General features: G+C 72.9%; 53 protein-coding genes and 1 pseudogene (1 of these 54 cut by a window edge). 29 read left to right on the top strand and 25 right to left on the bottom strand.

The genetic code is table 11. From position 1 onward, the window contains the following. Together EAO71_RS30110 and EAO71_RS30105 are read right to left on the bottom strand one after the other, a co-directional pair. Positions 1-292 carry the beginning of a thioredoxin domain-containing protein gene (locus tag EAO71_RS30110; RefSeq protein WP_147980956.1) on the bottom strand. It extends 1736 nt beyond the left edge of the window, so the window shows 292 of its 2028 coding nt (coding positions 1-292); the start codon lies at positions 290-292; the stop codon falls past the left edge of the window. A 144-nt stretch (positions 293-436) separates the two neighbouring features. Beyond that, a complete protein-coding gene (locus EAO71_RS30105) occupies positions 437-829 on the bottom strand; it encodes a rodlin (RefSeq protein WP_147980955.1) in 393 nt (130 codons plus the stop codon). Positions 830-1108: 279 nt separating this feature from the next. On the opposite strand from EAO71_RS30105, the gene EAO71_RS30100 reads away from it, so the two are divergent. Beyond that, complete coding sequence (locus tag EAO71_RS30100; RefSeq protein WP_147980954.1) at positions 1109-4339, top strand: tetratricopeptide repeat protein; 3231 nt, start codon at positions 1109-1111, stop codon at positions 4337-4339. Between the two features lie 67 nt (positions 4340-4406). Here the strand turns inward: EAO71_RS30100 and EAO71_RS30095 are convergent, their stop codons facing one another. Continuing rightward, on the bottom strand, positions 4407-4655 hold the full coding sequence (locus EAO71_RS30095; protein WP_393558547.1) for a hypothetical protein: 249 nt from the start codon (positions 4653-4655) through the stop codon (positions 4407-4409). Beyond that, the gene (gene mca / locus EAO71_RS30090; RefSeq protein ID WP_147980952.1) at positions 4648-5529 is read right to left on the bottom strand and encodes a mycothiol conjugate amidase Mca; all 882 of its coding nucleotides are present in this window, start codon (positions 5527-5529) and stop codon (positions 4648-4650) included. The genes EAO71_RS30095 and mca overlap by 8 nt, the downstream gene beginning before the upstream one ends. 99 nt (positions 5530-5628) lie before the next feature. On the opposite strand from mca, the gene EAO71_RS30085 reads away from it, so the two are divergent. The 4 genes from EAO71_RS30085 to EAO71_RS30070 all read left to right on the top strand — a co-directional run bounded on the left by EAO71_RS30085 (position 5629) and on the right by EAO71_RS30070 (position 11649). Beyond that, positions 5629-6030, top strand: coding sequence for a DUF4307 domain-containing protein (locus tag EAO71_RS30085; protein ID WP_147980951.1), 402 nt, complete (start codon positions 5629-5631; stop codon positions 6028-6030). Between the two features lie 190 nt (positions 6031-6220). After that, positions 6221-6718 carry a transcription elongation factor GreA gene (gene greA, locus EAO71_RS30080; protein WP_147980950.1) on the top strand — a complete coding sequence of 166 codons (498 nt, stop codon included), beginning with the start codon at positions 6221-6223 and terminating at the stop codon, positions 6716-6718. 106 nt (positions 6719-6824) lie between these two features. Beyond that, positions 6825-9212: a protein kinase domain-containing protein gene (locus EAO71_RS30075; RefSeq protein WP_261992416.1), complete on the top strand. Its 2388-nt coding sequence runs from the start codon at positions 6825-6827 to the stop codon at positions 9210-9212. Positions 9213-9273: 61 nt separating this feature from the next. Then, positions 9274-11649 carry a protein kinase domain-containing protein gene (locus EAO71_RS30070; RefSeq protein WP_187282879.1) on the top strand — a complete coding sequence of 792 codons (2376 nt, stop codon included), beginning with the start codon at positions 9274-9276 and terminating at the stop codon, positions 11647-11649. Here EAO71_RS30070 and EAO71_RS30065 read toward each other — a convergent pair. From EAO71_RS30065 to ilvA, 3 genes are all read right to left on the bottom strand, one after another. Beyond that, on the bottom strand, positions 11621-12466 hold the full coding sequence (locus EAO71_RS30065; protein WP_147980948.1) for an ABC transporter permease: 846 nt from the start codon (positions 12464-12466) through the stop codon (positions 11621-11623). The genes EAO71_RS30070 and EAO71_RS30065 overlap by 29 nt on opposite strands. Continuing rightward, a complete protein-coding gene (locus tag EAO71_RS30060) occupies positions 12463-13488 on the bottom strand; it encodes an ATP-binding cassette domain-containing protein (RefSeq protein WP_147980947.1) in 1026 nt (341 codons plus the stop codon). The genes EAO71_RS30065 and EAO71_RS30060 overlap by 4 nt, the downstream gene beginning before the upstream one ends. 179 nt (positions 13489-13667) lie before the next feature. After that, positions 13668-14897, bottom strand: coding sequence for a threonine ammonia-lyase (gene ilvA, locus EAO71_RS30055; RefSeq protein ID WP_147980946.1), 1230 nt, complete (start codon positions 14895-14897; stop codon positions 13668-13670). A 146-nt stretch (positions 14898-15043) separates the two neighbouring features. Here ilvA and EAO71_RS30050 point away from each other — a divergent pair, with 146 nt between their 5' ends. The 3 genes from EAO71_RS30050 to EAO71_RS30040 are packed head-to-tail and all read left to right on the top strand — an operon-like array spanning position 15044 to position 16300. Further along, positions 15044-15559, top strand: a complete 516-nt coding sequence (locus tag EAO71_RS30050; RefSeq protein ID WP_147980945.1) for a MarR family winged helix-turn-helix transcriptional regulator — start codon at positions 15044-15046, stop codon at positions 15557-15559. Positions 15560-15590: 31 nt separating this feature from the next. Continuing rightward, positions 15591-16052, top strand: a complete 462-nt coding sequence (locus tag EAO71_RS30045; protein ID WP_147980944.1) for a sigma factor-like helix-turn-helix DNA-binding protein — start codon at positions 15591-15593, stop codon at positions 16050-16052. After that, positions 16049-16300, top strand: coding sequence for a hypothetical protein (locus tag EAO71_RS30040; protein WP_147980943.1), 252 nt, complete (start codon positions 16049-16051; stop codon positions 16298-16300). The genes EAO71_RS30045 and EAO71_RS30040 overlap by 4 nt, the downstream gene beginning before the upstream one ends. A gap of 172 nt (positions 16301-16472) precedes the next feature. On the opposite strand, the gene EAO71_RS30035 is transcribed toward EAO71_RS30040, so the two are convergent. Next, a complete protein-coding gene (locus tag EAO71_RS30035) occupies positions 16473-17627 on the bottom strand; it encodes a cystathionine gamma-synthase (RefSeq protein WP_147980942.1) in 1155 nt (384 codons plus the stop codon). A gap of 144 nt (positions 17628-17771) precedes the next feature. Between EAO71_RS30035 and EAO71_RS30030 the strand changes: the two genes are divergently transcribed. Together EAO71_RS30030 and msrA are read left to right on the top strand one after the other, a co-directional pair. After that, positions 17772-18878 carry a hypothetical protein gene (locus EAO71_RS30030; RefSeq protein ID WP_147980941.1) on the top strand — a complete coding sequence of 369 codons (1107 nt, stop codon included), beginning with the start codon at positions 17772-17774 and terminating at the stop codon, positions 18876-18878. A 92-nt stretch (positions 18879-18970) separates the two neighbouring features. Further along, complete coding sequence (msrA, locus tag EAO71_RS30025; RefSeq protein WP_147980940.1) at positions 18971-19639, top strand: peptide-methionine (S)-S-oxide reductase MsrA; 669 nt, start codon at positions 18971-18973, stop codon at positions 19637-19639. 121 nt (positions 19640-19760) lie between these two features. On the opposite strand, the gene EAO71_RS30020 is transcribed toward msrA, so the two are convergent. Then, complete coding sequence (locus tag EAO71_RS30020) at positions 19761-20111, bottom strand: DUF1330 domain-containing protein (protein WP_147980939.1); 351 nt, start codon at positions 20109-20111, stop codon at positions 19761-19763. A gap of 98 nt (positions 20112-20209) precedes the next feature. Further along, entirely contained in the window at positions 20210-21253 is a 1044-nt protein-coding gene (locus EAO71_RS30015) for an NAD(P)-dependent alcohol dehydrogenase (RefSeq protein WP_147980938.1), read from the bottom strand. A gap of 129 nt (positions 21254-21382) precedes the next feature. On the opposite strand from EAO71_RS30015, the gene EAO71_RS30010 reads away from it, so the two are divergent. Beyond that, on the top strand, positions 21383-22240 hold the full coding sequence (locus EAO71_RS30010) for a helix-turn-helix domain-containing protein (RefSeq protein WP_147980937.1): 858 nt from the start codon (positions 21383-21385) through the stop codon (positions 22238-22240). 87 nt (positions 22241-22327) lie between these two features. Here the strand turns inward: EAO71_RS30010 and EAO71_RS30005 are convergent, their stop codons facing one another. Next, a complete protein-coding gene (locus EAO71_RS30005) occupies positions 22328-23593 on the bottom strand; it encodes a L,D-transpeptidase (RefSeq protein WP_147980936.1) in 1266 nt (421 codons plus the stop codon). Positions 23594-23837: 244 nt separating this feature from the next. After that, positions 23838-24179: a hypothetical protein gene (locus EAO71_RS30000; RefSeq protein WP_147980935.1), complete on the bottom strand. Its 342-nt coding sequence runs from the start codon at positions 24177-24179 to the stop codon at positions 23838-23840. Positions 24180-24287: 108 nt separating this feature from the next. Here EAO71_RS30000 and EAO71_RS29995 point away from each other — a divergent pair, with 108 nt between their 5' ends. After that, positions 24288-24575 (top strand): hypothetical protein, encoded by a 288-nt coding sequence (locus tag EAO71_RS29995; protein WP_147980934.1) that lies wholly within the window; start codon positions 24288-24290, stop codon positions 24573-24575. 122 nt (positions 24576-24697) lie between these two features. On the opposite strand, the gene hutH is transcribed toward EAO71_RS29995, so the two are convergent. From hutH to EAO71_RS29970, 5 genes are all read right to left on the bottom strand, one after another. Beyond that, positions 24698-26239, bottom strand: coding sequence for a histidine ammonia-lyase (gene hutH, locus EAO71_RS29990; protein WP_147981332.1), 1542 nt, complete (start codon positions 26237-26239; stop codon positions 24698-24700). A 120-nt stretch (positions 26240-26359) separates the two neighbouring features. After that, a complete protein-coding gene (locus EAO71_RS29985; protein ID WP_147980933.1) occupies positions 26360-27475 on the bottom strand; it encodes a GGDEF domain-containing protein in 1116 nt (371 codons plus the stop codon). 168 nt (positions 27476-27643) lie between these two features. Further along, positions 27644-28441: an enoyl-CoA hydratase/isomerase family protein gene (locus tag EAO71_RS29980; RefSeq protein WP_147980932.1), complete on the bottom strand. Its 798-nt coding sequence runs from the start codon at positions 28439-28441 to the stop codon at positions 27644-27646. A 214-nt stretch (positions 28442-28655) separates the two neighbouring features. Continuing rightward, entirely contained in the window at positions 28656-29795 is a 1140-nt protein-coding gene (locus EAO71_RS29975; protein ID WP_147980931.1) for an adenylate/guanylate cyclase domain-containing protein, read from the bottom strand. Positions 29796-29974: 179 nt separating this feature from the next. Continuing rightward, the gene (locus EAO71_RS29970; protein WP_147980930.1) at positions 29975-30826 is read right to left on the bottom strand and encodes a biotin--[acetyl-CoA-carboxylase] ligase; all 852 of its coding nucleotides are present in this window, start codon (positions 30824-30826) and stop codon (positions 29975-29977) included. Positions 30827-30960: 134 nt separating this feature from the next. On the opposite strand from EAO71_RS29970, the gene EAO71_RS29965 reads away from it, so the two are divergent. Next, positions 30961-32553, top strand: coding sequence for an acyl-CoA carboxylase subunit beta (locus tag EAO71_RS29965; RefSeq protein WP_147980929.1), 1593 nt, complete (start codon positions 30961-30963; stop codon positions 32551-32553). A gap of 18 nt (positions 32554-32571) precedes the next feature. Then, entirely contained in the window at positions 32572-32784 is a 213-nt protein-coding gene (locus EAO71_RS29960) for an acyl-CoA carboxylase subunit epsilon (protein ID WP_147980928.1), read from the top strand. Between the two features lie 77 nt (positions 32785-32861). On the opposite strand, the gene EAO71_RS29955 is transcribed toward EAO71_RS29960, so the two are convergent. After that, positions 32862-34250 (bottom strand): MFS transporter, encoded by a 1389-nt coding sequence (locus EAO71_RS29955; protein ID WP_147980927.1) that lies wholly within the window; start codon positions 34248-34250, stop codon positions 32862-32864. A gap of 70 nt (positions 34251-34320) precedes the next feature. Here EAO71_RS29955 and EAO71_RS29950 point away from each other — a divergent pair, with 70 nt between their 5' ends. The 3 genes from EAO71_RS29950 (at position 34321) to EAO71_RS29945 (ending at position 35924) form a co-directional block, all read left to right on the top strand. Beyond that, positions 34321-34956: a TetR/AcrR family transcriptional regulator gene (locus EAO71_RS29950; protein WP_261992415.1), complete on the top strand. Its 636-nt coding sequence runs from the start codon at positions 34321-34323 to the stop codon at positions 34954-34956. A gap of 138 nt (positions 34957-35094) precedes the next feature. Continuing rightward, the gene (mmpB, locus tag EAO71_RS39275; RefSeq protein ID WP_261992414.1) at positions 35095-35223 is read left to right on the top strand and encodes a morphogenic membrane protein MmpB; all 129 of its coding nucleotides are present in this window, start codon (positions 35095-35097) and stop codon (positions 35221-35223) included. 95 nt (positions 35224-35318) lie between these two features. Continuing rightward, positions 35319-35924 carry a Maf family protein gene (locus EAO71_RS29945; RefSeq protein WP_147980925.1) on the top strand — a complete coding sequence of 202 codons (606 nt, stop codon included), beginning with the start codon at positions 35319-35321 and terminating at the stop codon, positions 35922-35924. 51 nt (positions 35925-35975) lie between these two features. On the opposite strand, the gene EAO71_RS29940 is transcribed toward EAO71_RS29945, so the two are convergent. Then, entirely contained in the window at positions 35976-36389 is a 414-nt protein-coding gene (locus tag EAO71_RS29940) for a hypothetical protein (protein WP_261992413.1), read from the bottom strand. A gap of 386 nt (positions 36390-36775) precedes the next feature. Here EAO71_RS29940 and EAO71_RS29935 point away from each other — a divergent pair, with 386 nt between their 5' ends. Together EAO71_RS29935 and EAO71_RS29930 are read left to right on the top strand one after the other, a co-directional pair. Beyond that, on the top strand, positions 36776-38530 hold the full coding sequence (locus EAO71_RS29935) for an acetyl/propionyl/methylcrotonyl-CoA carboxylase subunit alpha (protein ID WP_147980923.1): 1755 nt from the start codon (positions 36776-36778) through the stop codon (positions 38528-38530). Between the two features lie 144 nt (positions 38531-38674). Beyond that, positions 38675-39220 (top strand): TetR/AcrR family transcriptional regulator, encoded by a 546-nt coding sequence (locus EAO71_RS29930; RefSeq protein WP_147980922.1) that lies wholly within the window; start codon positions 38675-38677, stop codon positions 39218-39220. A 19-nt stretch (positions 39221-39239) separates the two neighbouring features. Here the strand turns inward: EAO71_RS29930 and EAO71_RS29925 are convergent, their stop codons facing one another. Further along, complete coding sequence (locus EAO71_RS29925) at positions 39240-40163, bottom strand: DeoR/GlpR family DNA-binding transcription regulator (protein WP_384868348.1); 924 nt, start codon at positions 40161-40163, stop codon at positions 39240-39242. Between the two features lie 212 nt (positions 40164-40375). Continuing rightward, a complete protein-coding gene (locus EAO71_RS29920) occupies positions 40376-41815 on the bottom strand; it encodes an NAD(P)H-quinone dehydrogenase (protein ID WP_147980920.1) in 1440 nt (479 codons plus the stop codon). 194 nt (positions 41816-42009) lie between these two features. Between EAO71_RS29920 and EAO71_RS29915 the strand changes: the two genes are divergently transcribed. Both EAO71_RS29915 and EAO71_RS29910 read left to right on the top strand, forming a co-directional pair. Beyond that, a complete protein-coding gene (locus tag EAO71_RS29915; RefSeq protein WP_147980919.1) occupies positions 42010-42447 on the top strand; it encodes a gamma-glutamylcyclotransferase in 438 nt (145 codons plus the stop codon). 323 nt (positions 42448-42770) lie between these two features. Continuing rightward, positions 42771-43574 carry a purine-nucleoside phosphorylase gene (locus EAO71_RS29910; RefSeq protein ID WP_147980918.1) on the top strand — a complete coding sequence of 268 codons (804 nt, stop codon included), beginning with the start codon at positions 42771-42773 and terminating at the stop codon, positions 43572-43574. Between the two features lie 6 nt (positions 43575-43580). Here EAO71_RS29910 and EAO71_RS29905 read toward each other — a convergent pair. After that, positions 43581-43763: pseudogene (locus EAO71_RS29905) on the bottom strand (purine-nucleoside phosphorylase); the annotation flags it as partial. 7 nt (positions 43764-43770) lie between these two features. Here EAO71_RS29905 and EAO71_RS29900 point away from each other — a divergent pair. Beyond that, positions 43771-45423, top strand: a complete 1653-nt coding sequence (locus EAO71_RS29900) for a phospho-sugar mutase (protein ID WP_147980917.1) — start codon at positions 43771-43773, stop codon at positions 45421-45423. 171 nt (positions 45424-45594) lie between these two features. Further along, positions 45595-46785 (top strand): glycosyltransferase family protein, encoded by a 1191-nt coding sequence (locus EAO71_RS29895; protein WP_147980916.1) that lies wholly within the window; start codon positions 45595-45597, stop codon positions 46783-46785. A 120-nt stretch (positions 46786-46905) separates the two neighbouring features. Here the strand turns inward: EAO71_RS29895 and EAO71_RS29890 are convergent, their stop codons facing one another. Beyond that, positions 46906-47541: a PH domain-containing protein gene (locus EAO71_RS29890; protein ID WP_147980915.1), complete on the bottom strand. Its 636-nt coding sequence runs from the start codon at positions 47539-47541 to the stop codon at positions 46906-46908. 136 nt (positions 47542-47677) lie between these two features. Here EAO71_RS29890 and deoC point away from each other — a divergent pair, with 136 nt between their 5' ends. From deoC to EAO71_RS29875, 3 genes are read left to right on the top strand one after another with little or no spacing between them, the layout of a single operon-like run. Beyond that, complete coding sequence (gene deoC, locus EAO71_RS29885) at positions 47678-48637, top strand: deoxyribose-phosphate aldolase (protein ID WP_147980914.1); 960 nt, start codon at positions 47678-47680, stop codon at positions 48635-48637. A 5-nt stretch (positions 48638-48642) separates the two neighbouring features. Next, positions 48643-50079, top strand: a complete 1437-nt coding sequence (locus tag EAO71_RS29880) for an aldehyde dehydrogenase family protein (protein ID WP_147980913.1) — start codon at positions 48643-48645, stop codon at positions 50077-50079. Next, positions 50072-50962 carry an aldehyde dehydrogenase family protein gene (locus EAO71_RS29875; protein ID WP_147980912.1) on the top strand — a complete coding sequence of 297 codons (891 nt, stop codon included), beginning with the start codon at positions 50072-50074 and terminating at the stop codon, positions 50960-50962. Before EAO71_RS29880 ends, EAO71_RS29875 begins: the two co-directional genes overlap by 8 nt. Positions 50963-51044: 82 nt before the next feature. Here the strand turns inward: EAO71_RS29875 and EAO71_RS29870 are convergent, their stop codons facing one another. After that, positions 51045-51779 carry a TetR/AcrR family transcriptional regulator gene (locus EAO71_RS29870; protein ID WP_147980911.1) on the bottom strand — a complete coding sequence of 245 codons (735 nt, stop codon included), beginning with the start codon at positions 51777-51779 and terminating at the stop codon, positions 51045-51047. 110 nt (positions 51780-51889) lie between these two features. On the opposite strand from EAO71_RS29870, the gene EAO71_RS29865 reads away from it, so the two are divergent. Together EAO71_RS29865 and EAO71_RS29860 are read left to right on the top strand one after the other, a co-directional pair. After that, positions 51890-52477 carry an NADPH-dependent FMN reductase gene (locus tag EAO71_RS29865; RefSeq protein WP_147980910.1) on the top strand — a complete coding sequence of 196 codons (588 nt, stop codon included), beginning with the start codon at positions 51890-51892 and terminating at the stop codon, positions 52475-52477. 3 nt (positions 52478-52480) lie between these two features. After that, positions 52481-54007: an MDR family MFS transporter gene (locus EAO71_RS29860; RefSeq protein ID WP_261992411.1), complete on the top strand. Its 1527-nt coding sequence runs from the start codon at positions 52481-52483 to the stop codon at positions 54005-54007. Here EAO71_RS29860 and EAO71_RS29855 read toward each other — a convergent pair. Further along, positions 53937-54335, bottom strand: coding sequence for a hypothetical protein (locus EAO71_RS29855; protein ID WP_147980909.1), 399 nt, complete (start codon positions 54333-54335; stop codon positions 53937-53939). The two genes, EAO71_RS29860 and EAO71_RS29855, sit on opposite strands and share 71 nt — an antisense overlap. Before the next feature lie 61 nt (positions 54336-54396). Between EAO71_RS29855 and EAO71_RS29850 the strand changes: the two genes are divergently transcribed. Continuing rightward, on the top strand, positions 54397-55092 hold the full coding sequence (locus tag EAO71_RS29850) for a uridine kinase family protein (protein ID WP_147980908.1): 696 nt from the start codon (positions 54397-54399) through the stop codon (positions 55090-55092). Positions 55093-55201 lie beyond the last annotated feature (109 nt).

Genomic DNA, 55201 nt, shown 5'->3' with positions numbered 1-55201 from the left:
CCGCCTGGACGGCCTCCATGTACACGGCGTCGACGTCGGGGCGTTCCTCGCGGTCGACCTTCACGGCGACGAAGTGCTCGTTGACGTAGGCGGCGGTGGTGTCGTCCTCGAAGGACTCGTGGGCCATCACGTGGCACCAGTGACAACTGCTGTAGCCGACGCTGAGCAGCACGGGAACATCGCGCCGGCGCGCCTCGTCGAAGGCCTCGGCCGACCACGGCCACCAGTCGACCGGGTTGTCCGCGTGCTGGAGGAGATAGGGGGACGTCTCATGGGCCAGTCTGTTCGGCATGCTTCCCATCCTCGCCCACTCGGCGGAGCCCCGGCCATGCGCCACGGGTGAGCGGCCGTCGAACGGGGCAGTGATGCGGAAAGCGGCCCCGTTCCTCGCACTGGCTCTGCGAGGAACGGGGCCGCTTCAGTGGAGCGGGTGGCTTCAGCCGCCGACGTTCCCGTTCTGGGAGAGGACCTCGCCCAGGATGTGCGACAGGGCGTCGTCACCCTTCTGCTGCACGGAGTTCTGGGTGCAGGTCTGGTTCGAGATCGGGTTGCCGAGCACGTCCTGGACGGCGACCGGGACGGCGATGACGCCGATCGGCACCTGCGCCTGGACCTTCTGGATGTCGAAGCAGTGCAGGACGCCACCGTTGACGAGACCGAAGTTCGGGCTCATGTAGCCACCGGTGTGGTTGCTGCCGATCGACTGGTGCGACGTGTTGCCGATGATGTTCGCGCTGCCACCGTCGTTGCCGGCCGCCATCGCGGTCGTCGCAGACATGCCGGCGACCGAGGCCGCAACTGCCGCCGTAGCAAGAACCTTCTTGATCACGAGTCTTCCTTCTTGAGCTCGAGGGCCCTGTAACGCTCCGTTACCCGAAGCACGCTGATCAACTGCGACCAGGAGGATTGGTTCCGGGGGGTCACTCGGACGCGCTATTCAGCAGATGAACGCCATCGGACGGGAGGTCTACGGCAGCCCGTTCGGCCCGGTCCGGAGTGCCGCACGGGGCCCGGCAGCTCCCGGCCGATCGCGTCGCTCCCTCGCGCCGACGCGCGTCGCGCAGGACACTTGTTCCCGGAAAGCGGAAGCTCTCGGAGGGGGACGCACATGCGGGACAGCCACCGGGCCGATGCCGAACGYCTGCTGGCGCGCGCCGTGGAGGAGGAGGTGCGCCGCTCCGGGGGCCGCACCGACTCGGCGGCACTGCTGGCGCGCGGCCGGGCCGCGCTGGACACCATGGCGGCGGGTGCGGGCGAGGAGTACGGGGCCTATCTGCGGGCCCTCGAGGAGACGGAGGCGGAGATCCGGCCGACGGCCGGTCGGCCGGCGGCGGGAACTCCCGCGCTGGTCGCGGCCGTCGCGGCGGTCGCGGCCTTCGGCGCGGACCTGGCCCTGGGCACACCGGCCGGTACGGCGCTGGGCGCCGGGGCGGTGGTGGCGGTGGCGGGCGCGGCGGCGACCGTCCTGAAGGTGACGGCCGCCCAGTGGCCGGCGGCGCGCCGCCGGGCCGGGGCGCTCGGCCGGCCCGGCGGGCCCGAGCAGCTGCGGCTGCAGTGGCTGACCGCCCTGGAGGTGCGGGGTGTCCGGCCGTTCCTGGAGCAGCAGCGGGTGCTGCTCCAGACCGCCGCGCAACCGCCGCAGAAGGTGGTCGCGCAGCTGCGCGGCGCGGACCGGAGCGCGGCGGCCCGACGGCGCACGGTGCTGGAGCAGTCGTTCGGCCATCTGCCGGACCCGGGCGGGCCGTTCGCGGGCCGACGGGCGGAGCTGGCGCAGATCACCCAGTGGGTGCAGGCCGGCCGGGTGGCCACGACGACCAGGCCGACGGTCGTGGTGCTGCACGGCGAGCCGGGTTCGGGCCGCACCACGCTGGCGGTGCGGGCGGCACACGCGCTCAGGGACCAGTTCCGCGGTGCGTGCGTGGTGGACCTGCGCGGCGGCGGGACGCGCGGCGAGAAGCCGTTGTCGACGCGGGAGGCGCTGCTGCACCTGCTGAACCGGCTGGGCGCCCCGCGGGAGCAGCTGCTGTTCCGTGAGCGGACCTCGGCCGAGCAACAGGTCCGCAGGCTGGCGGAGTTGTACCACCAGCATCTGACGGGGCTGCCGGTGACGGTGATCCTGGACGACGCGGTGGACGCCGAGCAGGTCCGCACGCTGCTGCCGGAGCGCTCGGACAGCCTGGTCCTGGTCACCTGCCGGGAGCCGCTGGACCTCGGCGAGGGGGTGCCCGCCGCCCTCCACCAGCTGCCGGTGGCGGCGCTCGACGCGGCGGGGGCGGAGGAACTGCTGCGGGAGGCGGCCGAGTCGCCCGACCCGGGGCCGTACGACTCCGAGGCCTTCGAGCGGATCCGGGACCTGTGCGGCGGGCTGCCGCTGGCGCTGCGGGTGGCGGGCTCCTCGCTGGGCCGCCGCTCGATGAGCGACCTGGCGCATCTGCTGGAGCGCCCCGGCTGGGGCGGGCATCCGCTCGACCGGTCGCTGTCGGTGCGGTACTTCACCGATCTCGACGACGACGGGAGGCGGCTGCTGCGTCGGCTCGCGCTCGCGGGGCGGGCCTCGCTGGGCGCGGCCGCGGCGGCTGCGCTGCTCGGCGGGAACGGGCCGGACGGGGCCCGGCTGCTGCGGGAGCTGGCCCGGACCGGGCTCCTCGACCACGTGCGTGGCGAGCGGTACCGGCTGCACGACGCGGTGCGCGGCTTCGCCGCGGCCCGGCTCCTCGACGAGGAGGACGCGACGGAGATCGCGGCGGCCCAGGAGCGGCTGATCCAGAACTACGCGGAGCTGGCCGACGCGGTGATCCGGATGGTCGACGGCAAGATGTCGACCCGTGCCGACCGGTTCGGCGGCCACGGCTTCGGTTCACTGGACGCGGCGCTGCGCTGGCTGGACGACGAGTCCAGCTTCATCACGGCGGCGCTGCGGCACGCCGAGGGCGTCGACCAGCAGACGGTGCTGAACCTGCTGGGCGCGCTCTGCGACTACTGCCTGCTGCGCGGCGACCTCTACCGTCTCGGCGAGATCAACGAGCTGACCGACGCGGTCGGGCAGGGGCTGCTGTCCCGTTCGGTGCAGTGGCGGACCGGCATCGCGGCCCGCCAGCTCGGCGAGCTCGACAAGGCCCGCACCACGCTGACCTCGGTGGTCTCCCTCTACCAGGAGGCGCACCAGGACGCGGGGGCGGCGCTCGCGCTCTGCTCGCTCGGCATCACGCTGCACCACCAGGGCAACCTGACCGAGGCCTCGGCGAAGCTGCGCGAGGCGCTCGCGCTGCAGGAGCCGGCGTCGCTCGCGGCGGACCGGGGCTGGACGCTGCACGCGCTGGCCGCCGTCGAACGGGACCGGGCGAACCTGGCGGACGCGCTTGTGCTGCTCGGCGCCGCGCTGGAGCTGCACCGGGAGAACGAGTCGCTGCACGGCGAGGCCTGGGCCCACTTCCAGCTGGGCCAGGTGTGCCTCCGCATGGGCGACGTGGAGCGGGCCGACTCCGAGCTGCGCCAGGCCCTGGAGCAGTACGGCCGCACCCACGACGGTCGCGGCGAGGCGTGGGCGCTCACCCAGCTCGCCCGGGCCCGGCTCGTCGAGGGGGACGCCTCGCCCGCGGTCGACGGACTGCGGCAGGCGCTGTCCCGCCACCGGGAGCAGGAGGACGCCCGGGGCGAGGCATGGACGCTGTACTACCTGGGGCAGGCGCTGGAGGAGCGGGGCGACCGGAACCAGGCGGTCCGGGAGCTGGAGCGGGCGCGCACGATGTTCTCCCGGATGCGGGACGTGTACGGGCTGGCCTGCGCCCGCCACCACTCGGGCCGGGTGACCCGGGACCAGCGGGCGGCCCAGACCGGGAACCTGCGCAACTCCGGGTTCGCCCGCCAGCTCCTGGTGGACGCCCGGGCGGACTTCCACCGCATCGGCGTCGCGCACGGCGAGGCCTGGACGTGCCTGGAGCTGGCGATCGTGGACGCCGGGAACGGCAAGGCCGTGCAGGCCCTGGAGCTGTGCGAGGAGGCGAGCCGCCTCTTCCTGTCGTACGAGGACCGGCGGGGCGCCGACTGGGCACGGTTCCTGCGCTGCACGCTGCTCCCGTACGCGTCGCCGGGAGACGTGGAGGCGGCGACGGCGCTGGCCCGGGAGGAACTGGCCCGGCTCGTCGAGGAGCGCCATCCGAGCCGGGACGGGAAGCTGGAGGACTGCGCGGAGGCGTACGCCCTGGTGCTGGAGCGCGGGGTCCACGCGTCGGCCGGCTGGCAGGCGTGGACGCTCGGGATGGTCCCGAACCGTCACGCCCGCGAGGTGATGGGCGTGCCGGTGCCCGGGCGGGAGCCGGAGCCGGACCAGGCGGGCTGACCGGGGGCGCGCCGGCGCGGGCTCCGCCGTCTCCGAGGAGGCGGGAGCCCGCGCCGGGCGGCCGCGGTCACTTCTCCGGGGTGCCCTTGCCCTGCTGCGGGGACGCCGCCGGGCCGCCCGAGGGGCCGGGGGCCTCCTCGAAGGAGACCTTGCCCATGTGGCGGTTCATCGACTTCATCAGCAGCCAGACGGCGACGGCCATCACGGCGAAGACGACGAACCCGAGGACGCCGGGGGTCACCTTGTTCTTGTCCAGCTCTTCGGCGGCGAAGGGGACAAGCTGGGTCAGTGCCAGGTGTGCGCTCATGTCAGGCATTGTCGCGGATGCCCGCGAAGAGGTCGCTCTCGGGGAGGGAGGTGTCGACCAGCGCCTTGCTGAGCTCGTACTCCTCCGTCGGCCAGACCTCCTTCTGGATCTCCATCGGGACGCGGAACCAGCCGCCGTCCGGATCGATCTGGGTGCGGTGGGCGATCAGCGCCTTGTCGCGGGTCTCGAAGAAGTCGGCGCAGGGCACGAAGGTGGTCAGCGTGCGCTCGGCGCGCTGGAACTCCTTCCAGCGCTCCAGCCACTCGCCGTACGGGGACTCCATGCCGCGCTCGAGCAGCGCCTCGTGCAGGGCGACCGTGCGGGGACGGTTGAAGCCCTGGTTGTAGTAGAGCTTCTGCGGCTGGAAGGCCGGGCCGAACTCGGCCTCCGGGTACTTCTCGGTGTCCGCCGCGGCGTCGAACGCCACCATCGTGATCTTGTGGGTCATGATGTGGTCGGGGTGCGGGTAGCCGCCGTTCTCGTCGTAGGTCGTGACGACCTGCGGACGGAACGCCCGGATCTTGCGGACGAGCTCGCCCGCCGCCACGTCGACGTCCTCCAGGGCGAAACAGCCCTCGGGCAGCGGCGGCAGCGGGTCCCCCTCCGGCAGGCCGGAGTCGACGAAGCCCAGCCACTCCTGCGAGACGCCCAGGATCTCGCGGGCCTCGTCCATCTCCTTGCGGCGCACCTCGTGGATGTTCGCCTCGATGTAGGCGTCGCCCTGGAGCTGGGGGTTGAGGACGGAGCCGCGCTCGCCGCCCGTGCAGGTCACCACAAGGACCTCCACCCCCTCGGACACGTACTTGGCCATCGTGGCCGCGCCCTTGCTCGACTCGTCGTCGGGGTGGGCGTGAACGGCCATCAGTCGCAGCTGCTCAGTCAAGACTCGATCCTCAGTGATTGGTCGCGGAGGGAGGTCTCTATAGTGACGGAACCGGGGGGCCGAATATTCCGGGCACCCCCGGCGTCGAGAGGAACGATCATGAGCGCGGTCCAGGGCCGGCTGCCCGACGGGCGCTACGGCCGCTCCGCGGACGAGCGCGCCGACCGCAAGCTCAGGATCACCGGCGCCGTGCTCGGCGTGCTGTTCCTCGGCCTGATGAGCTGGTTCGGCTGGCACTACGTCGTCGACAGCAGGATCAGCGCCGAGATGATCAAGTTCGACGTCGTCAGCGACACCGAGGTCCAGGTGCACCTCGAGGTGCGCAAGGACACCGGCACCCACGGCGTCTGCACCCTGCGCACGCGCTCCGAGGACGGGGCCGAGGTCGGCCGCAAGGACGTCCGGGTCGACGACGACGCCGACCGCGTCGACCGCGTCTGGTCGGTCCGCACGACGGCACGGGCGACCAGTGCCGAGCTCCTGGGGTGTACCGCACGGTAGCGGCGGGTAAGGACCGGGCGGCGCGTCGATCTCCGATTCACGGGCTCACCTGGGACGACGACATCCTGATGGTTTTTGTCCTCCCCCTTTTCGCCACAAATTGTTAGGCTCGTGGTTTCGCCCACCCAGGAAGGACGATCCTTCTGGGTAGGGCGATGCTTTGTATTCCCAGTACCTACGAGGAGCACCTGTGACCCAGACCAGCGACAACGTCACCTGGCTCACCCAGGAGGCGTACAACCAGCTCAAGGCCGAGCTGGAGTACCTGTCTGGTCCCGCGCGAACCGAGATCGCCGCCAAGATCGCCGCGGCGCGCGAGGAGGGCGACCTGCGCGAGAACGGCGGGTACCACGCGGCCAAGGAGGAGCAGGGCAAGCAGGAACTCCGCGTGCGCCAGCTCACCCAGCTCCTGGAGCACGCCAAGGTCGGCGAGTCCCCGGCGGACGACGGTGTCGTCGAGCCCGGCATGGTCGTCACGATCGCCTTCGACGGCGACGAGGACGACACGATGACCTTCCTCCTGGCCTCCCGCGAGTACGCCAGCGGCGACATCGAGACCTACTCGCCGCAGTCCCCGCTCGGCGTCGGCGTCAACGGCAAGAAGGCCGGGGACGACGCCGAGTACGAGCTGCCGAACGGCAAGAAGGCCGCGGTGAAGATCCTCAGCGCCAAGCCGTACACGGGCTGAGCCCCCGTCCGCACGTCCGGGCCGGACCCCTCGGGGTCCGGCCCTTCGTCTTGCATGCACATGCAATGATGCGGTGCTGACGACGTGTCACAGGGGGGACGACAGCGTGCTGGGACCGCTGCGCGGGAGCGCGCCACGGCAGATCGGACCGTACGAGGTCCTGGCGCGGCTGGGCGCCGGGGGCATGGGCGAGGTCTTCCTGGCCCGTGACACCCGGGAGGGCGCCGCGGACGGCGTCCACGTCGCCCTGAAGACCGTGCGGCGGGACTTCGCCGGCGACCCGGGCTTCCGGGACCGCTTCCGGCGCGAGATCAAGGTCGCGGGCGTGGTGCGGAGCGCGTACGCCGCAGCACCGGTCGACGGGGACGCCGACGCCGAGGTGCCCTGGCTCGCCACCGCCTACGTCCCCGGCCCCAGCCTCTCCCAGGCCGTGCGGCGGGAGGGACCGCTGCCCGTGGCGACGGTGCGGGAGCTGGGCGCGGGAGTGGCCCGCGCGCTGGCCGATCTACACGCGGCCGGGGTCCTGCACCGGGACCTCAAGCCCGGCAACGTCATGCTCGACGTCACCGGGCCGCGCCTGATCGACTTCGGGATCGCCCGCGCGAGCGGGGCCACCACGATGACCGCGACCGGGATGATGGTCGGCACCCCCGCCTTCATGTCGCCCGAGCACGTGGCGGGCGCCCGGAAGGTGACCGCCGCCTCGGACGTCTTCTGCCTCGGCTCCCTGCTCTGCTACGCGGCGACCGGCGAGGACCCCTTCGGCGACGGCCCCGTGGCCGCCGTCCTCTACCGGGTCTCGCGGGCCGAGGCGGACCTGGAGCGGGTCCCGGAGGAGCTGCGGGAGGTGATCGGCGCGTGCCTGGCCGTCGACCCGGCAGCCCGGCCCGCTCCCGAGCGGCTGGTGGAGCTGCTCGGCGGGGAGCGGGCGCCGTCCTGGCCGCAGGGCGTACGGGAGCACATCGGGGAGTACGGGGCGGAGCTGGCGCGGCTGGTGGCCTCGGGAGGGCCGCTGCTGCCGCTGCCGGGCGGGCCCGTGGTGGCGTCCGGGCCGCCCGGACTGCACGACGTGCCGACCCGGGCACCGGCCGCTCCGGCGCCTGTCGCCGCCCCGCGCCGGGGCCGCCGGGCGCTGATCGCGGCCGTGGCGGCGCTCGCGGTCACAGCCTGCGGAACGGGCGCCTACCTGCTGTGGCCCGAGGGCGCCGGCCCGAAGCGGACGCCGCCCCCGAAGGCGGCGCCGCCGGCGCCCTCCGGACCGCGGGTCCCGGGCGTGGACGACCGCGGCCTGGCGGACGCGTCGGGGGTGGTGCCGCAGAACGCGGCGCAGCGGCCGGCGGGCTGGAAGCCCTGGCGGACGAAGCTGGGCGCCCCGGCGTTCGGATGCTCGGCCGGGGAGCGGGTGCTCGTGTGCCGGAGGACGGACGGGCGCTTCGAGGCACTGGATCCGGCGACGGGGAAGAAGCTGTGGGAGGCGGCCGGCACCGAGGGCAACCGGAACGGCTTCAGTTACATCACCGCCCACGGCGAGACCTGGATCGCCGGCGGGGCGACCCGGCCGACGGTCCACGACGCGTCCGTCGTCCTCGCCTCCACGGACGGGCTCGAGGTCCGGGACGCCGTCACCGGCGCCGTCCGCTGGAAGAAGGAGGCGTGGGACGCGCAGGGGACCGGCACGCGCCCGATCGTCGCGGACGGCGTGGTCTTCGCGACGACGGCCGAGGGCGAGGATGCCGGGTCGAGCCGGGTGGGGATGACGGCGTTCTCCCTGGCCGACGGCCGGACGCTGTGGAGGAAGGCGCTGACGAACAACACGCTCGCCGACTCCGAGAAGCGGCCGTACGAGCCGGTGGCCTACGCGAAGGGCCTGGTGTACGCGCTCACCGACGGCGGTCTCACCGCCTTCGACGCGAGGACCGGCGCCGTGCACGGCCAGGTGGACCCGAGCGCCCAGCAGTGCTGGGAACTGATGGTCCTCGGCCCGTCGGCCTACTGCGCGGACGTCACGCGGCCGAAGGGGCGGCTGCACGCCCTCGACTCCGCCACCCTGGCCGAGAAGGGCAGCCTCCCCGCCGCGCTGGCGGAGCCGGCCCCCGCCGTGATCGGCCCGAACGCCGTCGTCGTCCTGGACGGCAAGCTCACGATCCGCGATCCGCGCGACGGCGGCGTCCTCGGCTCGTACACGACCGGCGCCGCCCCCGCCGGACTGAAGCAGGGTCTGTCCCGTCCGCTCCTCGTCGGCGACCAGGTGGTGTGGGCCGACTACTCCGCTCTGCACACCGTGCGCCTCGGCGCGGACGGCAGGCCCGCGGGCCTGCGGACGACGCCGGTGCCCGGCGCACCCGGCCCGCGGGCCGAGGAGGACGCCTACGACCCGGACTGGGGACTCCTCTTCCACAAGCAGATCCGGCAGCCGGAGGTGCTCCCGGTCGGCGGGGTCGCGTACGTCGTCTTCGACCAGGGCGTCGTGTCCGCGGTGGAACTCCCCCGCTAGGTCCTGTCGATCAGGCCGGATGGGCGAGACATCCCCTGGCACCCCCGAAAGGACGTGTTCGGTGCTGGAAGCACTGCCCGCGGGCCCGCCCCGGCTGGTCGGCCCCTACCGGCTGCTCGCCCGCCTCGGCGCGGGCGGCATGGGCGAGGTCCATCTGGCCTGCCGGGCGGACGAGCCGACGGCCGACCCGCACCGGATGGTCGCGGTGAAGACGGTCCGTGAGGAACTGGAGGTCGACGGGGACTTCCGGACCCGTTTCCGCCGCGAGATCACGGCGGCGCGGGCGGTGAGCAGCCCCTGCGCGGCGCGCCTCGTCGACGCCGACGCGGACGCGCCGGCGCCCTGGCTCGCGACCGAGTACGTGCCCGGTCCCTCGCTCGCCGAGGCCGTCGTGCGGTCCGGGGCGCTGCCGGCCGGGGCGGTGCGGGCGCTCGGCGCGGCGCTCGCGCGGGCGCTGCGGGCGGTGCACGAGGCGAAGGTGCTGCACCGGGACCTGAAGCCGGCGAACGTGCTCCTCGGTCCGGGCGGGCCGAAGCTGATCGACTTCGGCATCGCGCAGGCCTTCGAGGCGACCGCGCTGACCTCGACCGGTCTGGTGGTGGGCTCGCCGGGGTTCATGTCGCCGGAGCACCTGACGGGCAGCCGGGCGGTCGTACCGGCCTCGGACGTGTTCTGTCTGGGCGCGGTGCTGGCCTTCGCCGCGAGCGGGCGCGGCCCGTTCCACGACGACGAGATGGCCGCGGTGATCTACCGCATCAGCCGGGCGGAGGCCGACCTGTCCGGTGTGCCGGAGGAGCTGCGGCCCGTCGTGGAGCGCTGCCTGCGGCCGGACCCGGCGGACCGGCCGGCCGCGGCGGAGCTGGTCGGGCTGCTCGGGGCCGAGGTGCCGGAGGTGTTCCCGTGGCCGGGCGGGGTGCTGTCCCTGCTCGCCGAGCACGGGGAGGCGGCTCGTGGCATCGGGGAGGCGGCCGCCTCGGGCGCGGGCGTGGCGGACCTGCCGACGCTCGCGCCGGTGGTGCCGTACTCCCCCACGGCTCTCGGGCAGCGGCCGGCCGTGACCGCCGTGCCGGAGCCGCGGCGGCGGCCCTGGGGGCGGTTCGTGGCCGCCGCCGTCGCGGTGGCGGTCGTGGCCGCGGCCGGTGCGGTGCTGATCGACCGGCGGGGCGGGCAGGAGAGCACGGCGGGCGGGACGTCCGCAGGGGCGGGCGGCGCCACGGCCGCGCCCTCGGGCGGGTCCTCGCCGAGCGCCGGCTCCGCCGCGCCGAGGACGCTGAGCCAGGTCGTGCAGCCGTACGGCGGCGAGGGCCGCTCCGGTGACTTCGGCACGGTGGGGACCGACCGCGCGTACCGGCCGGCGGGCTGGTCTCCCTGGACGACGAAGGTCGACACGGACGTCAGCGGCTGCGCCCTCTCCCCCGAGGTGCTCCTCTGCCCGGGTACGGCCGGCTCGGCCGTCGCGCTGAGGGCGTCGGACGGCGAGAAGCTGTGGTCGGTGCCCGGCCGGGAGCAGGCCGACGCCGAGGGCATCCGGTCGCCGGCGGGCTATCCGGCCGTCGTCGGCGACACGGCGTACGTCACCGGCCCGGACGGTGTGGTCGCGTACGGCCTGAAGGACGGCAGGCAGCGGGGCAGGATCGCGGCGCCGGGCGGGCGATGGGCCCTGAAGAGCACCGACCTCGTCGACGGGGTCCTGTACTCCGGCTACCTCGACCCGGGCGGCGAGGGGAAGGGCCTCGTCACGGCCGTGAAGCTCGCCGGCGGGGGCAGGGAGCTGTGGAGGTCGCGGCTCGACGGCATTCCGGAGCAGCTGGTCGCGGGCGGGGGCCGGGTGATCGTCCCGCTCGGGGTCAGGCCGGTCGCCCTCGACGCGGCGACGGGCAGGGAGACCGCCCGCGGCGCCACCGACCTCGTCTGCGGCAAGGTCGTCGTGCACCGGCAGAGCGTGCTGTGCGGCGCGGGGCCGGGCGACGGCGTCACGGTCCTCGACGCCGAGACCCTGCGACCGCGGCGCACCCTGGGAGCGGATCTGACGATCACGGCGGGGCCCGCGGTCAACGCGGACGGCGTGGTGGCGCTGGTCGACGGCGGAAGCCGGGTGGTCGCCTACGACCTGGACAGCGGGCGGGAGCGCTGGCGCGCGCGGAAATGGGTGACCCAGGCCGGTGCCCCTCTCGGGCGGGTCTGGTTCGCCGGGGACCAGGTGCTTGCGGGAGGGCGGCAGGAGGTCCTGGCCATCCCGGTGTCCGGGCCGCCCGCGAGGTCGCAGGACATCCCGGTCCTCAGTCCTCCCGTGCCGGACGGCGTCTCCCTGACCGGCGACGCCGAGGCCGTGGCCGCCGGAGGGGCGGTCTTCCTCGCCCTCTCCGACGGCCTGGTCGTCTCGGGTTACCTCCCGCGCGCGGGCGGCGTCACGCCGTCGCCGACCGGTACTTCCTGACCGCCAGCGTCCGGAAGACCACGATGATCACCACCGACCAGAGGATCGAGGCCCACACCGGGTGCTGCATCGGCCAGGCGTCGGACGTCGAGACGCCCGGGTTGCCGAACAGGACCCGGCACGCCTGGACGGTGGCGCTGAAGGGGTTCCACTCGGCGATGGGCTGGAGCCAGGAGGCCATCTGGCTGGAGTCGACGAAGGCGATCGAGATGAACGTGACCGGGAAGAGCCAGATCAGCCCGCCCGAGGTGGCCGCCTCCGGGGTGCGCACGGACAGGCCGATGAGGGCGCCGATCCAGGAGAAGGCGTAGCCGAGGAGGAGCAGGAGGGCGAACGCGCCGAGGGCCTTCGGGACGCCCTCGTGGATCCGCCAGCCGACCAGCAGGGCGACGATCGCGAGGACGACGACGGTGAGGGCGGTCTGCACGAGGTCGGCCAGGGTACGGCCGGTGAGGACCGCGCCACGGGCCATCGGCAGCGAGCGGAAGCGGTCGATGAGGCCCTTGTGCATGTCGTCGGCGATGCCGGCTCCCGCGCCGGCCGTGGCGAAGGTGACGGTCTGGGCGAAGATGCCGGCCATCAGGAACTCGCGGTAGACGGCCGGGGAGTTCGTGCCGCCGATGGTCATCGAGCCGCCGAACACGTAGCTGAACAGCACCACGAACATGATCGGCTGGATCAGCCCGAAGATGACCATCTCCGGGATGCGGGTCATCCGGATCAGGTTGCGCTTGGCGACGACGAGCGAGTCGCTGACGGACTGCGTGAGGGCGCCGCGCTGCCTCGGGGCGGCGGCCGTGTCGGTCAAGGTGGTCACCTGGCCGTCTCCTTCCGGTGCTGCTTGCGGCCCTCGGCCGCCGCGCCGTTCTCCTCTTCCTCCGCGAGCTCGGCCGCGTGGCCGGTCAGCGAGATGAAGACGTCGTCCAGGGTGGGCCGGCGCAGACCGATGTCGTCGATCTCGACGCCGCGGGTGTCCAGTTCGCGGATGACCTCGGCGAGCAGCTTGGCGCCGCCGCTGACCGGCACGGTCAGCCGCCGGATGTGGTGCTCGACGGAGACCTCGGCCGGGCCGCGGCCGGACACCCCGTAGTGGGCGAGGACCTCCCGGGCGTCCGGGATCATCTCCGGCTCGTGCACGACGACCTCGACGCGTTCGCCGCCGGTCTGGGCCTTCAGCTGGTCGGAGGTGCCGCGGGCGATCACCTTGCCGTGGTCGACGACGCAGATGTCGTGGGCCAGATGGTCGGCCTCCTCCAGGTACTGGGTCGTCAGGAGCAGGGTCGTGCCGCCCGCGACGAGTTCCTGGATGACCTCCCAGAGCGACTGGCGGTTGCGCGGGTCGAGGCCGGTCGTGGGCTCGTCCATGAACATCACGGGCGGCGAGACGACCAGGGCCGCGGCGAGGTCGAGCCGGCGGCGCATGCCGCCGGAGTACGTCTTGGCGGTGCGGTCCGCGGCGTCGGCGAGGTGGAAGCGTTCGAGCAGCTCGTCGGCGCGGGCCTTCGCCCGCCTGCTGTCCATCTGGTAGAGCCGGCCGACCATCTGGAGGTTCTCCCGGCCGGTCAGGTACTCGTCGACGGCCGCGAACTGGCCGGAGAGGCCGATCGCGCGCCGGACCCGGTCGGGGTGCTCGACCACGTCGATCCCGGCGACCAGGGCCCTGCCGCTGTCCGGCTTCAGGAGGGTCGTCAGCACGCGCACGGCGGTCGTCTTCCCCGCGCCGTTCGGGCCGAGCAGGCCCAGGACCGTGCCCTCGGGTACGTCGAGATCGACGCCGTCCAGAGCTCGTACGTCGCCGAAGGTCCTCACCAGACCTTCGGCGTAGATCGCGCCTGGCATGTGGGTTCTCCCAGGGGATTCGGGCGTTTTCCACCCAAGTTTAGGTTTGAAGGGCCGGCCGCGCCCAGTGAATGTGTGACTCGGGCCACACCGTAACGCGATACATCGCGATACACAAGACACCGCTCCGGGAAAGCGCGAACGGCGGGCCGTCGTCAGCCGCTCGGCGCGGGCCGTCGTCAGCCCAGCACCACGTACCCCGCGTCCCGGAGCGCGTCCCGCACCTCCACGCAGTGCTCCGGCCCCTTCGTCTCCAGGTGGAGCTCGACCTCCGCCTCCGTCAGACCCAGCCGGGGGTCGGTCCGCACGTGTCCCACGTCCAGCACGTTCGCGTCGACCACCGTCAGCACCGCGAGCAGCGTCGCCAGCGCCCCCGGCCGGTCCGTGACCCGCAGCCGCAGGCTCAGGTAGCGGCCGCCGGCCGCCATGCCGTGCCGGAGGATCCGCTGCATCAGCAGCGGGTCCACGTTCCCGCCGGACAGCACCGCCACCACCGGCCCCTGGAACGCCTTCGGATCGCTCAGCAGCGCAGCGACCGGACTCGCGCCAGCCGGCTCCACCACCAGCTTCGCCCGCTCCAGGCAGAGCAGCAGCGCCGAGGAGAGGGCGTCCTCGGAGACGGTCCGCACCTCGTCGACGTACTCGCGGACGAGCGCGAACGGCACGTCGCCGGGACGCCCCACCCTGATCCCGTCCGCCATCGTCGACGGTGCCTCGACCGCCACCGGATGCCCGGCCGCCAGCGACGGCGGGTACGCCGCCGCGCCCTCCGCCTGGACGCCGATCACCCGCACGTCCGGACGCAGCGACTTCACCGCCAGCCCGACACCGGCCGCGAGCCCGCCACCGCCCACGCCGACCAGGATCGTGCGCACCTCCGGGCACTGCTCCAGGATCTCCAGGCCCACCGTGCCCTGCCCGGCGATGATGTCGGGGTGGTCGAAGGGGTGGATGAAGACCGCGCCGGTCTCCGCCGCGTACCGCTCCGCCGCCGCCAGCGTCTCGTCCACGACATGGCCGTGCAGCCGGACGTCCGCCCCGTACTCCCGGGTCGCGGCGACCTTCGGCAGCGGGGCGCCGACCGGCATGAAGACGGTGGAGCGCACCCCGAGCAGCGAGGAGGCCAGCGCGACGCCCTGCGCGTGGTTGCCGGCGGAGGCCGCCACCACCCCGGCCGCGCGCTGCTCGGGCCGCAGCCCGGAGATCCGCACGTACGCGCCGCGCAGTTTGAACGATCCGGTCCGCTGGAGGTTCTCGCACTTGAGGTGCACCGGCGCTCCCACCAGGGCGGACAGGTGGCGACTGCCCTCCATCGCGGTGACCCGGGCCACCCCGGAGAGCATCTTCTGCGCCCCGCGCACGTCGTCGAGGATCAGGGAGTGCAAGGGGCGAGTCACACGGAAGCTCATGACAGCAAGTCTCGCAGCTCACCGGCACCGTGGCCGCCCGGAGCCGGGGCGTTCCATCGGGTTTGCGCAGCGCCGGTACGGACCAGCGCCCGTCCGCGTACTCTGTCCCCCACCAACCGACCACCGGACGAGAGAGCCCCACAGCCATGCCCACATCTCAGGACATGACGACTGAGCTTGACCCCGGTCTCCTCGATGCCCTCCAGCACCAGGTGGCCGTCTTCGCCCGCCGGGCCGAACAGACCCGCCTGGGCGGCACCGGCCAGCTCCGCAACTCGATGGACCGCGCCGCCTACCTCCTGCTGAACCGCCTGGACCAGGAGGGTCCGATGGGCGTCAAGGCGCTCGCCGCGGGCATGGGCATCGACTCGTCCACCGTCACCCGCCAGGTCGCCCCGCTCGTGGACACCGGCCTGGTCAAGCGCACCTCCCACCCGGAGGACGGGCGCGCCGTCGTCCTCCAGCTCTCCCCCCGCGGCCTGACCCGCCTGGAGGAGGTCCGCTCCTCCCGCCGCCAGCTGATGGCCGAGGTCACGGACGGCTGGACCGAGGACGAGCGCGACTCCTTCTGCACGCTGCTCACCCGCTTCAACTCGGCGCTGTCCGCGCGCCAGTCGGGTCTCCCGCCCGCCTCCGACACGGAGTCCGCCACCACCTCTTGACCTGGAGCGCGCCCTGTCCTCATATGAGGACGTGGCAGATCGGCAGGAGGGTCACGGGGGCGAACAGCGCCGTCGCACCCGGCAGTTCGAGGCGTTCGTCGCGGGAGCCGCGGGGCGGCTGCTGCATGCCGCGACCCTGCTCACCGCCGAGACCCGGACCCGCAACCCGCACGCCCAGGCCCTGCTGACCGCGTCCCTTGCGCACACCTACGCCCAGTGGGACCGGATGCGCGGCGAGGATCCCTACGACTGCACCCGCGCCGACCTGGCCGCCCGCTTCGCCCGGGCCGCCTGGCGCCATCACCGGGGCCGGGGCGGCGTTCTCGCCGCGCTCACCCCGCAGGAACGCCTCGTCGTGGTGCTCCGGCTCCACGAGGGTGTGGCCGAGGAACAGACGGCGGCACTGCTCGGGCTGCCCGAGGAGCGGGTCCGGGCCGTCTGCGCCCGTTCCGTCTCCGCGCTGCGCGCCGGGACCGGGAGGATCGCGTCATGACCCGCCACGAGCAGAAGGAGGACGAGGTCCGGCGGATGCTGGAGACCCCGCACCCGCAGGTCCCCGGCGACCTGGCGGCGCGGGCCGTCGAACGCGGGACCCGGCTGCTGCGCCGGGACCGGGCGGTACGCCGCGCCCTGTGGGCGCTGCTGGCCGCGGCCGTCGTCGCGTTCGTGGTGTGGGCCTCGGTCGTACGGCCCTGGGAGGTTCCGCCCGCGGGGACGACACCGCCCCTCGAAGGCTGGTGACGCCGGCCCCCACGCGCGGACGGACGCGTACGGGTCCGGACGCGTGCCCGCACGAGGGCCGGGGACGGCCGGCGCGGAAACGCGCGGTGCGCGGCCCGGAACCCCTCGACAGGGGTCCCGCACCGCGCACCGTGACACGCGGGTCCCGGACGGCGTCCGGGACCGGGGCGTCCTAGCCCAGCGCCTGGCGCAGGTCGGCCAGCAGGTCGTCGACGTTCTCGATGCCCACGGAGATCCGGACCAGGTCCGCCGGGACCTCCAGGGCGGAGCCCGCCACGCTCGCGTGGGTCATCCGGCCCGGGTGCTCGATCAGCGACTCGACGCCGCCCAGGGACTCGCCCAGGGTGAAGAGCTTGGCGCGGTTGCAGACCTCGACGGCCGCCTCCTCGCCGCCCTCGACGCGGAAGGAGACCATGCCGCCGAACGCCTTCATCTGCTTGGCGGCGACCTCGTGCCCCGGGTGCTCGGGCAGACCCGGGTAGAGGACCTGGGTGACCTTCGGGTGCTGGACCAGCATCTCGACGATCTTGCCCGCGTTCTCGCTGTGCCGGTCCATACGGACCGCGAGCGTCTTGATGCCGCGGAGCACGATCCACGAGTCGAAGGGACCGGCGACCGCGCCCATCGCGTTCTGGTGGTAGGCCAGTTCCTCGCCGAGCGCCTCGTCGGCCGTCACCAGCGCGCCGCCGACGACGTCCGAGTGTCCGCCCATGTACTTGGTCAGCGAGTGGACGACCACGTCGGCACCGAGCGAGAGCGGCTGCTGGAGGTAGGGGCTCGCGAAGGTGTTGTCGACGACCAGCTTCGCGCCGGCCGTCCGGGCCACGTCCGCGACCGCGGCGATGTCGGTGATGCCGAGCAGCGGGTTGGAGGGGGTCTCGACCCAGATCACCTTCGTGCGGTCGTTGACCGCCGACCGCACCGACTCCAGGTCGGAGGTGTCCGCCACGGAGAAGTCCACGCCCCAGCGCTGCACCACCTTGGCGAACAGCCGGAAGGTGCCGCCGTAGGCGTCGTTGGGGATGACCACGTGGTCGCCGGGGGCCAGCAGCGTGCGCAGCAGGCAGTCCTCGGCGGCGAGGCCGGAGGCGAAGGCGAGACCGCGCCGGCCGCCCTCCAGCGCCGCCAGGTTCTCCTCCAGGGCGGTACGGGTCGGGTTGGCGCTGCGGCTGTACTCGTAGCCGCCGCGGAGCCCACCGACGCCGTCCTGCTTGTAGGTGGACACCTGGTAGATGGGCGGCACGACCGCGCCGGTCAGCGGGTCGGCGGTGTTGCCCGCATGGATGGCGCGGGTCTCGAAGCTCTGATGGGAGTGCTGGTCGCTCATGAGGCAGGAGCGTAGTCCTGCGGGCGGTCCCGCGCCGCACGCGTCTCACCCGGTGTCTCACCCTCCGTACCGCGGGGCGCGTCCCGGACGGGGGCGGCCTCCCGGGGCGCGGGCTCCCGCGGGACGTACGGGACAATGGAACGCATGGAGATTCTCTGGTTCCTGCTCGCGATGGGCCTGCTGTTCGCGGTCGTCGCCCCGTACGTGAGGCGCCGCCGCAGCGCCGGCATCCGGCAGGTGGCCCCCGGCTCACCGGACGCAGCCGACCCGGCGGCGTACGGCTTCGTCCTCCAGGAGGAGCTGGACGTACGGATGCCCGGCCCGGACCACGACCTCCTCGACGTCCTCGACGTGGTGCAGGCGACCCGGGACTGGCGGGCGGCCTCGCAGCTCCTCGCCGGCACCGAGAAGGAGGGCGAGGTCCGCTGGCAGCGGATCCAGGCCTTCGCCGGCGCGGCCTCGCTGGAGCTCCAGCAGCAGCCCGGTGTCGGCGGCGCCTGGCTGCGGGCCTGGCGCGCCGAGGCGCCGAAGGACGCGGGCGGCGCGGCCGTGCACGCCGAGTTCCTGGTGCAGCAGGCGTGGCGCTCGTCCGCGACGGGCAGCGACGAGTTCCGGATCATCCTCGAGGAAGCGCGCAAGGTCTGCGAGGAGGCGGCGCTGCTSGCCCCCGGCGACCCGGTGCCGTACATCGTCGAGCTCGCCGTCGCGCGTGGTCTGGGCGACAGCCACGAGCAGTTCGACCGGATCTGGGCCAAGATCATCGACCGGGCTCCGCAGCACATGGGCGCGCACCTGGCGGCACTGCACTACTGGTGCGAGAAGTGGCACGGTTCGCGCGCCGACGCCGACCGCTTCGCCACCACCGCCGCCGCACGCGCGCCGCAGGGTTCGCTGCTCGCCGCGCTGCCGCTGTTCGCGGTGTACGAGCACCTGCCCGAGATCGCGCTGGTCCAGGACTTCTACCGGACCGCGGTGGTCTCCAAGGCGATGGACGGCGCCCTGTACGCGGTCCACTCGGCCCGCCCGGACGACCCGATGCTCGCACACGTCCGGCACCTGCTGGTCCTCTTCCTGATCCGCGGGGAGCGGTGGACGGAGGCGATGCGTCAGCTGGTGCACGTGGACGGCCACGTGGGCGCGCTGCCGTGGACGATGAGCGGGGACCCGGCGGCGGAGTACACGGTGTACCGGAACCTCGCGGTGGCGGGCTTCGAGGCCAACGGCGGCAGCCCGGCGACGCTCGCGCACTGACCGCGCACCGACCGCGCGCCCGGGGGCCGGGAGGGGAATCCCTCCCGGCCCCCGGGCGTTGTGGAGAGGGCCGACCGTCGAGGAGATGCTTCATGTTCCTGTCACGCACCCCCGTCCTTCCCACGCCCGAGCAGGCGCTGAAGGGCCGCCCGACGCCCGAGTTCGCCGTTCCGGAACGCCACACCGTCCTCGGCAACCCGCTGCTCGGCCCGTACCCGGAAGGGTTCGAGGTCGCGGACTTCGGGCTGGGCTGTTTCTGGGGCGCCGAGCGGAAGTTCTGGCAGACCGACGGCGTCTGGACGACCCTGGTCGGATACCAGGGCGGGCTGACGCCGAACCCGGTCTACGAGGAGGTCTGCTCGGGCCTCACCGGCCACACCGAGGCCGTCCGCGTCGTCTTCGACCCGGCCAAGGTGTCGTACGAGCGGCTGCTGAAGCTGTTCTGGGAGTCGCACGACCCGACCCAGGGCTTCCGCCAGGGCAACGACGTGGGCACCCAGTACCGCTCGGCGGTCTACACCCACTCCCCCGCCCAGGCCGAGGCGGCGGAGACCTCCCGGGCCACGTACCAGAAGGTCCTGACCGGCTCGGGCCACGGCACGATCACCACGGAGATCCTCCCGGTGGAGGGGCGCACCTTCTACCCGGCCGAGGGTTACCACCAGCAGTATTTGGACCGCAACCCGGCCGGCTACTGCGGCATCGGCGGTACGGGCGTCTCCTGCCCGATCGGCGTGGCCGAGGCGCCCGGGGTCGGGTGACCCGAGCGAGCGGGGCGCGCGGCGCCCCGGAAGGCCGGACCACCGGCAGCACGTCGTCGCACGAGGACCCGCCCGGCTCGGAAGCCGGGCGGGTCCTCGTCGTCGTCCGTCCCTCGGCCGGTCAGCGGTCCCGGGCCTCGCGCAGCCCGCGCGCGGTCGCGGCGGCCTCGTAGCCGGGGGCGACCCCGTCGATCAGGAGCACGTCGCCCGGGATGTGCCGGGTACGCAGCGGGATCAGTTCCCGGTAGGCCGGGGAGTCGTACCAGGCGCGCGCCCGGTCCATGGACGGGAAGCCGATGACGACGACGGCTCCGGGCCACCGACCCTCGCGCACCTCACGCTCGGGCGCACCGTGGACCAGGAAGCGCCCGTCGTAGGGGTCCAGGGTCTCCTGGATCCGCTCCATGTAGGTGAGGACCTCGTCGTCGAGGACGGGGCCGGGGTGCAGGTTGCCTATCGCGTATGCGGTCATGACCCCAGCGTGCCGGGGCACGGCGCGCGGGTCGATTACCCCGCGGGTCATGCCCCGGCGTCAGATTCGGTCGTCCGGCCGGACGACCGGTCCTCCCGTCAGATCGTCGACGCGTCGATGACGAAGCGGTAGCGGACGTCGCTGGCGAGCACCCGCTCGTACGCCTCGTTCACCTGGTCCGCGCGGATCAGCTCGATCTCGGCGCCCAGCCCGTGCTCGGCGCAGAAGTCGAGCATCTCCTGGGTCTCGGCGATACCGCCGATCATCGAACCGGCCAGCGTCTTGCGGCCTCCGATGAGGGAGAAGAGGTTGAGCGAGACGGGCTCCTCAGGGGCGCCGACGTTGACCAGCGCGCCGTCGGTCTTCACGAGGCTCAGGTAGGCGCCGAAGTCGAGCGGCGCCGAGACCGTCGAGACGATCAGGTCGAAGGTGCCGGCGAGCTCGGTGAAGGTGTCCGGGTCGCTGGTGGCGTGGTAGTGGTCGGCGCCCAGCTTGAGGCCGTCCTCCTGCTTCTTCAGGGACTGGCTGAGCACGGTCACCTCCGCGCCCAGGGCGTGGGCGATCTTGACGCCCATGTGTCCCAGGCCGCCGAGGCCGACGATCGCGACCTTCTTGCCCGGGCCCGCGTTCCAGTGCTTGAGCGGGGAGTACAGCGTGATGCCGGCGCAGAGCAGCGGGGCGGCCTCGTCGAGGGCGAGCCCCTCCGGGATCCGCAGGGTGAAGTGCTCGTCGACGACGATGTGGGTGGAGTAGCCGCCGTAGGTCGGCTCACCGTTCTTGTCGAGGGCGTTGTACGTGCCGGTGCCGCCCTTGAGGCAGAACTGCTCCTGGCCCCGCAGGCAGGACTCGCACTCCCGGCAGGAGTCGACGAAGCAGCCGACCCCGACGCGGTCGCCGACCTGGTGCCGGGTGACGCCCGGGCCGACCTCGGTGACGATTCCGGCGATCTCGTGACCGGGCACCATCGGGAAGATGCCCTCGCCCCAGCCGTCACGGGCCTGGTGGATGTCGGAGTGGCAGATGCCGGCGTACTTGATCTCGATGAGGACGTCGTGCTCGCCGACCGGGCGGCGCGGCACCGTGGTGCGCTCCAGCGGTGCGTGGGCGGCGGGTGCGGCGTAGGCGGAAACGTTCGTGGTCATGGCGTCCAGCCTGCCCGAAGTCCGCCGGGTCACCCAGGACCCTGTCCTGCCTATGTCCACCGTGCCTACCACTGGCAGGGACAGGAACATCCGTCCGCCCGGTCGTCCGGCCTGGGATAATCGGTCCGCATGGACCTCAGTGCCGAACTCAGCGAATTCCTGCGCTCGCGCCGGGCCCGGCTGAAGCCCGAGGACGTGGGCCTGCCCTCGTTCGGGCGTCACCGGCGGGTCCCCGGGCTGCGCCGCGAGGAGCTGGCGCAGCTGGCGGGGGTGTCCGTGGCCTACTACACCCGGCTCGAACAGGGCAACGGCCGCAACGTGTCCCTGGAGGTGCTGGACTCGATCGCGCGGGCGCTGCGGCTGACCGACACGGAGCGGGCGCATCTGACGCACCTGGCGAAGCCGACCACGAAGAAGAAGCAGCGGGCGTCGATCACGCGACCGCAGCAGGTGCGGCCGGGGCTGCTGCACCTGATCGACGCGATGGACACGGTGCCCGCGTTCGTACTGGGGCGGCGGGGCGACATCCTGGCGTGGAACCGGATGGCGCGGGCGCTGCTCGGGGACCTCGCGGCGATGGATCCGCAGGAGCGGAACATGGCGCGGATGGTGTTCCTCGACCCCAACGCACGCGATCTCTACGTCGACTGGGAGTGCAAGGCGACCGAGGTGGTGAGCGTGCTCCGGCTGTACGCGGGCTGCTACCCGGACGATCAGCAGCTGCTCGCCCTGGTCGGGGAGCTGTCGGTCCGGAGCGAGGAGTTCCGCTCGCTGTGGGCGGCGCACACGGTGACCGACAAGGGGCACGGGGCCAAGCGGCTGCGGCATCCGCTGGTGGGCGAGATGACGTTGGGCTACGAGACGATGAAGGTGTCCGGCGGGGATCCGGACCTGGTGCTCGTGACGTACCAGGCGGAGCCGGGAACGGCCTCGGCCGACGCGCTGCGGCTGCTCGCCAACTGGGGCGTGGAGGAAGTCGTACGGTGACGCACGACGGCGGCCCCCCTCGGACATCGAGGGGGGCCGCCGTCGTGTGCGGGTGGCGCGGCCGTCAGGAGCGGCGCCGCGGTCCGGTCAGACGGCCGAGCCGGCCTTCCAGGCCGACCAGCTCAGGTTCCAGCCGTTGAGGCCGTTGTCGGGCGCGATCGTCTTGTCCTTGGAGTTCTTGACGATGACGACGTCGCCGACGAGGGAGTGGTCGAAGAGCCAGGCGGCCATCTGGTTCGGGTCGCCGGCGCCCTTGACGTCGTTCAGGCCCACGCAGCCGTGGCTGGTGTTGACGTTGCCGAAGACCGAGTCGGAGCCCCAGTAGTTGCCGTGGATGAACGTGCCCGAGGTGGACAGCCGCATGGCGTGCGGGACGTCCTTGATGTCGTACTCGCCCTTGCCGTCGTCGTCCGTGAAGCCGACGGTGGCGCCGTTCATCCGGGTCTCCTTGAACTTCTCGGAGATCACCATCTGACCGTTGTAGGTCGGGTTGTCCGGGGAGCCAGCGGAGATCGGGATCGTCTTGATCGTCTTGCCGTCCTGCTTCACCGTCATCGTCTTGGTGGCGACGTCGACGGTGGAGACCTGGTTGCGGCCGATCTTGAAGGTGACGGTCTTCTGCTGGACGCCGAAGACGCCGTCGGCGCCCTCGACGCCGTCGAGCTCCAGCTTCAGCGTGACGGTCGAGCCCTCGGTCCAGTACGACTCGGGCCGGAAGTCCAGGCGCTGGGAGTTGAACCAGTGGCCGACGACCTCCTGGCCGCTGCTGGAGGTCACCTTGATGCCGCCCTGGACGGCCTGCTTCTTGGTGATCGCCTTGTTGAAGTTGATCGAGACCGGCATGCCCACGCCGACGGTCGAACCGTCCTCGGGGGTGAAGTTGCCGATGAAGCTGTTGGCCGCGGAGACGGTGGTGAAGGAGGAGTTCTCGTGCGCCTCCAGGCCGTCCGCGTCCTTGGCGGTCGCGGCGATCTTGTAGACCGTGGCGCGGTCGAGGCGCTCGGTGGGCGCCCAGCTGAGCTTGTCGGCCGAGAGCTCGCCCTGGACGCTCTTGCCGTCCTGGGTGGTCATGGTCACCTCGGTCAGGGTGCCGTCGGTGACGGTGACCTTGGTGTCCTTGTTGATCGACGCGTTGGTGGCGCCGTTCTTGGGCGAGATGGCTATCTGGGCCTTCGACGTCTTCTGCGCCGCGGCCTCGTCGACCTGAGCCTGTGACTGTGGCGTCTTGGCGCCGGCGCCGTCCTTGTCGCCCCCACCGCACGCCGAGAGCACCAACACGCCGCCGAGCACCGCGGCCGCGGCCGCCAGGCTCTTGCGGCGGCGCCTGCTGTCCGTCATCACACGCTTCTCCATCGTCGCCGGTTCCCCTGCCAACTTCTCAACAAGAACAACTCTGCCGGGTCCGCGGTTCCGGAACCGACCCCTTTGTGGTCAACACCACTGATCGACACGCACACGCGGAGCGTCCGGTTCCCGCTCCTGCCCCGCCCTGCGGCCGTCATTCCCCCCGTACGCCCCCGGGACACGGAAGAGCCCCGGGACGCGTCACCTGGGACGACGCGGGCCCGGGGCTCGGGGAGCGGCCTGCCGCCCCCTCCTACTCCGGTCCCTCGTCGTCGGTGTCCGCCTCATCTTCCTCGTCGAGGTCCCACTCCTGTGCATCGGGGTCGTAGTCGACCTCCTCGCTGCTCCAGGACGCCTGGACGAGCTCGATCCCCGGCACCTCCTTGACCAGGTCGAAGGGCTCGACGAGATAGGCCAGGGCCTCGGCGCTGTCCTCGTGGACCGCGGACCGGGCATGGACGCGCTCGTCCTCGGGCAGGAACTCGTCGGTGTCGATCCGGCCGACCGCGGCGCGGGTCAGCTCCTCGGGGTCGTCGATCTCCAGGACGACTTCCACCCGGAGCCGCACAAAGCGTGATGTCTCGGAAGTGCTCATACGACGGAGCGTAGGCTCCGCGGGGTCTCGGCTTTCCTGCGACCCGCTGTGTTCATTAGCATCGGCGCACACACCAATTCGCGGTTGCCGCAAGGGGGATCGAAATCTGTGTCCGTCGCACGCCGCCCGCTGCTGACCGCCACCGCCGCCGGGACGCTGCTGTGTGCCCTGTGGTTCGTGCCGTCCGCGAACGCCACCGATGAACAACGGCCGAACGGCCCGCGGACGTCCCTGACCCAGGAGGGCGGGACGGACGCCGGGACCGGCGGGGACCGCCTGGCGGACACCGGCGCCGGCCTGGACACCACGCCGTACCTGATCGGCGCCACGGGCTTCCTCGGGGTCGGCGCGGGGTTCGTGGCGCTGGCGATGAGACGCGGCGGCCGGGCCTCCTGACACGACGGGAGCGAACCGCGGTCACGCGCCGGACGGCTCTCCCACCACGCGGCGAAGGGCCGCCCCCGTGACGGAGGCGGCCCTTCGTGCCGTCCCGGGCGCGGACGGCCCGGGACGTCCGGTCAGGCGAGCGGGCCGGTGACCGGCTCGACGGCGGCGACGAGCGCGCCCTCGCGGACGAAGGCGTCGGCGGCCTCCAGGTCGGGGGCCAGGAAGCGGTCCGGGCCCGGGCCCTGGACGCCGGCCTCGCGCAGCGCGGTGATGGCGGCCTGCGAGGCGGGGGCCGGGGTCAGGCCGCGGCGGAGCTCGATGCCGCGGGTGGCGGCGTACAGCTCGACGGCGATGATCCGGTTGAGGTTGCCGATCGCGGTGCGCAGCTTGCGGGCGGCGGACCAGCCCATCGAGACGTGGTCCTCCTGCATCGCGGACGACGGGATCGAGTCGGCGGAGGCCGGGACGGCGAGCCGCTTCATCTCGCTGACCAGGGCGGCCTGGGTGTACTGGGCGATCATGAGGCCCGAGTCCACGCCGGCGTCGTCGGCGAGGAAGGGCGGCAGGCCGTGGGAGCGGTTCTTGTCGAGGAGCCGGTCGGTGCGGCGCTCGGCGATGGAGCCGAGGTCGGCGGCGGCGATCGCCAGGAAGTCCAGGACGTAGGCGACGGGCGCGCCGTGGAAGTTGCCGTTGGAGGCGACCCGGCCGTCGGGGAGCACCACCGGGTTGTCGACGGCTGCGGCCAGTTCGCGCTCGGCGACCAGGCGGGCGTGGGCCATGGTGTCGCGGCCGGCGCCGGCGACCTGGGGGGCGCAGCGGACGGAGTAGGCGTCCTGGACGCGGGGGGCCTCCTCCTCCTGGAAGTGGCCGGTGAGCCCGGAGTCCTTCAGGACGGCGAGCATGTTGGCGGCGGAGGCGCCCTGGCCCGGGTGGGGGCGGATGGCGTGCAGCTCCGGCTCCAGGACCTTCTCGGTGCCGAGGAGGGCTTCGAGGGAGAGCGCCGCGGTGATGTCGGCGGACTTGTACAGGTTGTCGAGGTCGGCGAGGGCCATGACCAGCATGCCGAGCATGCCGTCGGTGCCGTTGAGGAGGGCGAGGCCCTCCTTCTCGCGCAGCTCGACGGGCTCGATGCCGGCGGCGGCCAGCAGCTCGCCCGCGGGCCGGACGGTGCCGTCGGGGCCTTCCGCGTCGCCTTCGCCCATCAGCGCGAGCGCGCAGTGGGAGAGCGGCGCGAGGTCGCCGGAACAGCCGAGGGAGCCGTACTCGTGCACCACCGGGGTGATGCCGGCGTTGAGCAGGTCGGCCATGGTCTGGGCGACCTCGGGGCGGACGCCGGTGTGCCCGGAGGCGAGGGTCTTCAGCCGCAGGAACATCAGTGCGCGGACGACCTCGCGCTCGACGCGCGGGCCCATGCCGGCCGCGTGCGAGCGGACGATGTTGCGCTGGAGCTGGGCGCGCAGCTCGGGGCTGATGTGCCGGGTGGCGAGCGCGCCGAATCCGGTCGAGACCCCGTAGACGGGCTCGGGCTTGGCGGCGAGGGCGTCCACGACGGCCCGCGCGGCGGCGAGGGCCTGCACGGCCTCGGGCGACAGCTCGACGCGGGCGCCGTGCCGGGCGACGTCGACGACGTCCTGCGCGGTGGTGCCGGACGTCCCCAGAACGACGGTGTGCATATCCATATTCAGCAGCCTACGGACTGAATCTCAACGTGTCACTAGGGGACGGCCGGACGGGCTGTCAGGGCGACGGAGCGTCACGGCGGCGCAGGCCCGCCGCCGTGGGCCCGCCGGCCCTCAGCGGGGCGGCGCGTCGCGGAAGCGGCGGCGGTCCCGGGCGCCGGGGGGCGCGTCCGCGAGCGGGATGACCGTGCCGTCCCGGCCCGCCACCACGGGTTTCGCCGACCTCGCCGCCTTGGCCTGGTACTGCGCCGCGTCCGCCAGGCGGAAGAGCCGGCGCGCCGACTTCAGGGGCCCGATCGGGTCGCCGGTGGACGCGACCCCGCAGGCCACGCCCTCGCCGAGCTCCAGCTCCCCGGCCCGTACGCACAGCTCGTCGGCGACCGCCACCACCTCGTCGGCCGTCGGCCCGACCGAGAGCAGGCAGAACTCGTCTCCGCCGAGCCGCGCCGAGAGGGCTCCGGGGAGCATCGCGCCGCAGCGCGAGAGCACCGAGCCGAACCGTTCCAGCAGCCGGTCGCCGACGGCGTGACCGTGGGTGTCGTTCACCCGCTTCAGGCCGTTGAGGTCGCAGACCACCAGACTCACCACGGACCCGTCCACGCGGTAGCGCTCGATGGCCTCGTCGAGCCGGGTGTCGACCGCCCGCCGGTTGGCGAGGCCGGTCAGGGGATCGGTGAAGGCCAGCTTGCGCACCTCCTCCAGGCGCTCCGCCTGGGCGATACCGGCCGCCACGACGGCCGCGAGGACGGCCGCGAAGTCCGCGTCGTCACGGCTGAAGACCGGCGCCCCGGTCGGCCGGGCCACGTAGAGCTCCCCCCAGGCGCGCCCGTGGAGGACGATCGGCGCGACCACGCAGCAGCCGCGGCCCCGCCGGCGGAGGCCGGCGACCCGGCCGGTGGAGACGGGGTCGTCCGCGGTCTCCACCCAGGCGTCCGGCTCGCCGCCGCCGGCCCAGCGTTCGTGCAGGAACTCCGTGATCTCCGGGAACTGGTGCACGGGGTAGGTCTCGGCGTCGGGGAACTCCTCCTCCCCGGCGGCCCGCTCCCCCGCGTTCACCAGCACCCTGAGACGTCCGCGGTCACGTTCCCAGACGGACAGGGCGCCGAAGGCTCCGTCGAGAGCCCGGCAGGCGCCGAGCGCCGCCGCCCGCCAGAACTCGCGTGGCGTGTGGGCCGCCGCCATCGCCTGCGCCAGCGCCACCACGGCCCGAAGCCGCGCATCCTCTCCCATTCCTCCAGCTTAGGGAGGTTTGGTCCATTTTCACTGGTGAGGCATCACGGAAAGTGACATGACCGGACATATGGGCGAATTCTCTAGTCGCCCTCGGGGCGCCCGGCCCTTACGGGATCCCGGGCGCCGTCCGGTCACTCACCGGGCCGTTCGGGCTTCCGCGTCCGGTCACTCACCGGGCCATTCGGGCTTCCGCTTCTCGTTGAAGGCCGCCACGCCCTCCGCCCGGTCCCCGGAGAAGGCCACCGCACGCCAGGCCGCGTCCTCGACCTCCAGGCCCGCCCGCAGGTCCAGACCGTGGCCGAGGCGCATGGCCCGCTTGGCGGCGCGCAGGCCGACCGGCGAGTTCGCCGCGATGCGGCCGGCGAGCTCCAGTGCGGCCGTCCGGGCGTCCTCCTCCAGGAGGTCGACCAGCCCGAGGGCGTGCGCCTCGGCGGCCTCGACCCGACGGGCCGTGAAGACCAGCTCGGCCGCCCGGGCGGCGCCGACCCGGCGCGGCAGCAGCTGCGTGCCGCCGCCGCCCGGGATCACGCCGACGGAGACCTCGGGCAGACCGACCACGGCCGTGGCGTCGGCCACGATCACGTCGCAGGCGAGCGCCAGCTCGAAACCGCCGCCGAGCGCGAAGCCGTGCACCGCGGCGATCGTCGGCATCGGCAGCTCCAGGACGCCGGTGTAGCCGGCGCGCGAGGTGGGGCGCTGGCGGAGCATGTCGGCGTCCGTGAAGGAGTTGCGCTCCTTGAGGTCGGCGCCGACGCAGAACGCCCGGTCGTTGGACGAGGTCAGCACGGTCACCCGGACCGAGGCGTCCTCCACGAGCGCCGCGCAGGCGGCGGTGATGGAGCGGGCCATCTCCAGGGAGACCGCGTTCATCGCCTTGGGCCGGTCGAGGACGAACTCCGCGACGTGCCCCTGCCTGCGTACCGCCACGAACTCGCCAAAGCGCTGCTCGGCCTGCTCGGTCATGATCGCTCCCTCCCGGTTAACGAGTGTTCACCGGGGATCCTAAGGGCTCTCCCGTCATCCCCGGCGGGCTCAGGACGGGCGGCGACCGGGGCGGGAAGGGCTCAGGAAGGCCGAGGGCCCGGCCAGCGGGCCGTCGCACCCGCCGAGGACTGCCGTCGGTCGCGGCCCAGCACGGCCGCGGCTCAGCACGGGCGGCGGCCCAGCACGGTGGCCCTCAGGACGGGCGGCGGCTCAGCTGCCAGGGCTCCACGACCCCGAGACCACGCACCGGCCGCTGCCACATCGGCTGCAGCGCGAAGCGGTAGCCGGGCGGTTCCTCGCCCTCCTTCTCGGCCCGGGCGGCCTCCTCGGCGGCCCCGGTCTCGGAGACCGGGGCGTCCCCGGTCCGGGTGAGCTCCTCGGCGAGCGCGCCGTCGACCAGTACGGCGTCCTTGGGCGCTATCGACGTGAGCCGGCTCGCCAGGTTCACGGTCGTGCCGAAGACGTCGCCCATCCGCGTCGTCACGGTGCCGAAGGCGATGCCGACGCGCAGGGAGGGCATGGTCTCGTCGTGGCCGAGCGTCTCGATCAGCCGCAGGGCGATCTCGGCGGCGGTTCCGGCGTCGTCGGCGCAGTACAGCACCTCGTCACCGAGCGTCTTGATCAGGCGTCCGCCGTGCGCGGCGACCAGGTCGGCGCAGGTGGTCTCGAAGGCCTCGACGAGCTCGCCGAGCTCCTCCTCCTCCAGGCGCCGGGTCAGCCGGGTGAAGCCGACGAGGTCGGCGAAGCCCACGGCGAGCCGGCGGTCGACCATCTCCTCGTCGTCCGCCGCCTGCACGACCCGGCCGGTGGCGGCGGCGAGCTGCCGGCGCCAGACGTAGATGAGGAACTCCTCCAGCTCCGGCAGGAGCAGCTCGACCAGGGGGTACGTGACCTCGGTCCGGGTCATGCCGGGCTCGGGCGGCTCGGTCAGGCCCTCCAGGAACGAGTCGATCTGCCATTCGGCGAGCCGGGCGGTGGTCTGGCCGGTGGACCGGGCCACCTGCACGGCCATCGGCTCGCTCAGCAGCCCGGCCTCGACGAGACCGGCCAGCCGCCGCAGGGCGAGCACGTCGGCCTCGGTGAGGGCCTTGGCCTGCCCGATGTCGGCGAAGCCCATGGCCCGCCAGAAACGGGAGGCCAGCTCCATGGAGACGCCGGCCGTGCGGGCGGCCTGGAAGGGGGTGTAGCGCCGGTCGGCGCCGAGGATGAGCTGTTCGAGGCGGATCGCCAGGGGGTCGTCGCTCGGCTCGGCCGTGTGGTCGACGACATGGTGAGGAGTGGGGTACGTGGGTGGCTCGACCGTGCCGCCTGCGCCCGCGTCGTCGACGGTCACCGGCCGCCTCCTGCCCGTTCCCTGCCCACTGCCCTGCCGATCTGTCGCCTGGATCGCGCTCCACGATACGACAGGTGTGTGCTGGCTCACGCCCGAACCGTCCCCGGACGTCGCATCCTGGCGTCGGGGACACGTGTTCCACGGAAGCGGACACCCGTCCCCGACGTCCTGCCGGGAGGTTACGACTCCGCGCGGACGTGCACGATGTCGCCCGCGGAGACGGCTTCCGTGCCGCCGCCCTCCGTGGCCACCACCAGACGGCCGTCACCGTCCAGTGCCACCGCCTCCCCTTCCAGCATCCGCTCTCCGGGCAGCTCCGCGCGAACGCGGCGGCCCAGGGTCGCGCAGCCCTCGGTGTACGCGGCCTGCAGTCCGGAGGCCACCGGGTCGCCGCCGGCCCGGACCCACTGGCCGTACCACTGCTCCAGGGACCTGAGGACGGCCCTCAGCAGCGGGTCGCGGTCCGTGGAGACCGCGTCCGCCAGCAGCAGCGAGCCGGCCGTGGGGACCGGGAGTTCGGCCTCACCCAGGGTGACGTTGATGCCGAGGCCGACGACGATCCCGTCCTCGCCGGCCCGCTCCGCGAGGATCCCGCCGGCCTTGCGTTCCTCGCCGCCGACGGAAATCAGCAGGTCGTTCGGCCATTTGAGGGAGATGTCCACGCCGGCCGCCTTCGCGAGCCCGGTCGCCGCCGCCACGCCGGTGAGCAGCGGCAGCCAGCCCCAGCGGTGCACCGGGACCGCCGGCTTGAGCAGGACGGAGACGAAGATCCCGGACCGCGCGGGGGCGACCCAGCTGCGGTCGAGCCGGCCGCGCCCGGAGGACTGCTCCTCGGCGACGAGCACCGCGCCTTCGGGAAGGTCACCGGCGCGGGCCGCGAGGTCGGAATTGGTGGAGCCGGTCGTGGGGACCACGTCGAGCGAGGTCCACAGACCGTCGGGGGTCACGAGCGCGCGGCGCAGGGCGGCGGCGTTGAGCGGGGGCCTGTCCAGGTCGGACCAGGGCCCTCCTGAGCCATGAGAGGACGTCATGCAAGTCAGCCTAGGTGTGGCAAACACCGCAGTGCCGAACCGTATCGGCGTCGATACGCTACGGGTCAGTAGGCAGGCAGTAGCCCATTGGTAGTCAACGAACCCCCCGTGACCAGGCAGGGAGCCGCATCCCGATGTCCGAGTCGGTACAGCCACAAGAAATCGACATTCACACGACCGCGGGCAAGATCGCGGATCTGCAGCGCCGTATTGACGAGGCGACCCATGCCGGTTCCGAGCGCGCCGTGGAGAAGCAGCACGCGAAGGGCAAGCTGACTGCGCGTGAGCGGATCGCCCTGCTGCTCGACGAGGGCTCCTTCGTCGAGCTCGACGAGCTGGCCCGGCACCGCTCGACCAACTTCGGCCTGGAGAAGAACCGTCCGTACGGCGACGGTGTCGTCACCGGCTACGGCACGGTCGACGGGCGCCCCGTCGCCGTCTTCTCGCAGGACTTCACGGTCTTCGGCGGCGCCCTCGGCGAGACCTTCGGCCAGAAGATCATCAAGGTGATGGACTTCGCGCTGAAGACCGGTTGTCCGGTCATCGGCATCAACGACTCCGGCGGCGCGCGCATCCAGGAGGGTGTCAACGCGCTGGGCATGTACGGCGAGATCTTCCGCCGCAACACCCACGCCTCGGGCGTCATCCCGCAGATCTCGCTGGTCGTCGGCCCCTGCGCGGGCGGCGCGGTCTACTCCCCCGCGATCACCGACTTCACGGTGATGGTCGACCAGACCTCGCACATGTTCATCACCGGTCCCGACGTGATCAAGACCGTGACCGGCGAGGACGTCGGCTTCGAGGAGCTGGGCGGCGCGCGGACGCACAACACCACGTCCGGTGTCGCCCACCACATGGCGGGCGACGAGAAGGACGCGATCGAGTACGTCAAGTCCCTGCTGTCGTACCTGCCTTCGAACAACCTGTCCGAGCCGCCCGCGTTCCCCGAGGTCGCCGACACCGAGGTGACGGACGAGGACCGCGAGCTGGACGTCCTGATCCCGGACTCCGCGAACCAGCCGTACGACATGCACACGGTCATCGAGCACGTCGTCGACGACGGCGAGTTCCTGGAGACCCAGGCGCTCTTCGCCCCGAACATCCTCACCGGCTTCGGCCGGGTCGAGGGCTTCCCGGTCGGTGTCGTCGCCAACCAGCCGATGCAGTTCGCCGGCTGCCTGGACATCGACGCGAGCGAGAAGGCCGCGCGTTTCGTCCGCACCTGCGACGCCTTCAACATCCCGGTGCTGACCTTCGTGGACGTGCCCGGCTTCCTGCCGGGCGTCGACCAGGAGTACGGCGGCATCATCCGCCGCGGCGCCAAGCTGATCTACGCCTACGCCGAGGCGACCGTCCCGCTCATCACGGTCATCACGCGCAAGGCCTTCGGCGGCGCCTACGACGTCATGGGCTCCAAGCACCTGGGCGCCGACCTCAACCTGGCGTGGCCCACCGCGCAGATCGCGGTCATGGGCGCGCAGGGCGCGGTCAACATCCTGCACCGCAGGACCATCGCCGCCGCGGACGACCAGGACGCGGAGCGCGCCCGGCTCATCCAGGAGTACGAGGACACCCTGCTCAACCCGTACACGGCGGCCGAGCGCGGCTACATCGACGGCGTGGTCATGCCGTCGGACACCCGCCCGCAGATCGTGAAGGGCCTGCGTCAGCTGCGCTCGAAGCGGGAAAGCCTGCCTCCGAAGAAGCACGGCAACATCCCTCTCTAGGCCTGCAGGAGGGTCGCCATGATCAAGGTCGTACGAGGAAACCCGACCCCGGAGGAGCTGGCCGCCGCCCTGGCGGTGGTCCAGGCCCGGGCCGCGGCGACGGCGGCGGCGTCCGCCGCCGGCAGCGGCCCGGAGGTCCCCGAGGGCTGGTCCGACCCGTCGCGGATCGCCCGCGGGGTGCGGCACCGGCCCGGGCCGCGCTCCTGGGCGCGGTCCTACTGGCCCGCGTAGCGGGACGAGAGGACGAACGAGCGAGCGAGAAGGCCGGACCCCATGTGCGGGGGGTCCGGCCTTCTCGTCGTCCCGGGTCACGCGCGGCGCAGGAAGAACCCGGCCAGGACCGCGCCGGCGAGCACGATCGCCGCGTTGACCAGGACCGCGAGGCCGATGCCGTCGAGGACCGTGGCCGAGGTGACGACGACGGCGCTCATGATCGGCGTGCCCATCGTGATGCCGATCTGCTGGGTCATGGTGGCCAGGCCGGTCGCCATGCCCTGCTCGGAGTCCGGCAGCCCGGAGGTGGCGGTGACCATGAAGCCGACGATGGCGAGCATGTTGCCGACGCCGCCCAGGAAGGTGGCGGCGAGCAGCAGCCAGAGCCCGCTCCGGTCGTCGCCGAGGGCGTAGAGGGCGAGGGTCGCGGCGGCCTGGAGGAGGCCGCCGGCGACGAGGGCGGTGCGGGCCCCGCGGCGGCCGATGAAGCGGGGCGCGAGGACCCCGCCGGCGACCGTCCCCGCGCCCAGGACGCCGAAGGAGAGCCCGGCGGCGAGCGGCGAGAAGCCGAGGACGTCCTGGAGGTAGAGCGTCATCAGGAAGACCAGCGAGGTCTCGGTGGCGAAGGCGACGAGCCCGGCGAGGTTGCCCCAGACGACCGTGCGGCGCCGCAGGACGCGCAGCGGCACGAGCGGGGAGACGGCCCGCTTCTCGACGAACCGGAAAGCGGTCAGCAGCACGGCGCCGGCGCCGAGTGCGGTCAGCGGGACGGGGTCGGTCCAGCCGCGCTCGCCGGCCGCGGTCAGGCCGTAGACGAGGGCGAGCAGGCCGCCGGTGACGGTGACAGCGCCGGGGACGTCGAGCCGCGGACGGACCTCCGGACGGCTCTCCCGGAGGACGGCGGGGGCGACGAGGAGGACGGCGAGCGCGACCGGCACGTTGATGAAGAAGGCCCAGCGCCAGGAGAGCAGATCGGTCAGCACGCCGCCGAGGACGGCGCCGGTGGTGAAACCGGCCGACATCAGTGCGCCGTTGAGTCCCAGCGCCTTGTCGCGCAGCGGGCCCTCGGGGAAGGACGAGGTGAGCAGGGACAGGCCGGCCGGGGTGACCGCGGCGGTGGCCAGGCCCTGGGCGACCCGGGCGGCCATGAGCATCTCGGGGCCGGTGGCCAGGCCGCCCACGAGGGAGGAGAGGCCGAGGACGGCCATGCCGCCGAGGAAGATCCGGCGGCGGCCGAGGATGTCGGCGACGCGCCCGAACAGGAGGGTGAATCCGGCGGCCGCGAGGGCGAAGGCGGTGGCGATCCACTGCAGGTGGGCGAGGGAGAAGCCGAGTCCTTCGCCGATGACGGGCAAGGCGACGTTCAGGATCGAGAAGTCGACGGCCAGCATGAACTGGGCGACGAGCAGGACGAGGAGGACGAGCCGCATCCGCCCGCCCATGCGGGTGGACGCGGGTGCGGCGGTGACATCGAGGGCAACCATCGGCGAGACCTCTTAATGGGATACTTGTTCCGTTAGGATGTCCGGGACAGTAGCAGACTGGAGAGCATTAATGGAACAGGAGACCCGTTTGACTGAGAGCCGACCGGCCGTGCCCGGCACCGTGCGCCCCGGCGGCCGCACCGCGAAGGTGCGGCAGGCCGTGCTCGAAGCCACCGAGGACGCCCTGGCCGCCGCGGGCTTCCACGCGCTGAACATGGACCACATCGCCGCCGGCGCCGGCGTCGGCAAGACCACCGTCTACCGGCGCTGGGGCTCGCCCGTGGGGCTCGTCGCGGACCTGCTGCGCGACATGGCCGACCGCTCCCTGCCCGCCTCGGACACCGGCAGCCTGGCGGGGGACCTGCGGGCCAACGCCGCACTCGTGCTCAGGACCCTCACCGACAGCCGGATGGGCGCGGTCTTCCGCGCCGTCGTCGCGGCGGCAGCCTGCGACGAGGAGTGCGCCGAGGCGCTGAACGGCTTCTACCGGGCCCGCCTGGAGGAATGGGCCCCCGTCGCCGGGCGCGCCGCCGCGCGCGGCGAGATCTCCCCGGACACGGACGGCACGGAGCTGCTGCGCGCGGTCTCGGCCCCGCTCTACTACCGCTTCATGATCACGCGCGAGCCGCTGGGCCCTGCGGACGCGGAACGGGCGGTGGCGGCCGCCCTGGCGGCGGCGGAGGCCGGGGCGTTCACCGCGCGCTGACCGGCGACGGAGGACGGGGCCACCGGCCGGGCGGCGGCGAGCCGGCGGCCCGCGGGCGCCGAAATGGTCCGTCGGCACCGGTGCGCCTGAGTACSSGTACTCAGGCGCACCCGCCCTCGCGCGCGCAGGATCGACCTCATGCTGTGGTCCGACCCGAAGAACGAGCCGCCGAAGGAGATGCGGGACATGCAGGCGATGCTCCGGCGCGCCTCCATCCTGCTGGCCCTGGCGATGCTGGTCGCCATGCTGGCGGCCGGCCTGCACTGAGACGCGCCGCGTCCCCGCCCGCACGGACACGCGCCGCGTCCCGGCCCGCCCGGACACGCCCCGCACCGGGGGCCCGTACTGGCTACGCTGCCCCCATGACTGCTGATCGCCGCCGTGTCGTGCTCGCCTCCGCCTCCCCCGCCCGTCTCGGCCTGCTGCGGCAGGCCGGACTCGCCCCCGAGGTCATCGTGAGCGGCGTCGACGAGGACAAGGTGCACGCCCCCACCCCGGCCGAGCTCGCGCTCTCGCTCGCCGAGGCGAAGGCCGCCCACGTGGCCGCCCGCCCGGAGGCCTTCGGCGCCCTCGTCATCGGCTGCGACTCGGTCCTCGAACTGGACAAGCAGGCCCTCGGCAAGCCCGCGGACGCCGAGGAGGCCACGGCCCGCTGGCACGCGATGCGCGGCCGGGTGGGCATCCTGCAGACGGGCCACTGCGTCTACGACACCGCCGCCAAGCGCTACGAGTCGGCGACCGCCTCGACCGTCGTCCGCTTCGGCGAGCCGACGGACGCCGAGATCGCGGCCTACGTGGCCAGCGGCGAACCGCTGCACGTGGCGGGCGCGTTCACCCTCGACGGGCGCTCGGCGCCGTTCATCCAGGGGATCGACGGGGACCCGGGCAACGTGATCGGCCTGTCCCTGCCCCTGCTGCGCACCCTGCTCGGGAAGCTGGGCGTCTCCATCACCGACCTCTGGGAGTGACGGGCTGCCCCGCCGGACGGCCGGGGCCCGCCCGGGCCCGCCGCGCCCGCCCTACGCGGGCGTCGGCGACGCGCCGTGCTCCCGCTCCGGCGCCTCGGCGTCCTTCCCGTAGGCCACCAGGGTCAGCACGATCAGCCCGAGCACGAGCACCATGAACGCGAACGCGCCCCAGCCGATCAGACCCACCGTCACGGCGCCGAGCACACCGTGCACGACCGCGCAGCCGACGAGCAGGATCCGGCCCGCCCGGCCGGGACGCCGGTCCCGTACGCCCGCGAGCAGGGCGACGAGCGCGCACAGGGCGAGCAGGACGCCCGAGACGATGCCCAGCACCCACGTGCCGGTGACCATCGCGTCCGGGTCCATCCCGTCCAGGGACATGGACTGGACCTCCAGGAAGCGCGCCATGACGGCGTTGAGGGCGACGATGCCGGGTGCCTCCAGAAGGAGCACCGCCGCCGTCACGAGTGCTATCGGTCTCCGGGCCACCTCGGCCACCCCCTGTTGACGGCTGTTACCTGCAGTACGGACGACAGCGCGAAGGCTACTGACTGGTAAACCCGGGGACAAGGGTTCGTGCGGCGGGACGGGACGGCAAAGAATCACTGGGCCATTCGTAGGGACTCCACAAAGAAACCCGTTCGGCGACTGGCTCCAGGAACAGAGACCTGCGCCACACCTCGGAGCTACTGTGCCGTAAAGAAACCCTGCGTACCGTGGTACGACAAGGGATTTCACGACCCGAGCAGGCCTGGTATCACGCTCCGTGTGGGCAAGCTCACCACTGGGGACGGGTCGAAAGGCCGTGTCGGCAGTCCCTAAACTCAGCTTGTTTCAAGGAGGGAGCCATCGTGCGCAAGGTGCTCATCGCCAACCGTGGCGAAATCGCTGTCCGCGTAGCCCGGGCCTGCCGGGACGCCGGGATCGCCAGCGTAGCCGTCTACGCCGATCCGGACCGGGACGCTCTGCACGTCCGCGCGGCCGACGAGGCGTTCGCTCTGGGCGGTGACACCCCGGCCGCCAGCTATCTGGACATGGCCAAGGTGCTGCAGGCGGCGAAGGACGCGGGGGCGGACGCGATCCACCCCGGTTACGGCTTCCTTTCCGAGAACGCCGAATTCGCCCAGGCCGTTCTCGACGCCGGTCTGACCTGGATCGGCCCGCCGCCGCAGGCCATCCGCGACCTCGGCGACAAGGTGGCGGCCCGTCACATCGCCCAGCGCGCGGGCGCCCCGCTGGTCGCGGGCACGCCCGACCCGGTCTCCGGCGCCGACGAGGTCGTCGAGTTCGCCAAGGAGAACGGCCTGCCGATCGCCATCAAGGCGGCGTTCGGCGGTGGCGGTCGCGGCCTCAAGGTCGCCCGCACGCTCGAAGAGGTCCCCGAGCTCTACGACTCCGCCGTCCGCGAGGCGGTCGCCGCCTTCGGTCGCGGCGAGTGCTTCGTCGAGCGCTACCTCGACAAGCCGCGCCACGTCGAGACCCAGTGCCTCGCCGACTCGCACGGCAACGTCGTCGTCGTCTCCACCCGTGACTGCTCGCTGCAGCGCCGCCACCAGAAGCTCGTCGAGGAGGCGCCCGCGCCGTTCCTGACCGAGGAGCAGAACGCGGAGCTGTACGCCGCCTCGAAGGCGATCCTGAAGGAGGCCGGCTACGTCGGCGCCGGCACGGTCGAGTTCCTGGTCGGCCTCGACGGCACGATCTCCTTCCTGGAGGTCAACACCCGTCTGCAGGTCGAGCACCCGGTCACCGAAGAGGTCACCGGCATCGACCTGGTCCGCGAGATGTTCCGGATCGCCGACGGCGAGGAGCTCGGCTACGACGACCCGGCCATCCGCGGTCACTCGTTCGAGTTCCGGATCAACGGCGAGGACCCGGGCCGCAACTTCCTGCCCGCCCCGGGCACCGTCACCACCTTCGCCGCGCCGACCGGCCCCGGTGTCCGCCTGGACGCGGGCGTCGAGTCCGGTTCGGTCATCGGCCCGGCCTGGGACTCGCTCCTGGCCAAGCTGATCGTCACCGGCGCCACCCGCGAGCAGGCGCTGCAGCGCGCCGCCCGCGCGCTGGCGGAGTTCCAGGTGGAGGGCATGGCCACGGCCATCCCGTTCCACCGTGCCGTGGTCGTCGACCCGGACTTCACCGCGGACCCGTTCCGGGTCCACACCCGGTGGATCGAGACCGAGTTCGTCAACGAGATCAAGCCGTTCGCGCCGGCCGGTGCCGACGCGGACGAGGACGAGGCCGGTCGCGAGACCATCGTCGTCGAGGTCGGCGGCAAGCGTCTCGAGGTCTCCCTGCCGTCCTCGCTCGGCATGACCCTGGCCCGTACGGGTCTGGCCGCGGGCGCCAAGCCGAAGCGCCGTGCCGCGAAGAAGTCCGGCCCGACGGCCTCCGGCGACATCCTCGCCTCCCCGATGCAGGGCACCATCGTGAAGGTGGCCGTCGAGGAGGGCCAGGAGGTCAAGGAGGGCGAGCTCATCGTGGTCCTGGAGGCCATGAAGATGGAGCAGCCGCTCAACGCGCACCGCGCGGGCACCGTCAAGGGCCTGTCCGCCGAGGTCGGCGCGTCGATCACCTCCGGCGCCGCGATCTGCGAGATCAAGGACTGATCCGCACCCGGATTCGGTCCGAAGGGCCCGCAGGCGCATCCGCCTGCGGGCCCTTCGGCGATCCACCCCGGCCGGCACCCGGCCGGCCGCCCCTCCCGTAGTCCGGCCGCCCAGGCCGGTTCACGCGCCGACCCGAGGAGTCCCATGCGTGCCGACGCGCGCCGCAACCACGAGCGCCTGCTCGCCGAGGCCCGCGCCTCCTTCGCGGAGCACGGCACCGACGCCTCCCTGGAGGACGTCGCCCGCCGCGCGGGCGTCGGGATCGGCACGCTCTACCGGCACTTCCCGAACCGGGACGCGTTGATGAGCGCGGTGTTCCAGGAGGCCCTGGCGGCACTCCTGCAGCGCTCGCACGATCTGGCGGAGGCCGAGGACCCGTGCCGGGCGCTCGTGGAGTGGCTGCGGGCCCTGATCACCCATGCGGGTGAGTACCGGGGGCTCGCGCGCGCCCTGATGTCGGCCTCGTACGACGGGAGTTCGGCGCTCTCCCGGTGCAGCGTGCCGTTGCGCGAGGCCGGCGAGCGGCTGCTCGCCCGGGCCCGGGCGGCGGGCACGGTCCAGGACGACGTGTCGATCGGCGATCTGATGCAGCTCACCAACGCGATCGCGCTGGCGGCGGAACAGACCCCGGAGGACACGGGCCTGGCGGACCGTCTGCTCATGCTGACCCTGCGGGGGCTCAGCAGGTGAGGGACCGGCCGGACCCGTCTCAGCGCCGGCGCATGTCCGCGACCCGTGCCGTGCGCTCCGGTACGAGCGCCTCGGCGGCCAACGCGGCCGTCGGACCGCGGAACTGACCGCCCGGATGCCTGGCGCGCTGTCCCGGTAGCGGGACGTCACGACGGGGCCGGCCGCCCGGGGGGACCGTGTCACCCGCGGGTCCCGTCCCCGTACCGGCCACCGCGATCTGGACGCCCTGGTCGGCCAGGGCCTGCAGTTCGGTGGCGGCCCGGTCGTCGTGCGCCGGGGGTTCGTCGGTCACCAGCCGTGTGATCACGTCCGTCGGCACCGTCTGGAACATGGTGTCGGTGCCGAGCTTGGTGTGGTCGGCCAGCACCACGACCTCCGCCGCCGCCTGCACCAGCGCCCGGTCCACGCTCGCGGAGAGCATGTTGGAGGTGGACAGGCCGCGCTCGGCGGTCAGGCCGCTGCCGGAGAGGAAGGCGCGCGAGACCCGCAGGCCCTGCAGGGACTGTTCGGCCCCGCTGCCCACGAGCGCGTAGTTCGAGCCACGCAGCGTGCCGCCGGTCATGACGACCTCGACCCGGTTGGCATGGGCCAGCGCCTGGGCGACGAGCAGCGAGTTGGTGACGACGGTCAGGCCCGGCACACGGGCGAGCCGTCGGGCCAGCTCCTGCGTGGTCGTCCCCGCGCCGACGACGATGGCCTCGCCCTCTTCGACGAGGCTCGCGGCGACGTCGGCGATGGCCGTCTTCTCGGCCGTGGCCAGATGGGATTTCTGCGGGAAGCCGGATTCCCGGGTGAAGCCGCCCGGCAATACGGCACCGCCGTGCCGGCGGTCGAGGAGTCCTTCTGCCTCCAGCGCCCGCACGTCCCGCCGTACGGTCACTTCTGAGGTCTGGACGACGCGGGCGAGCTCACGGAGCGACACGGCCCCGTTGGCGCGCACCATTTCGAGGATCAACTGACGACGTTCTGCAGCGAACACGAAACTGACAGTAACCTGACCGGCCGATACTTTTCAGCACTATGCGCCGAATTGCAGAAGATGCACACAGACGGGGCCTCCAGGTGGTATGGGAGGCCCCGTCGTCGATCGTCGCGCGCGGCGACTTGCCCGGGGGTGCCGGGGGTTGTCCGGGTCGGTGCAGGCCGGAGGCCGTACTAGCCCTCGCCGCCCGCCTTTCGGGTGTGCAACTGCCGTGCCACTTCCGCGATCGAGCCCGACAGGGAGGGGTACACGGTGAAAGCCTTTGCGATCTGTTCCACCGTCAGATTGTTGTCGACCGCGATCGAGATCGGATGGATCAGCTCGCTCGCGCGGGGGGCGACGACACAGCCGCCCACCACGATGCCCGTGCCCGGCCGGCAGAAGATCTTGACGAAGCCGTCGCGGATGCCCTGCATCTTCGCGCGCGGGTTGCGCAGCAGCGGCAGCTTGACGACCCGGGCGTCGATCTTGCCCGCGTCCACGTCGGCCTGGGTGTAACCGACGGTGGCGATCTCCGGGTCGGTGAAGACGTTCGAGGAGACCGTCTTCAGGTTCAGCGGGGCCACCGCGTCGCCGAGGAAGTGGTACATCGCGATCCGGCCCTGCATGGCGGCGACCGAGGCGAGCGCGAAGACGCCGGTGACGTCGCCGGCCGCGTAGACGCCGGGGGCGGAGGTGCGGGAGACCTTGTCGGTCCAGATGTGACCCGAGTCCTTCAGCCGGACCCCGGCCTCCTCCAGACCCATTCCGGCCGAGTTCGGGATCGCGCCGACCGCCATCAGGCAGTGGGTGCCGGAGATGACCCGGCCGTCGGCCAGGGTGACCTCGACCCGGTCGCCGACCCGTTTGGCGGACTCGGCGCGCGAGCGGGCCATGACGTTCATGCCGCGGCGGCGGAAGACGTCCTCGAGCACGGCGGCGGCGTCCGGGTCCTCGCCGGGCAGCACGCGGTCGCGGGAGGAGACGAGGGTGACCCGGGAACCGAGGGCCTGGTACGCGCCGGCGAACTCGGCGCCCGTCACACCGGAACCGACCACGATGAGCTCCTCGGGGAGCTCCTTGAGGTCGTAGACCTGCGTCCAGTTCAGGATCCGCTCGCCGTCGGGCTGCGCGTCGGGCAGCTCGCGCGGGTGGCCGCCGGTCGCGATCAGCACGGCGTCGGCGGTCAGCGTCTCCTCGGTGCCGTCGGCGGCCGTCACGATCACCTGGCGCGAGCCGTCCACGGCCTGCCGGCCGGAGAGCCGGCCGCGGCCGCGCAGGACCCGGGCGCCGGCCCGGGTGACGGAGGCGGTGATGTCGTGCGACTGCGCGAGCGCGAGACGCTTCACCCGTCGGTTGACCTTCCCGAGGTCCACGCCGACGACGCGGGCGGCCTGGTCGATGTGCGGGGTGTCGTCGGCGACGATGATGCCCAGCTCCTCGTACGAGGAGTCGAAGGTGGTCATCACCTCGGCCGTCGCGATGAGGGTCTTGGAGGGGACGCAGTCGGTCAGGACGGACGCGCCGCCGAGGCCGTCGGTGTCGACGACGGTCACCTCCGCGCCGAGTTGGGCGCCCACCAGGGCCGCCTCGTATCCGCCGGGTCCGCCGCCGATGATCACGATCCGGGTCACGTGGGTTACGCCTCGCGCTCTCGTTCTGCCGGGGGGTCCCCCGCTGGGCTGCAGTGCGTACGCCATTGTCCCGCACGCTTCAAGTGCGTACCCCATTGTCCCGTACGCCGCGGGTGTCCTCGCGCCGGGGCCTCCATACGGCCGCCACCACGGACTTCCGCGACCACCCCTCCCCCTCCCGTACCCTCGACCCCATGTCGCTCTACGCCGCGTACGCCGGCAACCTCGACGCGCGGCTCATGACCCGCCGCGCCCCGCACTCCCCGCTGCGCGGCACCGGCTGGCTCAACGGCTGGCGGCTGACCTTCGGCGGCGAGCAGATGGGCTGGGAGGGGGCACTGGCCACGATCGTGGAGGCACCGCGCTCGCAGGTCCTCGTCGCGCTCTACGACATCGCGCCGATGGACGAGGACTCGATGGACCGCTGGGAGGGCGTCGGACTCGACATCTACCGGCGGATGCGGGTGCGGGTGCACACCCTGGACGGCGAGGAGCCGGCCTGGGTGTACGTGCTCAACGCCTACGAGGGCGGACTGCCCTCGGCCCGGTACCTGGGCGAGATCGCGGACGCGGCGGAGTCGGCGGGCGCGCCGCACGACTACGTGATGGAGCTGCGCAAGCGCCCCTGCTAGGGCGTGTGGCGAAAGGAGCGCCGTCCGCCCGGGTCGCGGGGCAGGCGGGACTTTCGCAACACGACCTGAAAGGCGGGTCCGGGCGAGGCGCCGCCCGATTGCGCCCGTGACGGGCGTCACGCGCCGGCTCGTGGCGGTATCGATGTGGCGGAAGGCATCGGGACGTCACCACCTCGACGTTCGTCGGAAACGACAAGACAACGATCGCATGTCCGTCAGCATCGTCATCTACGCGCGTAGGAATTCTCGGGCTACGCTTCTGCGCGTAGGAAATCCGTCCGGGGCTCCCCCCTCGGACCCCCCTCCCCGAGGCGAGAGAGTCAGTGAACGCAACTGCCACCCCGTACGAGGCCGCCGAGGCCGCTGCCACGCGCCTTCGCGAGCTGACCGGCACCGAGACCCACGACGTCGCCCTGGTGATGGGCTCCGGCTGGGCCCCCGCCGTCGACGCGCTCGGCGCCCCGGAGGCCGAGTTCCCGGTCACCGAGCTCCCCGGCTTCCCGCCGCCGGCCGTCGAGGGACACGGCGGCAAGGTCCGCTCGTACAAGATCGGTGAGAAGCGGGTCCTGGTCTTCCTGGGCCGTACGCACTTCTACGAGGGCCGGGGCGTCGCCTCCGTCGCCCACGGGGTGCGCACCGCCGTCGCCGCCGGCTGCAAGACCGTCGTGCTGACCAACGGCTGCGGCGGCCTGCGCGAGGGCATGCGCCCCGGTCAGCCCGTGCTGATCAGCGACCACATCAACCTGACGGCCGCCTCCCCGATCGTCGGCGCCAACTTCGTGGACCTCACCGACCTCTACTCGCCGCGGCTGCGCACGCTGTGCAAGGAGATCGACGAGACCCTCGAAGAGGGCGTCTACGTGCAGTTCCCCGGGCCGCACTACGAGACCCCGGCCGAGATCAACATGGTCCGCGTCATGGGCGGCGACCTGGTCGGCATGTCCACCGTCCTGGAGGCCATCGCGGCCCGCGAGGCCGGCGCCGAGGTCCTGGGCATCTCGCTCGTCACCAACCTGGCCGCGGGCCTGTCGGGCGAGCCGCTGAACCACGAGGAGGTCCTCCAGGCCGGCCGCGACTCCGCGGCCCGGATGGGCGAGCTGCTCACCCGGGTGCTCGACCGCATCTGATCACCGGCGCAGGCCGCCGCAGCCGTTGGTCAGCACGACGGTCTTGCAGCCGGCGGCGACGGCGGTGCGCACCCCGTGGGCGACGGAGGCGACGCCCCGGCCCTCGTAGAAGTGCGTACGGCCCAGGAAGACCAGGACCCGCTTCTCACCGATCTTGTACGAGCGGACCCCGCCCGTACCCCGAAAGGCACCCACCGTGACGCAGGACGACCTCATCGCCCGGGCCCAGGCCTGGCTCGCCGAGGACCCCGACAGCGAGACCCGCGACGAGCTCGCCAGGCTCATCGAGTCCGGTGACCGCGCCGAGCTCGCCGACCGGTTCGCCGGCACCCTCCAGTTCGGCACCGCCGGCCTGCGCGGCGAACTGGGCGCGGGCCCGATGCGGATGAACCGTTCCGTGGTGATCCGCGCCGCGGCCGGCCTCGCCGCCTACCTCAAGGCGAAGGGCCAGGAGGGGGGCCTCGTCGTCGTCGGCTACGACGCCCGCTACAAGTCCGCCGACTTCGCCCGTGACACGGCCGCCGTCATGACCGGCGCCGGGCTGCGCGCGGCCGTGCTGCCGCGCCCGCTGCCGACGCCCGTCCTCGCGTACGCCATAAGGCACCTGGGCGCCGTGGCCGGCGTCGAGGTGACCGCCAGCCACAACCCGCCGCGGGACAACGGCTACAAGGTCTACCTCGGCGACGGCTCGCAGATCGTGCCGCCGGCCGACGCGGAGATCGCCGCCGAGATCGCCGCCGTGCGCGCGCTCGCCGACGTGGCCCGCCCGGAGGAGGGCTGGGAGACGCTGGGCGACGAGGTCCTGGACGCCTACCTGGCCCGGACGGACGCCGTGCTGACCCCCGGCTCCCCCCGCACCGCGCGGACCGTCTACACGGCGATGCACGGTGTCGGCAAGGAGGTCCTGACGGCCGCCTTCGCCCGGGCCGGGTTCCCGCCGCCGGCGCTCGTCGCCGAACAGGCCGACCCGGACCCGGCGTTCCCCACGGTGGCGTTCCCGAACCCGGAGGAGCCGGGCGCCATGGACCTCGCCTTCGAGGCGGCCCGTGCCGTGGGCCCCGACCTCGTGATCGCCAACGACCCCGACGCCGACCGGTGCGCGGTGGCCGTGCCGGACGCCTCCGCCGAGGGCGGCTGGCGGATGCTGCGCGGTGACGAGGTGGGCGCGCTGCTCGCCGCGCACCTCGTGCACAAGGGCGCCCGGGGCGTGTTCGCCGAGTCGATCGTGTCGTCCTCGCTGCTCGGCCGGATCGCCGAGGCCGCGGGCGTCGGCTACGAGGAGACCCTGACGGGCTTCAAGTGGATCGCCCGGGTGGAGGGTCTGCGGTACGGCTACGAGGAGGCGCTCGGTTACTGCGTCGACCCCGAGGGCGTCCGCGACAAGGACGGCATCACGGCCGCGCTGCTGGTCGCCGAGCTGGCCTCGGTCCTCAAGGAGCAGGGCAGGACCCTGACGGGCCTGCTCGACGACCTGGCCGTGGCCCACGGACTGCACGCCACCGACCAGCTGTCGGTGCGGGTCGAGGACCTGAGCGTCATCTCCGACGCGATGAGCGCGCTGCGCGCGCGTCCGCCGGTCTCGCTGGCGGGGCTGACCGTGACGACGGCGGAGGACCTGACGAAGGGCACGGAGTCGCTGCCCCCGACCGACGGTCTGCGCTACTACCTGGAGGGCGAGTTCCGCGCCCGGGTCATCGTCCGGCCCAGCGGCACGGAGCCCAAGCTCAAGTGCTACCTGGAGGTCGTGATCCCGGTGGCCGACGCCGGCGGGCTCGCGACGGCCCGCGCGAAGGGCGCCGAGGTCCTGGCCGCGATCAAGCTGGATCTGGCGGCCGCTGCCGGGCTCTGAGCCCGGGACTCCCCCGAGGGGCCCGAACGGAGGACGCCTCCGTTCGGGCCCCTCGTGGCGTTCCCGTGCGGGTGAATTCGGTACGGCGACGGACCTGAGGCGCGTCGCACGGCCACGGGTCCGCGCCAGGGTGACCCCGGTATCCCACCGCGCACCCCTGGAGCCGCCGCCGTGCCCCCGGTCCTGACCGCCCGACCGACCGTCCCCGCCTCGCGGCGGCCCCTCCCGTCGCGCGGGCCGGGGGTTCCCCGGCAGGTGCGCGGCAGCCTGCGGCACGCGGCCCCGGCGCTGCTCGGCTACGTCGCCGTGCGGCTGGTGGGCCTGTTCGTGCTGGCGCGCTGGTCGCACCTGAAGGGGCACGGCGTGTGGCCCGTGCTCGCCTCCTCCTGGGACTCCCACTGGTACCTCGGGATCGCCGACCACGGCTACACGCACGAGTCCGGCGACCCCGCGGGCACTCCGCCGCGCAGCCTGGCCTTCTTCCCGCTCTACCCGTTCCTGGTGAAGGCCGTCGCCGCCGTGACCCCCGGTTCGCGGGCCTCCGTCGGCCTGGTGATCGCGGTGGTCTGCTCGCTGGCCGCCGCATGGGGCGTGTTCGCGGTCGGCGACCGGCTGCACGGGCGCCGGGCGGGCGTGGTCCTGGCGGTGCTGTGGGGCGCGCTGCCGGTGGGTGTCGTCCAGTGGATGGGGTACACGGAGTCGCTGTTCACCGCGCTGGCGGCATGGGCGCTGTACGCGGTCCTGGGCGGGCGCTGGGCCTGGGCCGCGGGGCTGTGCGTGGCGGCGGGGCTGACCCGGCCGACCGGAGTGGCGGTCGCGGCGGCGGTGGCCGCCGCGGCCCTGCCGGCCGCGCGCCGGGGCGACCGCGGGGCCCTGGCGGCGGCCGCCGCCGCGCCGCTGGGCTGGCTCGGCTACGTGGGCTGGGTGGCGTGGCGGGAGGGCCGCGCGGACGGCTACTTCGCCGTCCAGCGGGTGTGGGGCAACGAGTGGGACGGCGGCGCGGTGACCCGCCGGGAGCTGCGCGACCACCTGGTCTACAACAAGGACCCGCAGTTCTTCCTCGCGGTGGTGTCGGTGGTGCTCGTCGTCTCGGCCGGCCTGTACCTGCTGTGCCTGGCCGACCGCCAGCCGGCCGCGCTGCTGGTGTTCACGGGCGTCCTGCTGCTGGTGGTGCTCGGCAGCGGCGGCGTCTACTTCCCGCGCGCCCGGTTCCTGGTCCCGGCGTTCCCGCTGCTGCTCCCGATCGCCGTGGCGGTCTCCCGCGCCCGCCGCCCGGTGGCGGCCCTGACGCTGGCCGCGGCGGCGCTGTCGTCGGCGTGGCTGGGCGGGCACATGCTGCTGGTGTGGCCGGGACCGCCGTGACGGGTGCCGGGCGCGGTCCGGTGCCCGGGCGTGGGCCCGGGCCGGCGGGCGAGGGGAACGGCGAAGGGGCCGGGCACACCCGAGGGTGTGCCCGGCCCCTTCGTCCGTGCGGGGCGGCGGTCAGCCCGTCGCCAGCAGGATCACCAGCAGCACCAGGCCCGCCGCGGCCGGGGCGATGACCTCGTAGGCCCAGCGCACCCGGGGCTCGCCCTGGGCGCCGGGGCGGCCGGCGCAGCGCTCGGCGAGTTCGCGGAGGTCGGCGATCGTCTGGTCGGCCGGCGCCACCCGCGACTGGGAGTCCCGCACGTCCGCGGTGACGGAGGTGCGGCGGTGCGGGTCGTCCTGCGACGCGCGGGCCTGGCGGCGGGCCGCCGACTTGCGCTGGCGCAGCGAGACCGGGATCGACCAGAGCTGGTACTTGGCACCGGACTGGGTGAAGACCTCGCTGGAGTAGCCGGCGCGGACGTCGGCGACGGCCGCCCAGGGCAGCGTGATGTTGCGGAAGGGGTTGCGGATCCGGAGCCGGTCCTCGTTCGCGTAGACCGCGGGCCGGATCGTGAAGGCCACGACGAGCGGCACCACGAGCAGCAGCCCCGCCAGCGCCACCCACGGCGTCCTGCCCTCGCCCCGCACCATCGCGTCGATGCAGAACCAGGCGGCGAGGCCGATCAGCAGGACACCGCCCGCGATCCCGAGGGGCGAACGGAAGACGCGGTCGGCGTAGGCCGGCTCGGCGGGCGGCTGGGGGGTCGTCATAGGGCCGATTCTGCCTCACGCGCGCGCGGGCGCCTCGGCGGTCACTCCGGCCTCAGGGGACAGCCCGGACGAGCGGGTCGGAATCGACCGGGGCTGTACAGGTCGCTACGCGCGTAGATATGCTCGACTGGTGACCATGCCCACCACTGCATCCGCAGCACCCGCATTCGCCGACGTGACCACGTCCGAGAGTGCGCTGCGCCGCTTCCTCCACGGGCTGCCCGGCGTCGACGCCGTCGGCCTGGAGGCGCGCGCCGCGTCCCTCGGCACCCGCTCGATCAAGACCACGGCGAAGGCGTACGCCATCGACCTGGCCATCTCGATGATCGACCTGACGACGCTCGAAGGCGCGGACACCCCGGGCAAGGTCCGGGCGCTCGCCGCCAAGGCCGTCAACCCCGATCCGACCGACCGTACGACCCCGACGACCGCCGCGGTCTGCGTCTACCCCGACATGGTGGCGACCGCCAAGGCCGCCCTCGCGGGCTCCGGCGTCAAGGTCGCCTCCGTCGCCACCGCCTTCCCGGCCGGCCGCGCCGCGCTCCCCGTGAAGCTCGCGGACACGGCCGACGCCATCGAGGCGGGCGCCGACGAGATCGACATGGTGATCGACCGCGGGGCCTTCCTCGCCGGCCACTACCTGGAGGTCTTCGAGCAGATCTCCGCGATCAAGGCGGCGTGCGGCGACCGTGCCCGCCTCAAGGTGATCTTCGAGACCGGCGAGCTGTCCACGTACGACAACATCCGCCGCGCCTCCTGGCTCGGCATGATGGCGGGCGCCGACTTCATCAAGACCTCGACCGGCAAGGTCGCGGTCAACGCCACCCCGGCCAACACGCTCCTCATGCTGGAGGCGGTCCGCGACTTCCGCGCGCAGACCGGTGTCCAGATCGGCGTGAAGCCGGCCGGCGGCATCCGCAACACCAAGGAAGCCATCAAGTTCCTGGTCCTGGTCAACGAGACCGTCGGCGAGGACTGGCTGGACAACCACTGGTTCCGCTTCGGTGCCTCCAGCCTGCTGAACGACCTGCTCATGCAGCGTCAGAAGCTGGCGACCGGCCGCTACTCCGGCCCCGATTACGTGACGGTGGACTGATCAACATGGCATCTGCATTCGAGTACGCGCCGGCTCCCGAGTCCCGGTCCGTCGTCGACATCGCCCCCTCCTACGGCCTGTTCATCGACGGCGAGTTCGTCGACGCGGCCGACGGCAAGGTCTTCAAGACCGTCTCCCCCTCCTCCGAGGAGGTCCTCGCCGAGGTCGCCCAGGCGGGCGCCGAGGACGTCGACCGCGCGGTGAAGGCGGCCCGCAAGGCCTTCGCGAAGTGGTCCGCGCTGCCGGGCTCCGAGCGTGCGAAGTACCTCTTCCGGATCGCCCGGATCATCCAGGAGCGCAGCCGTGAGCTGGCCGTCCTGGAGACCCTGGACAACGGCAAGCCGATCAAGGAGACCCGCGACGCGGACCTCCCGCTGGTCGCCGCCCACTTCTTCTACTACGCGGGCTGGGCCGACAAGCTCGACCACGCGGGCTACGGCGCCGACCCGCGCCCGCTGGGCGTGGCCGGTCAGGTCATCCCGTGGAACTTCCCCCTGCTCATGCTGGCGTGGAAGATCGCCCCGGCCCTCGCGACCGGCAACACGGTCGTCCTGAAGCCGGCCGAGACCACCCCGCTGTCCGCGCTGTTCTTCGCGGACATCTGCCGCCAGGCCGGCCTGCCGCGGGGTGTCGTCAACATCCTGCCCGGCTACGGGGAGACCGGCGCCGCGCTGGTCGAGCACCCGGACGTGAACAAGGTCGCCTTCACCGGTTCCACCGCCGTCGGCAAGGCCATCGCGCGCTCGGTCGCCGGCACGGAGAAGAAGGTGACCCTGGAGCTGGGCGGCAAGGGCGCCAACATCGTCTTCGACGACGCCCCGATCGACCAGGCCGTCGAGGGCATCGTCAACGGCATCTTCTTCAACCAGGGCCAGGTCTGCTGCGCCGGCTCCCGCCTGCTGGTGCAGGAGTCGGTCCAGGACGAGCTGCTCGAGTCGCTCAAGCGCCGGCTGTCGACGCTGCGGCTGGGCGACCCGCTGGACAAGAACACCGACATCGGCGCCATCAACTCGGCCGAGCAGCTCTCCCGGATCACCGCCCTGGTGGAGCGGGGCGAGGCCGAGGGCGGCGAGCGCTGGTCCCCGGCCTGCGAGATCCCGTCCGCCGGCTACTGGTTCGCCCCGACGCTCTTCACGAACGTCACCCAGGCGCACACCATCGCCCGCGACGAGATCTTCGGCCCGGTCCTCTCCGTGCTGACGTTCCGCACCCCGGACGAGGCGGTCGCCAAGGCGAACAACAGCCAGTACGGCCTGTCGGCCGGCATCTGGACGGAGAAGGGCTCGCGCATCCTCGCGGTCGCGTCCAAGCTCCGGGCGGGCGTCGTCTGGGCCAACACGTTCAACAAGTTCGACCCGACCTCGCCCTTCGGCGGCTACAAGGAGTCGGGCTTCGGCCGCGAAGGCGGCCGTCACGGTCTGGAGGCCTACCTCGATGTCTGACGCGACCCGTCTGAGCGTCTTCAAGACCTACAAGCTGTACGTCGGGGGCAAGTTCCCCCGCTCCGAGAGCGGCCGGGTGTACGAGGTGACCGACTCCAAGGGCAAGTGGCTGGCCAACGCGCCGCTCTCCTCCCGCAAGGACGCCCGTGACGCGGTCGTCGCGGCCCGCAAGGCGTTCGGCGGCTGGTCGGGCGCGACGGCGTACAACCGCGGTCAGATCCTCTACCGCATCGCCGAGATGCTGGAGGGCCGGCGGGACCAGTTCGTCGCCGAGGTGGCGGACGCCGAGGGCCTGTCGAAGTCCAAGGCGGGCGCCGTCGTGGACGCGGCGATCGACCGCTGGGTCTGGTACGCGGGCTGGACGGACAAGATCGGCCAGATCGTGGGCGGGGCCAACCCGGTCGCGGGGCCGTACTTCAACCTGTCGACGCCCGAGCCGACGGGTGTGGTGACGGTCCTCGCCCCGCAGGACTCGTCCTTCCTCGGCCTGGTCTCGGTGATCGCCCCGGTGATCGCGATCGGCAACACCGCGGTCGTGATCGCCAGCGAGAAGGCACCGCTGCCGGCGCTGTCCCTGGGCGAGGTGCTCGCCACCTCCGACCTGCCGGGCGGCGTGGTCAACATCCTGTCCGGCAGGGCCGCGGAGATGGGCCCGCACCTGGCGAGCCACCAGGACGTCAACGCGATCGACCTGACGGGCGCGGACGCCGGCCTCGCCCGCGAGCTGGAGATCGCCGCGGCGGACAACCTCAAGCGCGTGCTGCGCCCGCGTCCCGTGGACTTCACGCGGGACCCGGGCACGGACCGCATGACGGCCTTCCTGGAGACGAAGACGGTCTGGCACCCGACGGGTTCGCTGGGCGCCGGCGGCTCGGCGTACTAGGGCGCGTACGGGCGGGTGGGTCACCCGCCCGCGACGGAACCCCCATGAGTGACGGCCCCCGGGTGACCCCGGGGGCCGTCGCTCACTCCCGCCCGCGTTCCACCAGGCCCGCCACCCCGTCCAGCACGCAGTCGAGCCCCGTCTCGAACTGCCAGCCGGCGTCGTCCTTGCGGGCGGCCCCCTGCGCGTAGCGCCGGTAGGTGGGGTACCGCCCCGTCTCCATCAGGTACGACATCTGCGGGGCGAGCGCCCGGCGGGTCGCGTCGCCGCTCTCCCAGCCCTGTTCCGCCATGTACCGGCCCAGCGCCGCCTCCGCCTGCGTGGCGCCGTGCACGTACGCGCCGACCGTGCGGAAGGCGGCCATCATCGTGTCCACGTCGAGGCCGAGGCCGTCCAGGGACGCCAGCTGACGCTCGGCGGCAGCCATCCGGTTCGGGGTGAGCGCGAAGAGCGGTGTCGGCATCTGCGCGAGCCAGGGGTGGCGCAGCATCATCGTGCGGGTCCGCACGGCGTAGGCCCGCAGGGTCTCTCGCCAGCCCGCTGCCCCGTCCGGCGGCTCCAGCTCCGTGGAGACCTGGTCGACCATCAGGGCCCACAGGTCGTCCTTGCCCGAGACATGGCGGTACGCGGCCATCGGCGCGACCCCCAGCTCGGTGGCGATGCGCCGCATGGTGACCGCGGCGAAGCCCTCGCGGTCGGCGACCTCGACGGCGACCGCGGCGATCCGTGCCGGGGTCAGGGACGCCCGGGGCGTGGCGGCGGGCCGATCCAGACGCTCCCACAGGGACACCTCGCGCGCCTCGTCCTCTTTCGCCATGCCGGACTCCTCTCGTTGCGTACAGCGTATGCCGAGTAGACGACGTACACATGCGGGTATACGTTGTACACACGTTGAGTACGTCGTACACATCTACCTCAGGGGGATCCATGCATCCGCTCCGCCTCGCCGTCGTCCAGGGCTCCACCCGCGACGGCCGCCTCGGCCCGGTCGTCGCGCGCTGGCTGCACGCCCACGCCGCCGCCCGCCCCGACATGACCGTCGACCTGATCGACCTCGCCGAGACCCCGCTGCCGACCGTCTTCCCGCAGCTCGGCCAGGGCCCCGCCGCCGAGGAGGACCGCGAACTGCTCGCCGCCGTCTCCCCCCGACTGGCCGCCGCCGACGCGTTCGCCGTGGTCACGCCCGAGTACAACCACAGCTATCCGGCGTCCCTGAAGAACGCCATCGACTGGCACAACAGGGAGTGGCACGCCAAGCCGGTCGGCTTCGTCGCGTACGGCGGCTTCTCGGCGGGCCTGCGGGCGGTGGAACACCTGCGCGCGGTCTTCGCCGAGCTCCACGCCGTGACCATCCGCGAGGCGGTCGGACTCCAGGGCGTCTGGGGGCAGTTCGACGACGAGGGCAAGGCCGTCGACCCCGCCGCCGACGCCGCCGCCACGTCGATGCTCGACCGACTCGCCTGGTGGGGCGAGGCCCTGCGGGACGCCCGCGCCAAGAAGCCCTACGCGGCCTGAGCCATGACGACACCTCGGGAAGATCCGCGCCTCCCCCGTCCGGGGATCACCGGCCTGATGCTCGGCATCGTCCTCGCCACTCTGGACGGCACCGTCGTCGGCACCGCGCTCCCCACCATCGTCGGCGAGCTCGGCGGCCTCGACCACCTGTCCTGGGTCGTCACGGCCTACCTCCTGACCACCGCCGTCTCCACCCCGCTCTGGGGCAAGGTCGGCGACCTCTACGGACGCAAGGGCAGCTTCCTCGCCTCCATCGGCGTCTTCCTCCTCGGGTCGGTCCTCTCCGGGGCCGCCCGGAGCATGGACCAGCTGATCGCCTTCCGGGCGCTCCAGGGGCTGGGCGCGGGCGGCCTGATGGTCGGCGCCTTCGCCCTCGTCGGAGTCCTCGTCAGCCCCCGCGACAGCGCCAGGGTGCAGGCGGTCAGCGGCACGATGCTGCCGGTCGCCTTCGTCGGCGGCCCGCTCGTCGGCGGCTTCCTCACCGACCACCTCAGCTGGCGGTGGGCCTTCTACGTCAACGTCCCGGTGGGCCTCGTCGCCGTGCTCCTCGTCTGCTTCGGGATCCGGCTGCGGACCGAACGGATCCGCGCCCGGGTCGACTGGCAGGGCGCCGCGCTCCTCACGGTGGGCATCCTCAGCCTCACCCTGCTCGCCACCCTGGCCGGCACGGAACCCGCCTGGACCTCGCCGCGGATCCTGCTGCCGGCCGCCGTCGCGGCGGTCGCGCTCGCTCTGTTCGTACGGACCGAACGACGGGCCGAGGAACCGGTGATCCCGCCCCGGCTCTTCCACAGCCGCAACTTCACCGTCGCCCAGATCCTGAGCCTGCTCGCCGGCGCCGGCATGTTCGCCTCGACCAACTTCCTGCCGCAGTACCTGCAGTTCGCTCGCGACCGCTCCTCCACCGCCGGCGGACTGCTGCTGCTCCCCCTGATGCTCGGCATGATCGTCGTCCAGCTGGTGACCGGGCGGATCATCGCGCGGACCGGCCGCTACCGGATCTACCCCGTCCTGGGCGGCGCGGTCACGACCGCCGGTGCGCTGGTACTGCTCACGCTCGACGTCGACACCCCGGTGGCCGTCGCCTCCGCGCTCACCCTCGTCCTCGGCGCCGGCCTCGGCTTCCTGATGCAGTCCACCCTGCTCATCACCATGAGCAGCGCCGACCCACGGGACATGGGCGCCGCGAGCGGCACGGTCAACCTCGTCCGCACCGTCGGCGGCTCGCTGGGGGTCGCGACGCTCGGCTCGGTCTTCGCCTCCCGGCTCTCGGGCACCGACCCCGACCTGACCCCGGCCCAGGTGGGGGCCCTGCCGGCGGCCGCACGCGAGCACTTCCGGGCGGCCGTGACGAGCGGGCTGCACGGTGTGCTCCTGGGCACGGCCGTGCTGGCCGCGCTCGCCTTCGCCGTCGCCTGGCTCGTACGGGAGATCCCGCTGCGGTCGGCGCCCGGCTCCGTCAGCCCGGCAGAAGACCCTGCGTCAGCGGACCGGCCACCGGCAGATCGGCCAGCGCCCCACCCTTCGTGACGTGGTCCGTGACGAGGTTCGTGCCCACCGGCTTGAAGTCGGCGACCTGGGTGCCCAGACCGTTGTCCAGGGGGTCTACTCCGGTGTTGGCCAGCGGGTCGAGCTGGAGCCGCGTCACCGGGCCCACGCCGTGGCCGACGGCGTCGACCAGGCCCGACCCCGCCGCGCCGGCGTCCGTGCGACCGATCCCGTCCAGCGGGAGCTGCGGCGCCGCGGCCTGCGCCGCCGCCGCTCCCGCGCCGAGCACGGCGCCGGCCGCGGTCAGGGTCAGGCCCGCCTTCAGCAGCGCGCTGCGGCGGGGGGTCCGGGATTCTGCGTGACGCGCCATGACGGTCCTTGTCGCTCGTACTTCGGGTGATCGGGTGGACACCGACAGTAGTGGAGGTGTGATGCTCGATACCAACGCCCTCCCTCGGGGGTCCCCTGCGCGGGGGAATGCCTCACACTGGTGTCCCGTGAGTTCCCAAGCGATCCCGACCCGCGTCGTCCTGCTCGCGGGCCCCTCCGGCTCCGGCAAGTCGTCCCTCGCCGCCGTCACCGGCCTCCCGGTGCTGCGCCTCGACGACTTCTACAAGGAGGCCGACGACCCGACACTCCCGCTCGTCCCGGACAGTGCCGACATCGACTGGGACTCCCCCGGTTCCTGGGACGCGGACGCCGCCGTCGCGGCGATCGTCGAACTGTGCCGCACGGGCCGGACCGCCGTCCCGGTGTACGACATCGCCACCAGCTCCCGCGTGGACCGCGAGACGCTGGACATCGAACGGACCCCGCTCTTCGTGGCCGAGGGGATCTTCGCGGCGGAGATCGTGGCGCGCTGTCAGGAACTGGACGTCCTGGCCGACGCGCTGTGCCTGCGGGGCCGCCCCTCGACGACCTTCCGCCGCAGGCTCCTGCGGGACCTCAAGGAGGGCCGCAAGTCGGTCCCCTTCCTGCTGCGCCGCGGCTGGCGCCTGATGCGTGCCGAGCGCGCCATCGTCGCCCGCCAGGCCGCCCTCGGCGCCCACCCGTGCGCCAGGCAGGAGGCGCTCGGCCGCCTCGCCTCCGCCGCGGCCGGCCGCCACCGCGCCCCCGCGGGCCTCTGACCGCACCCCGAGGGCCGCGCCCACACGAGAAACGCGGGTCGTACAAGCCCCCCCGGCTTGTGCGACCCGCGCCTTTTCCCCGTACCCCCGTACGTCCCCCGTGGTGCTG

The organism is Streptomyces sp. MS191 (genome assembly GCF_008042125.1).
GTDB lineage: Bacteria > Actinomycetota > Actinomycetes > Streptomycetales > Streptomycetaceae > Streptomyces.
The sequence above is the reverse complement of the archived record's forward strand: the minus strand, read 5'-3'. Positions and strand labels throughout refer to the sequence as shown.

What these genes read in the sequence shown, in the direction of transcription:
- EAO71_RS29855 (WP_147980909.1), bottom strand. Translation starts at nt 54,335, where the DNA reads ATGGCGCGTCACGCAGAATCCCGGACCCCCCGCCGCAGCGCGCTGCTG.
- EAO71_RS30010 (WP_147980937.1), top strand. Translation starts at nt 21,383, where the DNA reads ATGGACCTCAGTGCCGAACTCAGCGAATTCCTGCGCTCGCGCCGGGCC.
- mmpB (WP_261992414.1), top strand. Translation starts at nt 35,095, where the DNA reads ATGCTGTGGTCCGACCCGAAGAACGAGCCGCCGAAGGAGATGCGGGAC.
- EAO71_RS29970 (WP_147980930.1), bottom strand. Translation starts at nt 30,826, where the DNA reads ATGACGTCCTCTCATGGCTCAGGAGGGCCCTGGTCCGACCTGGACAGG.
- EAO71_RS30095 (WP_393558547.1), bottom strand. Translation starts at nt 4,655, where the DNA reads ATGCCTGACATGAGCGCACACCTGGCACTGACCCAGCTTGTCCCCTTC.
- EAO71_RS29860 (WP_261992411.1), top strand. Translation starts at nt 52,481, where the DNA reads ATGACGACACCTCGGGAAGATCCGCGCCTCCCCCGTCCGGGGATCACC.
- EAO71_RS29945 (WP_147980925.1), top strand. Translation starts at nt 35,319, where the DNA reads ATGACTGCTGATCGCCGCCGTGTCGTGCTCGCCTCCGCCTCCCCCGCC.
- EAO71_RS30020 (WP_147980939.1), bottom strand. Translation starts at nt 20,111, where the DNA reads ATGACCGCATACGCGATAGGCAACCTGCACCCCGGCCCCGTCCTCGAC.
- EAO71_RS29890 (WP_147980915.1), bottom strand. Translation starts at nt 47,541, where the DNA reads ATGACGACCCCCCAGCCGCCCGCCGAGCCGGCCTACGCCGACCGCGTC.
- EAO71_RS29950 (WP_261992415.1), top strand. Translation starts at nt 34,321, where the DNA reads ATGGAACAGGAGACCCGTTTGACTGAGAGCCGACCGGCCGTGCCCGGC.
- EAO71_RS29980 (WP_147980932.1), bottom strand. Translation starts at nt 28,441, where the DNA reads ATGACCGAGCAGGCCGAGCAGCGCTTTGGCGAGTTCGTGGCGGTACGC.
- EAO71_RS29965 (WP_147980929.1), top strand. Translation starts at nt 30,961, where the DNA reads ATGTCCGAGTCGGTACAGCCACAAGAAATCGACATTCACACGACCGCG.
- EAO71_RS30000 (WP_147980935.1), bottom strand. Translation starts at nt 24,179, where the DNA reads ATGAGCACTTCCGAGACATCACGCTTTGTGCGGCTCCGGGTGGAAGTC.
- EAO71_RS30085 (WP_147980951.1), top strand. Translation starts at nt 5,629, where the DNA reads ATGAGCGCGGTCCAGGGCCGGCTGCCCGACGGGCGCTACGGCCGCTCC.
- deoC (WP_147980914.1), top strand. Translation starts at nt 47,678, where the DNA reads ATGCCCACCACTGCATCCGCAGCACCCGCATTCGCCGACGTGACCACG.
- EAO71_RS29915 (WP_147980919.1), top strand. Translation starts at nt 42,010, where the DNA reads ATGTCGCTCTACGCCGCGTACGCCGGCAACCTCGACGCGCGGCTCATG.
- EAO71_RS29930 (WP_147980922.1), top strand. Translation starts at nt 38,675, where the DNA reads ATGCGTGCCGACGCGCGCCGCAACCACGAGCGCCTGCTCGCCGAGGCC.
- hutH (WP_147981332.1), bottom strand. Translation starts at nt 26,239, where the DNA reads ATGCACACCGTCGTTCTGGGGACGTCCGGCACCACCGCGCAGGACGTC.
- EAO71_RS30015 (WP_147980938.1), bottom strand. Translation starts at nt 21,253, where the DNA reads ATGACCACGAACGTTTCCGCCTACGCCGCACCCGCCGCCCACGCACCG.
- msrA (WP_147980940.1), top strand. Translation starts at nt 18,971, where the DNA reads ATGTTCCTGTCACGCACCCCCGTCCTTCCCACGCCCGAGCAGGCGCTG.
- EAO71_RS29875 (WP_147980912.1), top strand. Translation starts at nt 50,072, where the DNA reads ATGTCTGACGCGACCCGTCTGAGCGTCTTCAAGACCTACAAGCTGTAC.
- EAO71_RS30050 (WP_147980945.1), top strand. Translation starts at nt 15,044, where the DNA reads ATGCCCACATCTCAGGACATGACGACTGAGCTTGACCCCGGTCTCCTC.
- ilvA (WP_147980946.1), bottom strand. Translation starts at nt 14,897, where the DNA reads ATGAGCTTCCGTGTGACTCGCCCCTTGCACTCCCTGATCCTCGACGAC.
- EAO71_RS29960 (WP_147980928.1), top strand. Translation starts at nt 32,572, where the DNA reads ATGATCAAGGTCGTACGAGGAAACCCGACCCCGGAGGAGCTGGCCGCC.
- EAO71_RS29955 (WP_147980927.1), bottom strand. Translation starts at nt 34,250, where the DNA reads ATGGTTGCCCTCGATGTCACCGCCGCACCCGCGTCCACCCGCATGGGC.
- EAO71_RS29880 (WP_147980913.1), top strand. Translation starts at nt 48,643, where the DNA reads ATGGCATCTGCATTCGAGTACGCGCCGGCTCCCGAGTCCCGGTCCGTC.
- EAO71_RS30060 (WP_147980947.1), bottom strand. Translation starts at nt 13,488, where the DNA reads ATGCCAGGCGCGATCTACGCCGAAGGTCTGGTGAGGACCTTCGGCGAC.
- EAO71_RS29865 (WP_147980910.1), top strand. Translation starts at nt 51,890, where the DNA reads ATGCATCCGCTCCGCCTCGCCGTCGTCCAGGGCTCCACCCGCGACGGC.
- EAO71_RS30005 (WP_147980936.1), bottom strand. Translation starts at nt 23,593, where the DNA reads ATGGAGAAGCGTGTGATGACGGACAGCAGGCGCCGCCGCAAGAGCCTG.
- EAO71_RS30040 (WP_147980943.1), top strand. Translation starts at nt 16,049, where the DNA reads ATGACCCGCCACGAGCAGAAGGAGGACGAGGTCCGGCGGATGCTGGAG.
- EAO71_RS30035 (WP_147980942.1), bottom strand. Translation starts at nt 17,627, where the DNA reads ATGAGCGACCAGCACTCCCATCAGAGCTTCGAGACCCGCGCCATCCAT.
- EAO71_RS29850 (WP_147980908.1), top strand. Translation starts at nt 54,397, where the DNA reads ATGCTCGATACCAACGCCCTCCCTCGGGGGTCCCCTGCGCGGGGGAAT.
- EAO71_RS29870 (WP_147980911.1), bottom strand. Translation starts at nt 51,779, where the DNA reads ATGGCGAAAGAGGACGAGGCGCGCGAGGTGTCCCTGTGGGAGCGTCTG.
- EAO71_RS29925 (WP_384868348.1), bottom strand. Translation starts at nt 40,163, where the DNA reads ATGGTGCGCGCCAACGGGGCCGTGTCGCTCCGTGAGCTCGCCCGCGTC.
- EAO71_RS29985 (WP_147980933.1), bottom strand. Translation starts at nt 27,475, where the DNA reads ATGGGAGAGGATGCGCGGCTTCGGGCCGTGGTGGCGCTGGCGCAGGCG.